48 protein-coding genes and 1 pseudogene (1 of these 49 running past the window's edge) are annotated in these 57671 nt (G+C 36.9%); 27 read left to right on the top strand and 22 right to left on the bottom strand.

All coding sequences use genetic code 11. The features are described 5' to 3' along the window. The first annotated feature begins 322 nt into the window (after positions 1–322). The 3 genes from mnmE to LQV47_RS21185 all read left to right on the top strand — a co-directional run bounded on the left by mnmE (position 323) and on the right by LQV47_RS21185 (position 3643). On the top strand, positions 323–1708 hold the full coding sequence (gene mnmE / locus LQV47_RS21175; protein ID WP_230041115.1) for a tRNA uridine-5-carboxymethylaminomethyl(34) synthesis GTPase MnmE: 1386 nt from the start codon (positions 323–325) through the stop codon (positions 1706–1708). Positions 1709–2111: 403 nt separating this feature from the next. Continuing rightward, on the top strand, positions 2112–2417 hold the full coding sequence (locus LQV47_RS21180; protein ID WP_230041116.1) for a helix-turn-helix transcriptional regulator: 306 nt from the start codon (positions 2112–2114) through the stop codon (positions 2415–2417). Beyond that, positions 2414–3643, top strand: coding sequence for a type II toxin-antitoxin system HipA family toxin (locus LQV47_RS21185; protein WP_230041117.1), 1230 nt, complete (start codon positions 2414–2416; stop codon positions 3641–3643). Before LQV47_RS21180 ends, LQV47_RS21185 begins: the two co-directional genes overlap by 4 nt. A 403-nt stretch (positions 3644–4046) precedes the next feature. On the opposite strand, the gene LQV47_RS21190 is transcribed toward LQV47_RS21185, so the two are convergent. The 10 genes and pseudogenes from LQV47_RS21190 to LQV47_RS21230 form a co-directional block, all read right to left on the bottom strand. Next, the gene (locus tag LQV47_RS21190; protein WP_230041118.1) at positions 4047–4667 is read right to left on the bottom strand and encodes a DUF6134 family protein; all 621 of its coding nucleotides are present in this window, start codon (positions 4665–4667) and stop codon (positions 4047–4049) included. Between the two features lie 823 nt (positions 4668–5490). Next, a pseudogene (locus tag LQV47_RS21195) lies at positions 5491–6295 on the bottom strand (IS5 family transposase). Positions 6296–6556: 261 nt separating this feature from the next. Further along, positions 6557–7192, bottom strand: a complete 636-nt coding sequence (locus tag LQV47_RS21200) for a DUF4304 domain-containing protein (RefSeq protein ID WP_230041119.1) — start codon at positions 7190–7192, stop codon at positions 6557–6559. Positions 7193–7703: 511 nt separating this feature from the next. Next, positions 7704–8618: a helix-turn-helix transcriptional regulator gene (locus tag LQV47_RS21205; RefSeq protein WP_230041120.1), complete on the bottom strand. Its 915-nt coding sequence runs from the start codon at positions 8616–8618 to the stop codon at positions 7704–7706. Between the two features lie 19 nt (positions 8619–8637). Then, a complete protein-coding gene (locus tag LQV47_RS21210) occupies positions 8638–9375 on the bottom strand; it encodes an SDR family oxidoreductase (protein ID WP_230041121.1) in 738 nt (245 codons plus the stop codon). A 12-nt stretch (positions 9376–9387) separates the two neighbouring features. After that, on the bottom strand, positions 9388–10086 hold the full coding sequence (locus LQV47_RS21215) for an aldo/keto reductase (protein WP_354961419.1): 699 nt from the start codon (positions 10084–10086) through the stop codon (positions 9388–9390). Continuing rightward, a complete protein-coding gene (locus tag LQV47_RS22635) occupies positions 10053–10364 on the bottom strand; it encodes an aldo/keto reductase (protein ID WP_354961405.1) in 312 nt (103 codons plus the stop codon). Before LQV47_RS22635 ends, LQV47_RS21215 begins: the two co-directional genes overlap by 34 nt. A 318-nt stretch (positions 10365–10682) precedes the next feature. Beyond that, on the bottom strand, positions 10683–10844 hold the full coding sequence (locus tag LQV47_RS21220) for a hypothetical protein (RefSeq protein WP_230041122.1): 162 nt from the start codon (positions 10842–10844) through the stop codon (positions 10683–10685). A gap of 178 nt (positions 10845–11022) precedes the next feature. Continuing rightward, positions 11023–12480 (bottom strand): MBL fold metallo-hydrolase, encoded by a 1458-nt coding sequence (locus tag LQV47_RS21225; protein WP_230041123.1) that lies wholly within the window; start codon positions 12478–12480, stop codon positions 11023–11025. A gap of 360 nt (positions 12481–12840) precedes the next feature. Then, complete coding sequence (locus LQV47_RS21230; RefSeq protein WP_230041124.1) at positions 12841–13185, bottom strand: YciI family protein; 345 nt, start codon at positions 13183–13185, stop codon at positions 12841–12843. A 130-nt stretch (positions 13186–13315) separates the two neighbouring features. On the opposite strand from LQV47_RS21230, the gene LQV47_RS21235 reads away from it, so the two are divergent. Then, positions 13316–13900, top strand: a complete 585-nt coding sequence (locus LQV47_RS21235) for a winged helix DNA-binding protein (RefSeq protein ID WP_230041125.1) — start codon at positions 13316–13318, stop codon at positions 13898–13900. A gap of 46 nt (positions 13901–13946) precedes the next feature. On the opposite strand, the gene LQV47_RS21240 is transcribed toward LQV47_RS21235, so the two are convergent. Next, positions 13947–14516, bottom strand: a complete 570-nt coding sequence (locus LQV47_RS21240) for a dihydrofolate reductase family protein (RefSeq protein ID WP_230041126.1) — start codon at positions 14514–14516, stop codon at positions 13947–13949. Positions 14517–14743: 227 nt separating this feature from the next. Here LQV47_RS21240 and LQV47_RS21245 point away from each other — a divergent pair, with 227 nt between their 5' ends. Then, a complete protein-coding gene (locus LQV47_RS21245) occupies positions 14744–14884 on the top strand; it encodes a hypothetical protein (protein ID WP_230041127.1) in 141 nt (46 codons plus the stop codon). A 326-nt stretch (positions 14885–15210) separates the two neighbouring features. Then, the gene (locus LQV47_RS21250) at positions 15211–15681 is read left to right on the top strand and encodes a hypothetical protein (protein WP_230041128.1); all 471 of its coding nucleotides are present in this window, start codon (positions 15211–15213) and stop codon (positions 15679–15681) included. Between the two features lie 6 nt (positions 15682–15687). On the opposite strand, the gene LQV47_RS21255 is transcribed toward LQV47_RS21250, so the two are convergent. Together LQV47_RS21255 and LQV47_RS21260 are read right to left on the bottom strand one after the other, a co-directional pair. After that, positions 15688–16149, bottom strand: coding sequence for a hypothetical protein (locus LQV47_RS21255; protein ID WP_230041129.1), 462 nt, complete (start codon positions 16147–16149; stop codon positions 15688–15690). Between the two features lie 188 nt (positions 16150–16337). Further along, entirely contained in the window at positions 16338–17153 is an 816-nt protein-coding gene (locus tag LQV47_RS21260; protein ID WP_230041130.1) for a DKNYY domain-containing protein, read from the bottom strand. A gap of 407 nt (positions 17154–17560) precedes the next feature. On the opposite strand from LQV47_RS21260, the gene LQV47_RS21265 reads away from it, so the two are divergent. Then, the gene (locus LQV47_RS21265) at positions 17561–17914 is read left to right on the top strand and encodes a nuclear transport factor 2 family protein (protein ID WP_230041131.1); all 354 of its coding nucleotides are present in this window, start codon (positions 17561–17563) and stop codon (positions 17912–17914) included. Between the two features lie 123 nt (positions 17915–18037). Here the strand turns inward: LQV47_RS21265 and LQV47_RS21270 are convergent, their stop codons facing one another. Continuing rightward, entirely contained in the window at positions 18038–18490 is a 453-nt protein-coding gene (locus tag LQV47_RS21270) for an Hsp20/alpha crystallin family protein (RefSeq protein WP_230041132.1), read from the bottom strand. Between the two features lie 100 nt (positions 18491–18590). Next, a complete protein-coding gene (locus LQV47_RS21275; RefSeq protein WP_230041133.1) occupies positions 18591–19829 on the bottom strand; it encodes a cation:proton antiporter in 1239 nt (412 codons plus the stop codon). A 375-nt stretch (positions 19830–20204) separates the two neighbouring features. Between LQV47_RS21275 and LQV47_RS21280 the strand changes: the two genes are divergently transcribed. The 6 genes from LQV47_RS21280 (at position 20205) to LQV47_RS21305 (ending at position 24714) form a co-directional block, all read left to right on the top strand. Then, positions 20205–20399, top strand: a complete 195-nt coding sequence (locus LQV47_RS21280; protein ID WP_230041134.1) for a hypothetical protein — start codon at positions 20205–20207, stop codon at positions 20397–20399. Positions 20400–20405: 6 nt separating this feature from the next. Further along, positions 20406–21233 carry a hypothetical protein gene (locus LQV47_RS21285; protein WP_230041135.1) on the top strand — a complete coding sequence of 276 codons (828 nt, stop codon included), beginning with the start codon at positions 20406–20408 and terminating at the stop codon, positions 21231–21233. 19 nt (positions 21234–21252) lie between these two features. Next, a complete protein-coding gene (locus tag LQV47_RS21290) occupies positions 21253–22119 on the top strand; it encodes a cyanophycinase (protein ID WP_230041136.1) in 867 nt (288 codons plus the stop codon). A 366-nt stretch (positions 22120–22485) separates the two neighbouring features. Next, a complete protein-coding gene (locus tag LQV47_RS21295; protein ID WP_230041137.1) occupies positions 22486–23253 on the top strand; it encodes a succinate dehydrogenase/fumarate reductase iron-sulfur subunit in 768 nt (255 codons plus the stop codon). A gap of 38 nt (positions 23254–23291) precedes the next feature. After that, positions 23292–24275 carry an NAD-dependent epimerase/dehydratase family protein gene (locus LQV47_RS21300; protein WP_230041138.1) on the top strand — a complete coding sequence of 328 codons (984 nt, stop codon included), beginning with the start codon at positions 23292–23294 and terminating at the stop codon, positions 24273–24275. A 148-nt stretch (positions 24276–24423) separates the two neighbouring features. Beyond that, on the top strand, positions 24424–24714 hold the full coding sequence (locus LQV47_RS21305) for a hypothetical protein (RefSeq protein WP_230041139.1): 291 nt from the start codon (positions 24424–24426) through the stop codon (positions 24712–24714). 36 nt (positions 24715–24750) lie between these two features. On the opposite strand, the gene LQV47_RS21310 is transcribed toward LQV47_RS21305, so the two are convergent. The 6 genes from LQV47_RS21310 to LQV47_RS21335 form a co-directional block, all read right to left on the bottom strand. Next, complete coding sequence (locus LQV47_RS21310) at positions 24751–25425, bottom strand: MarR family transcriptional regulator (protein WP_230041140.1); 675 nt, start codon at positions 25423–25425, stop codon at positions 24751–24753. Positions 25426–25487: 62 nt separating this feature from the next. Next, a complete protein-coding gene (gene hemH, locus LQV47_RS21315) occupies positions 25488–26516 on the bottom strand; it encodes a ferrochelatase (protein WP_230041141.1) in 1029 nt (342 codons plus the stop codon). 36 nt (positions 26517–26552) lie between these two features. After that, complete coding sequence (locus LQV47_RS21320; RefSeq protein WP_230041142.1) at positions 26553–26708, bottom strand: deoxyribodipyrimidine photo-lyase; 156 nt, start codon at positions 26706–26708, stop codon at positions 26553–26555. A gap of 396 nt (positions 26709–27104) precedes the next feature. Next, entirely contained in the window at positions 27105–27404 is a 300-nt protein-coding gene (locus LQV47_RS21325; protein ID WP_230041143.1) for a hypothetical protein, read from the bottom strand. Positions 27405–27815: 411 nt separating this feature from the next. Further along, the gene (locus LQV47_RS21330; RefSeq protein WP_230041144.1) at positions 27816–28283 is read right to left on the bottom strand and encodes a cupin domain-containing protein; all 468 of its coding nucleotides are present in this window, start codon (positions 28281–28283) and stop codon (positions 27816–27818) included. 118 nt (positions 28284–28401) lie between these two features. Next, the gene (locus LQV47_RS21335; RefSeq protein ID WP_230041145.1) at positions 28402–29100 is read right to left on the bottom strand and encodes a DUF1826 domain-containing protein; all 699 of its coding nucleotides are present in this window, start codon (positions 29098–29100) and stop codon (positions 28402–28404) included. A 579-nt stretch (positions 29101–29679) separates the two neighbouring features. On the opposite strand from LQV47_RS21335, the gene glsA reads away from it, so the two are divergent. The 13 genes from glsA (at position 29680) to LQV47_RS21400 (ending at position 56412) form a co-directional block, all read left to right on the top strand. Beyond that, a complete protein-coding gene (glsA, locus tag LQV47_RS21340) occupies positions 29680–30693 on the top strand; it encodes a glutaminase A (RefSeq protein WP_230041146.1) in 1014 nt (337 codons plus the stop codon). A 1012-nt stretch (positions 30694–31705) separates the two neighbouring features. Next, complete coding sequence (locus LQV47_RS21345) at positions 31706–38740, top strand: type I polyketide synthase (protein WP_230041147.1); 7035 nt, start codon at positions 31706–31708, stop codon at positions 38738–38740. A 19-nt stretch (positions 38741–38759) separates the two neighbouring features. After that, complete coding sequence (locus LQV47_RS21350) at positions 38760–42998, top strand: type I polyketide synthase (RefSeq protein WP_230041148.1); 4239 nt, start codon at positions 38760–38762, stop codon at positions 42996–42998. Continuing rightward, a complete protein-coding gene (locus LQV47_RS21355) occupies positions 42986–43285 on the top strand; it encodes a phosphopantetheine-binding protein (RefSeq protein ID WP_209801938.1) in 300 nt (99 codons plus the stop codon). The genes LQV47_RS21350 and LQV47_RS21355 overlap by 13 nt, the downstream gene beginning before the upstream one ends. Next, positions 43276–44058, top strand: a complete 783-nt coding sequence (locus LQV47_RS21360; protein WP_230041149.1) for an alpha/beta hydrolase — start codon at positions 43276–43278, stop codon at positions 44056–44058. Before LQV47_RS21355 ends, LQV47_RS21360 begins: the two co-directional genes overlap by 10 nt. Further along, positions 44051–46453 carry a nucleotide disphospho-sugar-binding domain-containing protein gene (locus tag LQV47_RS21365; protein WP_230041150.1) on the top strand — a complete coding sequence of 801 codons (2403 nt, stop codon included), beginning with the start codon at positions 44051–44053 and terminating at the stop codon, positions 46451–46453. The genes LQV47_RS21360 and LQV47_RS21365 overlap by 8 nt, the downstream gene beginning before the upstream one ends. A gap of 88 nt (positions 46454–46541) precedes the next feature. Then, entirely contained in the window at positions 46542–47813 is a 1272-nt protein-coding gene (locus LQV47_RS21370; RefSeq protein ID WP_230041151.1) for a condensation domain-containing protein, read from the top strand. Beyond that, positions 47810–49060 carry a condensation domain-containing protein gene (locus tag LQV47_RS21375; protein WP_230041152.1) on the top strand — a complete coding sequence of 417 codons (1251 nt, stop codon included), beginning with the start codon at positions 47810–47812 and terminating at the stop codon, positions 49058–49060. Before LQV47_RS21370 ends, LQV47_RS21375 begins: the two co-directional genes overlap by 4 nt. Positions 49061–49254: 194 nt before the next feature. Further along, on the top strand, positions 49255–49596 hold the full coding sequence (locus LQV47_RS21380) for a hypothetical protein (protein WP_230041153.1): 342 nt from the start codon (positions 49255–49257) through the stop codon (positions 49594–49596). Positions 49597–49653: 57 nt separating this feature from the next. Next, entirely contained in the window at positions 49654–50613 is a 960-nt protein-coding gene (locus LQV47_RS21385) for a Fic family protein (protein WP_230041154.1), read from the top strand. A gap of 218 nt (positions 50614–50831) precedes the next feature. Then, positions 50832–53639 carry a DEAD/DEAH box helicase family protein gene (locus LQV47_RS21390; protein WP_230041155.1) on the top strand — a complete coding sequence of 936 codons (2808 nt, stop codon included), beginning with the start codon at positions 50832–50834 and terminating at the stop codon, positions 53637–53639. Further along, positions 53639–54883 (top strand): restriction endonuclease subunit S, encoded by a 1245-nt coding sequence (locus LQV47_RS21395; protein WP_230041156.1) that lies wholly within the window; start codon positions 53639–53641, stop codon positions 54881–54883. The genes LQV47_RS21390 and LQV47_RS21395 overlap by 1 nt, the downstream gene beginning before the upstream one ends. Positions 54884–54897: 14 nt before the next feature. Further along, positions 54898–56412, top strand: coding sequence for a class I SAM-dependent DNA methyltransferase (locus tag LQV47_RS21400; RefSeq protein WP_230041157.1), 1515 nt, complete (start codon positions 54898–54900; stop codon positions 56410–56412). 67 nt (positions 56413–56479) lie between these two features. Here the strand turns inward: LQV47_RS21400 and LQV47_RS21405 are convergent, their stop codons facing one another. Then, entirely contained in the window at positions 56480–56848 is a 369-nt protein-coding gene (locus LQV47_RS21405) for an XRE family transcriptional regulator (RefSeq protein ID WP_230041158.1), read from the bottom strand. Positions 56849–57114: 266 nt separating this feature from the next. Between LQV47_RS21405 and LQV47_RS21410 the strand changes: the two genes are divergently transcribed. Continuing rightward, positions 57115–57671, top strand: partial view of an AAA family ATPase gene (locus LQV47_RS21410; RefSeq protein WP_230041159.1) — the 5' portion only. The gene runs 1333 nt beyond the window's last position; 557 of the gene's 1890 nt are visible here — the first part of the coding sequence; the start codon lies at positions 57115–57117; its stop codon lies beyond the right edge, outside the window.

A 57671-nucleotide genomic window follows, 5' to 3' on the forward strand; every position in this document is an offset into this window, starting at 1 on the left:
ATAAGAGACAGATTTATTATATTTCTGTGATGAAATTTATAATTCCGCAAAGAAATAATTCAACAAAAAGAGATTAAAAAACCATATAAATTATTAAAAAACAACAAATTAAAAACAATAATCACTTACACACATTCATTAAACATTTCTTTATTATTTAAATTTTCAATAACAATATCATAAATAATAAAATGACATTTCTCATAATATCTTCCCTCTTTACTTACAGCTACAGAATGTCTTTTCAAACCCAAGAAGATAATAGATAATGTGTATCATAGAATCTGTTAAAAATCTGCAGTAAAAAGCTTAAATTTGCAGCATGAATAACGATACCATTTGTGCACTGGCGACAGCCAATGGAATAGGCGCTTTAGGCATTATCAGAGTTTCGGGAAATGAAGCATTACCAATAGTTCAGAAAAGTTTTCCGGGTAAAAAACTGGAAAAGCAGAAATCTCATACCATTCATTATGGATATTTTATGGATGGTGAGGAATCTATTGATGAAGTGATGCTCTCTATTTTTCTGGCACCAAAAAGTTTCACTACAGAAAATTCTGTAGAAATTGCCTTTCACGGTTCCCCACATATTGGAAAACGTATTCTTGAAACCCTGATTAAAAATGGAGCAAGAATGGCTAAGGCAGGAGAATTTACCCTTCGTGCCTTTATTAATGGAAGGATTGACCTATCTCAGGCAGAAGCGATTGCAGATGTTATTGCTTCAGAAAACGAAGCTTCCAGAAAGGTTGCCATTAGCCAGCTGAAAGGGGGAATTACCAACGAAATATCATTCTTAAGAACTGATCTTCTGAATTTTGTTTCTCTTATTGAACTGGAACTTGACTTTGCTGAAGAAGATGTGGAATTTGCTGACAGAACCGCATTAAGTGGACTGCTGGATAAAATCGAACTGAAACTTACTTCTCTTATCGAAAGCTTCCAGTATGGAAATGCCATCAAAAACGGAACTGCTGTTGCCATTATCGGAAAACCCAATGCCGGAAAATCTACCCTTCTTAATGCTCTATTAAAAGAAGAAAGAGCCATTGTAAGCAATATTGCAGGAACAACCAGAGATACCATTGAGGAAGTACTCCACATCAAGGGACACGCCTTCAGATTAATTGATACTGCCGGACTTCGTGAAACCGTAGATGAAATAGAAGCGATCGGGGTAAAAAAAGCCAAAGAGAAAGTTGAAAATGCCAATATCCTGGTCTATCTTGCAGATGCTGCTACTGAAGATTATTCAGAGGATATTGAAATGATCACCTCATTATTGAGAGACGATCTTAAACTTATTATCTGTGCTACAAAAATTGATGAAGTAATTCCTACAAAATATGAAGCTATAGAAGATATCTTCAGAAATGCGTTTACCCATGAATTTGATTTCATAAAAATTTCCGCTGTTGAAAATCAAAATATTCAGGATCTTAAAAATGAATTATCCTCTTATGTTGAGCATTTAAAAACTGAAGAAAGCAATGTGGTTATTACCAACCAGCGTCACTTTGAGGCTTTACACAAATCACTGGATGCTGTACATCAGGTAAAAGAGGCCATTTCTGTTCAGATTTCTACAGAACTTTTAGCGTATGAGCTGAGAAACGCCCTGGAACATCTTGGGACGATATCAGGTGAAGTCACAAACGACGAAATACTGGGAAATATCTTCTCGAAGTTTTGTATCGGGAAATAAATTAGCTTTTCTTTGATTTCTTTTTCTGTCTTTTAGTTAACTATCAAGCAGTGACTTATAAACATATATAGGCTTTACGGCAGGATTTTTAAAACATACAGACATTATATACAATATATTCAAAACCATTATGCAATATAAGCTGTTTCAGAGTAATTATAAATTTGTTTAACTTTTTTCAACAATCAGATCAAATCCGTATTCAACTGGTTAAACTTTTTTGAATTGATTATTTAATTAAATATTTAAAAACAATCTAATTATAAAACAGTATTTCTTAAATTTTGCAGTGTAATTAGGTGGTTAATTTGACCATGTGTTCTACATATCTTGTAATAATCCCTTATATTTGTAATACAATAATATTATTTATTGCTAATTAATTATAATAAATACTACTATTATGTTATTTATTTCTTTGTCTAAAGTTCAAAAAAAACTGGTTGATAATATCCGGGAAAGACGATTGCAAATGAATCTAACACAGGAAGGATTGGCTGAAAGATCAGGCGTTCCTTTACCAACTCTGAGGAAATTTGAGCAGAAAGGCTTGATCTCATTGGATTCATTTTTAAAATTGCTTTCAGTTGTTGGTGGTTTAGAAGAAATGGTTGATATTTTAAAACCGAAGGAACAGAGTTTTAAATCTATTGATGATGTACTAAAATCAGTGGAAAAGCCCATTAAAAAAAGAGGAAGCAGAAAATGAAAACATCCATCAAAGAAATAAAAGTAGGATTGAATTTTGGTTCTGGAATTCAACCCGTTGGTCGTCTGGCAATTCGTGATGGTATTATCTATTTTCAATACGATGAAGAATTCCTGCAAACCAATATAGAAATTTCACCTATAAAACTTCCTTTGCAACGAGACGTGATAGAGCTTCCAAGAGATCCATTTGAAGGTTTGGCTGGTGTTTTCAATGATAGCTTGCCCGACGGTTGGGGAAGATTGCTCTTTGATCGTATGCTTCGCTCGGAAGGAATTTCTTCATCTGACATTTCACCACTTGACCGTTTAGCGTACGTTGGATTGCACGGTATGGGCGCATTGATTTATGAGCCGGATCAGAGTCCAGATAGTAGTAATAAGATGATTGATTTGGACGTTTTGGCTACTCAAACAGAAAACGTTTTGCAAGGTGATTCAGAAGAAGTGATCGCAGAACTTTTGGCTTTGAACGGATCCTCTGCTGGAGCACGGCCAAAAGCATTGATTGGTGTTGATGCAGAGAGAAAAAATATATCATACGGAGCGAATTTGTTAAGCGATAATTTTGAACCTTGGATGGTAAAATTTCCAAACTCATTAGATGGAAAAGATGCTGGATCAATAGAATACGTTTACGCTTTAATGGCTGTAGATGCAGGAATTAAAATGCCTGAAGTTCATTTGTTTCCTTCACAGAAAGGGAATGGCTATTTTGCCGTAAAGCGTTTTGATAGAGAAGCAAATCAGCGTCTCCATATGCATACGGTGAGTGGATTCGTTCACAGCAATTTTAGGTTTCCATCTCTTGATTATGAAGATTTACTATCATTGACAGCTGTTTTAACCAAAGATATTAGAGAGGTAGAAAAAATGTTTCGGTTGGCAGTTTTCAATGTTATGGCACACAATAAAGACGACCATGCTAAGAATTTTTCGTTTTTGATGAATGAATTTGGTGAATGGAAATTATCACCCGCTTACGACCTTACTTTCTCATCTGGACCAGGTGGCGAACAAAGCACTATGGTAATGGGAGAAGGACGAAATATTACCGTCAAACATCTGAATAAATTAGGAAGGGAAGCCAAACTATCAAAAGAATTCATAGAGAATGTTATTGAGCAAACAAGTTCTGCACTTTGTAAATGGTCAAATCTATCAAAAGATTCTGGAGTTAGTAAATACAACAGAGAATTAATAAGTAGATTGATTAAAACATTTTAATAGAAAATTTGAGCTTTTCTTGTTAAAATTGTAAATTGTTTTCGTCTTAAAAATAGATAAAAATTGAGGTATACAGGCGAAATGTATCAATTATTACTGATGCTTTCGGGAATTGTCAATTATTTAATTTACAGCAATTTATAAGATTGCAGGTGTACAAAAGTAGTACAAATGCTATTTTTATTTTAACTATGAAATCGATAAAACCCTTTATTCATAGGTGTTTGCAAAGACGAAATTCTTGCGAAAATGTAGAAAAAAAAGATGTTGCAGCATCTTAATCCTGTACCACTTTTGTACACCTCGATCTGCTTAAACCACCATTAATAAACACTTCTTTAGATATATTGGCAAATAAGCAGCAACCTATTGTATTGTCCTATTATTGGGGAGCACTATACTTTTAATGGATTTTATCAGAGTTTGTATCAAGAACAAATTTAAGGTTTGCAAAATCCGTATTGGCTTCAACCAGGGTACAGATTCCATTGCTGTAGGTGTAAGTAGTAGTGTTTCCGTTCGGCAGACTGATCCTGTATTTTTTGGAATTAATCTTCTGAATAGGAATCATTTTTTGAAATTTCTCCGAAAAAACAGATTTTATATTTTGAGGCTCATTAAAATATAAACTTGCAGTAGAGCTGAAAATGGACTGTTTTAGAGAGCCATTAGCTCCATCTTTATCCGAAAGATTGTAAAAACTTCCGTTCCAGGTAGCGGTGTTGTTCACTTTTAGTTTTCCGTTCATTGTTCGGTAAAGTTTGGCCTGCTGTAGAATATTCTGTTTAAAAGTGACATCCATTTTGTCGTAAATTTCAATACTGTAAATTATTTTTACTTTAGCTCGGGATTCAAAAAGGTATTCGGTGATATCGTCTTTTAAAGAACGTTCCACACGGATATTGCCAATGGTTCTATCGTCTTTTATAATAGAATAATTCAAATATTCTTTGGCAATTGATGTTGTAATGTTTGCTTGAAGATTATTGTGCAACAATATCGAAAAAATCAGAAATGCTTTCATTTTTTTATTTTTTTAAATAATAATGGCTTATTTTTATAAGGCTTTCTATTGATGTATATGGGTCCGAAACGAATTTTGATGAGTGAAAAATTTTAATACAAAGTATTTCATATGTACCAAACTGATATTGATTTCAGTTAATTTATCCGCCTGCTCCGAAAGATTCTAATAGGGCAGCTAATCAGAACAGCTACATTTTTCTTCGAACAAATTTGTGAAAATTACTTTTCCTAATCATAATTTGACTCTTGTGTCTGCGATACCTGTTTTTAATTTTTCTACATTCATAATAAAATATTTATGATGCAAAATTAGGCTTAGGAAAGGCTTAGAATGTTCCGCAGGATAAATGCGAACTTATACATTAATACAGTTTAACTAATTGAAAATAAACTATTTACTCACAATACTACGTTCCAATTTATAATTCTGAACGTTGTTTTTTTTAAATTTTGGAAATTTAAGAAGATAATTTTTTAAAGCCGCTGATGCTGAAGAAAGTATAGTATTTTGAATTCATCGTTTCCTGTTCCCCATTTTTAGAATAATTTGGAACGCAGCCCATTTACCGGCTGTGAGATGAATACAATAACCTATATTTTTTGAAAAATTGGAAAGTTTGATGCGTTATATTACACTGTTAACAAATTAAACAAAAATAAATAGGCTACAAAATGAAATCGCCATCTCGGTACAGGGATTGAAAAATCCTAAACATTCCAGTACTGTCAAGTATCAAAACATGGTGTACTTTCCGGAAATTGATATACAGGTACAGTGAATTAGTCAATGAAGTCATTTTCGACTTTCCTTTTTCAAATTTTCAAAAAGCAATAACTATAAAAGCTACATAATTGAATCCTATCCAACTTGTTATTGTGGTATCAAATCTGTTTAGTATCGATCTGAAGCTATCAGATAAGCATTTGTTCTTTCTATTGCATATCGTTTTTTGTACAATTGCCCATTGAAGCAATGATCGTTATCTGTATCGGAGTTTCTTTTATTATGAGCAATATTTGCTATTAATCTCAGTTCTAATGTTTTTGAACGTAGATTTTCAGCATCAAATCCGGCATCAAAGTTCAGGAAAAGTCCATCCCATGAAATGCCTGATGCAGGTAAGACTGTTATTTCTGTAAAATGCTTTTTCAATATTAAACAGGTCATTGTGATTCCCACAGACAGCATCAACATGGCTAAGGGTAGTCCATTTCTAAATATATAGCATTAGTTGTTTTACGCTTTTTCCGACCCCTGATAACCAACCGCTTAACCTCCCTTTAAGGCTAATGTATGGCTACCATCTGTATCTCCGCTAGATAAATCAATTTTTGATTTATTCTTTTGCACAATACCACTCCAGCAAGCTTCCCATATTCTGGCTTTACACCATTTAGATAATAGCCAAAGACCCTTTTATAATGAAGAACATCGTTGCTAAATAACTGCAATACAGGCAAAAGATTCCATTGAAGACCTGTTTTAAGTTTATATAAAATACAGTTAATAATCTCACAAACAGGAAATTTTGATTTAAAGCCTCGTTTTCCGATGGGAATATAAGGTACATTTCTAATTCTTACTTTGTACAAGGGATAGGATTTTTTTGGTTTAGCGACAATAATTTCCGAATCCCTTTTTTTTATTTCTAAATAAGCTATACAATGTTTTTGTAAAGTCAAGATCATTTCAGTAATACGATGGAAACAACCTTCTTAAGATTAAAAAATGGAAAGGATATCTTTACTCAAGTCAGCAACATTTATTGCCTTTGGTTATCTTCAGTCCAACCGTCTTTCCAGTAAGTTTTAAAATAATATATTTTTAGCTTTTTTTCTAAAGATTTTCTTATGTTTTGTTTGTTAGTGTGTGTGTGAGCAGAAGCACTATTTTCCAAAGTACTTTTTCAATCTTATTTTAATTTTATCTCTGTCTTCTGGAAATGATCCTTTTGGCTTTCTTTCCCAACAATCAAGTCCCTGTTCCAAAGCCCATAATGCTTTATCTCTAAGGCCTGCAATTAAAAAAAAGTCACAAGCTTTATAATGAGAACATTCACTTTCAACAATTTCATTGGCTGCATTTTCCCAATTTGAAAGTCTATCCAAATAAGGTATTCCAATATTTAAAAAGTTTTTTTTTAGCACTGTCATAACATTTTCTCTTTCATTTTCGTCTATAATTTGAAAATGCAATTCTCTTTTGTTATCAATGATTGGGAATTCCCAACCTTTAATATTCCAATCCATTGCTCCACCTAAACTGTCATTTATTGGTTTTTCACAAAATTCTTCCTTATGCCATTTCGAATATACGTTTGAAGACACTCCAAATGATGTCCAAAATTCTGCACATACATACTCTTGATTATATCTATTTAGTTGAAAATTGATAGTCTGAACAAAACCGTTTATTTTTCTCTTAAATATCAAAGTGCTTTTTGAAAATGTAAAACCAATTTGTGTCAATGGTTCAAATAATGTCATTTCAATATTAGTCGTTATTAATTCTCTTGGTTTCATATGGCTCTATGATCTGTAAGTATTTCTGTTCACGTTTTGGGGCTTTGCGTTCGGGCAGAAAATGCGAGTTTGACGAAAGTCAAACCGAGGCACAAAAGCTGATATTATTACTAAAGTTCAATTGAGAAACTGTTAATAGATTTTGCACTCAACCCCTGTCGCAAACCTTTGTTAGCTGTAGTATTTTTCCGAGTTATTTTACTATAAAATTTTTCAACTTATACCATTCGTCCACTCTTCCTTTTGTTTGGTTAATAAAAAAGTAAAGATAAGCAAATCGAGGATATACGGAAGATATTTTAAAATCAAATCGTCATGGGCTTTTCACGAAAAGGATATAAGCATGGGGTAAGAAATATCCTCTCGCCGCCAAATTTTGGATAGATAAACTAAAGGTAGTGTCGCGAAGTATTTATTAATAAAATATCTTCCTTTTAACTGAATTAGTCAATCCTTAATCTGACAGTTGCAATAAATTAACAACTAAAAAATAATTAGAGTTATGACTACTTCAATTAAATGAATGTCTGAACTCCAAAGGCGAAACATTGGTCTTTATCTTGAAAAGTTTGCTGAATGATTGTGAATGTTCAAAGCCCAGTTCATAAGCAATTTCTGAAACGGATAGATTTGTTGTTGATAATTTTTCTTTGGCTTTTTCTATGATTGCACTCTGAATGTATTGTTGTGTATTTAACCCTGTGAAAGAACGCAACATATCACTCAAATAGCGTTGTGAAAGTTTTAATTCTGAACTGATATATTTCACTGTTGGCAAGCCATTTTTCAGACTATTTTCTCCTTCAAAATAGGTGTTCAGAAGTTTGTCCAAAGAAGTAATGATATCGTGATTGACGGCTTTCCTCGTAATAAATTGCCTATTGTAAAAACGATTGCTGTAATTCAACAACAATTCTATTTGAGATACCAAAACATCCTGGCTGAAATTGTCAATATTGTTATCTAATTCATTGACTATTGAAACAAATAAATTGGCTATAATCTCTTTTTCTTTTGCCGATAAAAATAGGGCTTCTGACACATCATAAGAGAAAAAACCATACTGATTTATTGTTTTCCCCAATGGATAATTCCGGATAAAGTCCGAATGGAAATACAAGGCTATACCTTCATAACTTTCTGTATCTTCGGGTGAAAAAACAATTTGTTTAGGCTTCAAAAATGCTAGGCCTCCTTCTTCAAAATCGTAATATCCCTGTCCGTATTTTATCTGTCCTTTGAATGTAGGTTTAAAGGAGATCTTGTAAAAATCAAGACTTACTTTTTGTCCTTTTGGAAACACTTCAATCGAAACATTATTATAATCAACCAGCACAATCAGTGGGTGCAATGGTGCAGGAAGTCCCAATAAGCGAACGAGTTGCGATATACTTTTAATATGGTTGATGTCAGATTGTTGTTGCATTTTTCGTTTACTAATTTAATCAATTTTGTTTTGACGGACGAATAACAATGTCGCCAATTTCAACATCGTCAGGTTGGCTTATTGCATACATCACAGCATTGGCTATGGCTATGGGGTTTATGCCGATTTGTTCCATTCCTTTTTGAATAGTTATTTTCATTTCTTCGTTTTTTAGGTTGTCCGCAAAATCTGTTTTCACAATTCCGGGCGAAATACCTGTAATTCGTATGTTTCCGTTTGATTCCTGACGAAACGCCTCTGCAATAGTTCGAATGGCATTTTTAGTCCCTGCGTAAACGCCTTGCATGGGCACAATCTTTATTCCTGAAGTTGAAATAATATTGACGACATGTCCAGATTGTTGTTGCTTGAAAACGGTAACTGCAGCCGCCATCCCATACAAAACACCTTTGAGGTTAATGTCGATCATTTCTTCCCAACCTTCAATATCCAATTCGTCAATACGGCTTAGCTGGCTGACACCGGCGTTGTTTACGATGACATCTAATTTTCCGTATTGCTCAACAGCTGTATTAACCAACCGGACTAGATCGGCTTTATTCTTTACATCAATTTGAGTAAAATTAGCAAAGCCACCTTTACTTTTTATTTCTTCAACAAGCTGCTGTAATTGCTCTGTTCGTCTTGCACCCAAAATAAGCTTTGCACCGTTTTTTGCCAATTCCAGGGCGATGGCTCTACCTATTCCACTACTTGCACCTGTAATAGCAACTACTTTTCCTTTAATATTTTGCATTGTTGCCAGTTTTTATTTGTCTATTTGTTTTTCTAAAAATTCGGGATAGCGGTCGCCCATAAGTGTAATTCCATTCACTGTTGTATCAATTTTTGCCAGTTCATCGGCTGTTAACACAACATTTGTACTGCCAATGTTTTCTTCTAAACGATGTAATTTTGTAGTTCCGGGAATCGGTGCTATCCAGGACTTTTGAGCTAATAGCCAGGCCAATGCCAATTGTCCGGCCGTAATATTTTTTTGTTGAGCAATCTCAGAAAGCGCATCCACTAAAACCATATTGGATTTTATGTTTTCTTCGCTGAAACGAGGAATAATATTTCTGCGGTCTATATCTGCTAATTTTTTGTTTATGATACCTGTGAGGAAACCTTTGCCTAAAGGACTAAAGGGAACGAAACCAATTCCTAACTCTTCTAAAGTAGGTATGATTTCATTTTCCGGCTCTCGCCAAAACAAAGAGTACTCGCTTTGTAATGCTGATACAGGATGAACGGAATGTGCTTTTCGGATCGTTTTAGCACTTGCTTCAGATAAACCGAAATATTTTACTTTACCATCTTGTATCAGGTCTTTTACCGTACCGGCAACATCTTCTATCGGAACATTAGGGTCAACCCTATGCTGATAAAGCAAATCTATATAATCTGTTTTTAGTCTTTTTAGAGATGCTTCTGTTACTGCTCTGATCGTTTCGGGCCTACTGTCCAGACTACAGCCGGCCTTGCATCTTTACAGCCAAATTTTGTCGCAATTACTACATCTTTTCTATAAGGCTGCAACGCCTGGCCAACAAGTTCTTCATTGGTGTAAGGCCCGTACGCTTCCGCAGTATCAAAAAAAGTGACCCCTCTTTCAACGGCATTGTGCAGTAATGTTGTGGCCTCTTTTTTATCAAGACCTTTTCCGTCCAAAAAGTTTAAACCCATACAGCCAAAGCCTAATGCGGAAACTTCCAATCCATTATTTCCTAATTTTCTTTTTTGCATAATTCTATTTTTAATCGTTTGTAACTGACTTAAATTTCAAGTACAAAATTCCTGGTTATAGTTTTATAAAAAGTAGCCGGATTGGTAATTGTTGTAGTCAGATTTTCAACGGCAAATAATTAAGACAAAGAGCATAATATAAAAAAACAACTTACTGATATTTAACTATTTACAAATAACTCATTATTGTAGCAGTTTATCAGAAGTTGTTTTTTGTGCTTAGTTGCCCGCCATTTGTACCCAAGCTGGGTCATATTTTAAAACCTGGAAAATTACTTCGTTTAATGTATTTATTGTCCCTTAAGCCGAATGGATAAATTATTTAACTTCTGCCAAAATTAATTCCTCAATGTGTTTTAGCTCTTCCTGTTCTATTTTATCTACAGCTTTTAGTTCCGCCTCATACTCTAAATCAAAATAGATATTAAACCTTTTATCCCTGAACTTACATAGTAAAACATTTGCTTCAGCCACTATCACTTCTTCTAAGATTTCAATCTCCGGTAGATTTTACAAAGCATATGTAATTTCATGGTAACCGAATTTCCAAAAATTGTTTTTCATAATTTTAAAGATAGCTCATTTTGTTTCAGCTTATTCAGTGACTTGCCATGTTAAATAGTAATGCAGTAAACTATTTTGCCATGTTCATCTCAGCTTAATGTTCAAAGGTGTTACTAAAAAGCGGCTTTTTACTTTTCATATGAATGACCTCATCAAAAGTTTTTTTAGAAATTACCGCAAGCCCATGATGTCCTATAATGGTTGTAACCTTTAATTTTTTCTGCAGTATAAAATTGTCCAATTCTCTTGTTACAGCGATCGCCGGACTAAGGTATGAATCGGCAGGCAATGATAACAGATCTCCCTGATAGATCATTTTTTCCTGAGGCAGATATAAAAACGACATTCCTTTTGCATGGCTGTTGGGAATTTCTAAAAATTCCAGTTTTTTCCCACCATTAGCCAATGACTTCTTATGAGTAAATGCAGAAAAGACTATTTTCCCACTTCTGTAAAGGGCATTATCGGTTTCTGACAGCATATCCATAACAGGTTTCTTTATACTCTCTGCGCAAATAACTGAAGCTCCCTCCTTTACTAGCTCTGCGATACCTGCAATATGGTCGTTATGGAAATGTGAAAGGTGAACATATCTGACCGGAATGTCAGGGAGTGTATGATGAATAATCTCCAGTACAGATCTGGTTACCGCCACAGATACAGGTGCTTCGGTCAGTACAATATAGTCGCCCATATTGACAAACATTATATTTCGATCTCCATCTACATTTTCAATCAGGTAAACGTCTTTAGCCACTGTTTTTACGGAAAGTTCGGCAGTGTTTCCGGTAACAGGCTTATATCCCGGAGGAAAATCAAAAACCGATACAGCTAAATCCTTATTGGATTTAAACAAGGTTAAAGAATCTGCATAAACAAGGCTGCCATTTCGTTCCAGACTGCTTTTTCCGGCAATCATTAATCCATCAGCCGGCACAAAATTTCCGAAACGCTGTACAAGAGTATTCCCAGCCTCTTTCCTAGTGATGCTGTTCAAAAGAAAAGTTGTTTTATCGAACCTGTATTCTTCGGTTCCCCCGGAGGTTTTATTTACAACAATCCAATTTTTTCCATCGGAAGCGGCAGGCTCATCTTTAATATGCCGGAGGAGTTGCTGAAGTATAAAGTAGGGAAAATTACCCAATAAGGCATTCCATCTTTTATCAAAGGAAGCGGAACCGAGGTTCAGCAGATCTTTTCCCGTTCTGCTACCTATACCATCATATACATAATAGGTGGAGTCCCGCCCCAATCTGTAGGTGTCAAATATATAACCGCCAGGATAATGGTTCAGGGTATGATGCAGAAAACGTTTACCCTTTATATCATAAAAAAGATGGACCAGATCTTTTTCCGGTAAAAGATGCCCAAAGTCATATCCTTGCCATTGGTCTATATTTGTCCTGTTGGTCGAATATTCAAAAGTAGTCACCTTCTCCCAGTCTCCTAATACTGCCAGACCTTCCTGAAGCACTTTGGCAGTGGTCTGAGCGGAAATACAGCCTGTAAAAAACAGGTATAATCCAATTACGGCTAACGATTTTATTTTCATATACATAGCTATATTTATTTGGTCTTTCTTTATAGTTTCCAGATACTATCTATTAAGCCTGTTTAAACTTTTTATTTTAGTGACAAAAACTGAATGAAATGCTATAAACACTTTAGCTTATTTTAAGTTTTAAACTGATTGAAAATAAAAAGTACATTTAAGCAAAAAATATTTGATTTTTTAAAATTCACGTGAGCTTTAGTGATCTTGTTTTCAAAGCCTTACTAAACTTAGTATTCAAGAAACTTTGTAACTTTTGACCACATTGAATCTTCGATTGGTGGCTAAAATAAAAAGTGTAAACAAGTTCATTAATAACAAAAATTTCTTTTGTAAAAAAATGTAAACTCACATGATCTGTTATTGATTCTGCATCCCCCGTATTTCTGCATAGCCGTCAAATTCATAAATCGGACAGGAAGCTGCTATTGCTGTAGCCTGTTCTAGGCTTTCTGCTTTTAGCAGTAAAAAGCCGCCAACAATTTCAGTTCCTACCTGATGTATCTGATCGGTAATGATATCGCCGTCGCCTTTTATCATTCTCCCTTCCAGGCTCAAAGAGTTGCCGCCAACTAAATTTCCGGCCTTCGTCCATTGAGCAAACCACTCTGCCCAATTCTCCCGGTGTGCCTGAATCTCTTCCTGAGTGTGTTTGTTTGCTTTTCTACCGTCCGCCTCACGGAACAGCACTAAGAAATCTTTCATATATCAAATTTTTATCAATCAAATATAAAACGATTTCGTTATATTTACAACGGTTATTTAAATATTTAAATTACATCTTTTAATTTAAGTCATATTTGTTTATTATTGTAACCATTATCTGCATCACTATATGGACCCTCTCGTTGAATTAATTACATTATGGCAAAAATACAGCAAGGAATCCTCCTCTCCTTCAGTTGAAAGCTTTTGCACCCATGTGTTGAACCGCAAAAAGACAGACCAGCCCGCCGATAAAAGCTGTGGGCTTGCTTTCGCCAGACAGCTGGGAAAAACCTCAAGCCTTGTAAAGGCTTATTTTAAGATCGCTATAAAAGAAGAAATGCCAGACATCGAGCTAGGATGGTATTTCTTACTGGATGCTATCGGTGATTCAAACGAGGTGAGGAAAACTGACGTGGTAAGCTTCAGCCTTATGCTGGAACCCACAACAACTATTGATATATTAAACAGAATGCTTAAAGCTGGGTTAATCAGTGAAAGAGTGGATCCCACAGATAAAAGAGCGCGCTTAATTAAAATTACAAATGAAGGCCGGGTCCTGATGCAAAAATTGACCCAGCTTTTTGAAAACATCACCTCTAAACTTTTTACCACCATTCATACAGATGATATCCTAAAGATGACTACAGCTCTTGATGTTGTAACCCATGAACAAATAAATGTGGTGAGAAGTGGCCGGACAAAAAAGAATTAGCGAGTTATCGTATATTTTGGAAGCTCTGTGTGCACTCATATAGCAATCATACGTCAAGATTATCAACAGATCTTACCGGTTCATAGTACAATATAACAGAACCTCCGCTAAAGATCCTCGTTTTTAAGAGCTTAAGAATAATCCTGCTATTTATATTTTCAAATAATGGCAGGCCACTTCCGGCAACAACAGGGTACACACATAATTGAAATTCGTCGATCAGATTAAGTTTCATTAATTGTATAATTAAGCTTCGGCTTCCTACTAAAATATCTTTACCTGATTGCTGTTTTAGCTTTAGGACCTCTTCTTTCAAGTCTCCACTGGCTAAGGTTGCACTTTCCCATTCTATATTTTTCAGACTGTTGGAAAAAACGATTTTAGGAATTTTATCAATTGCCTGTGCAAAGTCGTCCATGGATTTTTCACCTGAGGGATTTTTTACGTAGGGACGCCAATATTCCATAAGATGATAGGTTATTCTACCGTATAAAATAACGTCTGCCTGATTTAACAGTTCAGTATAATGCTTATGTATTTCTTCATCGGGAATACCTGCCGTATGATCACAAACTCCATCAAGTGTCATGTTAAATACTGCAATTACTTTTCTCATATCGCATACTGTTTTTATTTGCCCATTAAATTTAAAAATTTACATTTTAACGAGGCTTTACATAGGACAAGAAATAATAATGATAAAATATAAAGCTGAATTGAAAGATTTTTGTTTATTAAGCATTACTGAAAATAATAAGTATTTGAAAGTTAAAATTTGTTAATTTTTATTATTATGTAGTAATTATTTTTGAGATTTGTTATACAACATAAAATATTATTGATATGAAAAATTTAAAAAAGCTTAAAAAAGCAGAATTAAAAACAATTGTTGGAGGTGCAGATTGTACCAGGCTATGTTTTGTAAATGATAAATTAACATGCGTTCCATATAGCTCATGTGGTGGTCCTGGACTCGAGCCATAAAAACTATTTTCAATACATAAAAGAATTGTTTGAATACCGTCCTGTCAAGAAACTTGATGGGATTTTAATTTTCAATTAACGATCAAGTTTTACTATCTGTCATTTTCTTCAGTATTCTTTGCTTACATACAGGTTATATCGCTCCGTTTCATGATCAATTGATGGTTTTCCAAAAGTATCCTCCTAAGTCTGCCTCATCTTGTAAACGGTACTCATCGCAGGTTCTCTCTGTCTCCCCAATCCGATTATATTTGATGTCAATGATTATTAATTAGTTGATAAATAGTTGCAGAACTTTTGCATATTTGTAAGTTAACAGCAAAGCAATGAAAAAATTTTTTTACCTAATTATTATAATTGGATTATTCAGCGGTTGTAAATCAAACGATTCAAATTCGACTACGCTGGATAGCGATGACTATACAAGTAAAGCAGACAGAATTAAAGTAATAAAAAAAGAAATAAAATCTTTTTCCGACTTTCATGACGCTGAATTTGAACTATTTAATGTAAATGGATTTCAAAATCAAACATGGGTCCCAGGCGCCTCATCTTGGGATTATAAATTTGCCATAAGAATAGACACTCTAAATATTTCAAAATGGACAAGTGGAATGCAGGAAATTAGGCTCAATGAATATGATGATCATTGGACGAAAGAAATAACCAAACAAAGGAAACAAAATTGGCAGACAAACTCGGAGCCTCGCTATTTTATTCGTAACGGAGAAAATGTAACGATGTTAGTTTATAAAAAAGAGGGTATAATATTCAAAAGGGTGATAAATCTTAATTGAAAATCATTAAATATGATCCTTTTTCTTTTCGAAAAATTGCAGTTCCTCTTCAGACAGCCCGTCCTTGTTAAACGAGATCAAAAAGCGGTTTGGAGTATCGGCAACAAGAAAAATACCATGGCTGGTGATGTCTAATTTCTTTATCCAGGTCCATTCTTTTATTTCAATTGCAGTCTTATTCCTATGCCTTATGATAATACTTTGTTCATTAAATTCTATATCTGCATCCAGGTTATTCTTCCCCGCAATTATTTTTGCACTAAAATGATACAGCGGGATCAATATAACTAACAGAAAAGAAAAATAGATCAATGAGGAAAGAAAGATCCCCGATGAGGCTATAGGAATGACATACGCAAGCAGGACTATACTTATCAGGTAGATCCACAGGCTCTTTTTCAGAAAAAAGTAGATTTTAGCCCGAAGGATGCTGCTGTACGTACATTGTATTCTTTTTATAACTGTCATTTCATTTTGTTTAATGTTCCTGTATTTTCAAAATATCTTGTGAAAAGCTGCTGGCTGCCCGGGTTCCCGGCTTGAAGTAATTTTTATAGTTCTTTTCAAACAAATACCGCCTGTTCATAATTCATACAATAACCGGTAAAGCTAATATAACATCTCATTTTTATATTTCTAAAACGTTAATTTTAACGCTATCTGTTTTTTAATGTTTTCTCTAGTTTGTACCACCAATAATCGTCACTGATTTCGTCTCTAAGCTTCTCAAAATATGGTCTGTAATAATCATACCACTCTTCAGGCTTACTATCGTTAGCATAGCACATCATTGGTTTATTTTTATCTGTAGCCATAACATAATTGTCATCTGCCAGGATAATGAACGATTTTATATCAATATTTTTTAAGGGCTTAACTGTTCTTCCGTCTTTCACGTAAAAATTGTCTTTATCTTTGTAATAATATTGGCTCATCTGTACAAAAGTCCCGGAATCGGCACCTTTCAATTTCAAACCTCTGTTGTAAACAAAATTTTGTCCTATTGCTATATACGAACTCCAGGTATATGTGGCTTTTAAATCAGGAAATTCTTCATCCTGGTATTTGGTCGTATAGCTTAACAAGAGCATTAAATCTTTTTCGGCAATAACTCTTGCATCTTCGGCATAATAATAACGGTTTTTATCTTTTGCATAGAGCATACTGATTGGTTCGAAGCTATCCGGATCTGCATCTTTTAGTACTGTAAGATAGCACTTTTCAGAATTCTTCCTTGATATGTAGGTTAATCCGTAAACCGCGTTTTTATCTTTGAAAAAACCATAGCTGATACAACTGAAAGTGTCTATATCGATTATCAATGGATTTTTATTCTTGTCCATTATGGGTAAGCCATTGATATAGATGTAATCCTCTGCCTTTACTATTTTTTCAATGAATAACCTACGGGCATATATGCTATACAAACCTGTCATTATATTATCTGGAGTATATTCTTGGGGGATTGTCATTTAAATATTATTAAGGATATGTGCCATTTTTTTTGCGTTTTATTTTTGAAAATTCCATTTCCAGGTGATTGATACTGAAATCAGATATTAATAGGTAAGTTGTCCAGGTTTTCAAACAATTGACAGATAAAATAAAATTCTCTCCAATTTTCAATAGCTACAGCCTGCTCTTTAAGTTTTCCGTTATTGCTAAATTAAAAATTTTATCAATTGATTTCACTTTCATTACTGCAGAATTTTAGAAATCGTATTTTGATGCATATATATCTGAAAAACAACACCTTAAAAACACCCGCCACTTCTGTTTCAATAACAGCAAAAAAATTTAGATAAACTTTTTCGACAAATTTGCATTTTACTAGGAGTAGCCCCTAAAATTAGTTATCTTTTGATAAAAAAATCATAGAATGACACCAAAAGAAATACTAGAAAAATGGGTAGACCTTTTTAATGCATCTGACGCTGCCGGTTTAGCGGAGCTATACACCGATGACGCTGTTAATCATCAGGTTGCAAATGATCCTATCGTTGGAAAATCAGCAATCTACACGATGTTATCAAATGAATTTTCCGCCGCAAAAATGGTTTGTATCGTTGAAAATATATTTGAGGACGGAGAATGGGCCATCATGGAATGGAAAGACCCCAATGGCTTAAGAGGATGTGGCTTTTTTCATATTGTCAATGATAAAATAATATTCCAGCGAGGTTATTGGGACAAACTGAGCTTTTTGAAACTACAGGGGTTACCACTTGTATAGTATTCATGTAGATAAGCATAAAGATAGTCAATCCTACAATTTAGAGTTAGCTATCTTTATTAAATAGCTATTATATATTGAGAACAAAAATGACTGCCAGTGGCAGCCATTTTTGTTCTCTTTTTATGAGATTTCTATCATTCTCGGTGGTTTCTGCTTCGCATCCTCCTTCTTGGGAATTGTTAGCATAAGCAGCCCGTTTTCATATTTCGCATTTATATTATCTTGGTCCACCACATCCTTCGGAAGCTCAAAGCTTCGTTGGAAGGACTGATAACTGAACTCTTTCCGTGTGAAATTATCTTCTTTTGTTTCGGTGCTGTCATGCTTCATGGATGAAATTGTGAGCAGGTTACCATCCAATTTGATCTGAAAATCATTCTTGTCCATTCCGGGTGCAGCAACCTGTACCTCGTACGCATCGCTATTCTCCCTTATATTTACCGAAGGTACCGTAGTACTGGTCGATGAGTAATTGTTATTGCCCCAGTTAAAAAGTTCACGGCCAAAAAAATCATCAAAGATGTTCGAAAAGCCTACATTATTGTTTCCGTTTCTTCTCATTAGATTATTCATAGTAATCTCCTTTTAAATAGTTTAACAATCATTTAATAACACGTCAGCTGGCCAGCTGTGTATAAAAAACAGCAAAAAAAATACCAGTTGCCAAAGTGTCTTATTTTTTTAGCATTGCTGTCAAATTTTCATCTTCCGTGGTATTTAAAGTGGTATCTGCACTCTCTTTTTCTCTATTTTTTCTTCCTTTGTAAATGCGGGTTGCTTTACGATTCTTGATTGAGGTACCGCAACTGATCCAGATGGTAGACAGCAAAAGAGATAAACAGGTAATACCTAATCCGGCTTTATAAAGATCGTATGCCACCATACCCGTTTTGTAAGCAATTGAAAGCGCCAGGATTCCAAATTCACCCGTCTGGGAAAGCAATGCACCCCCATAAAAACTGTTCTCCCATTTGAAATTCAGTATCCGGAAGAATATAGATGCCATGATGCTGTTGCTTACCAGTACCACTAAGGTACCTATGACGATAAGCTTGTAATTGGATAAAAGATAATTAATATCCAGCCGTAGACCGATGGATACAAAAAACAGCGAAATGAAGAAGACCTTAAAAGGCAGCAGGGAATGTTCGAGCCAGTGGAATGCCTGGATTTTTCCGACCAGAACCCCTGCGATAAAGCTGCCCAGTGCAGCACTCAGGCCAACGGTCTCTGCAACAAGACCAAAACCAAGACAGATGAAAAGTCCCGAAAACACCTGCAGGTCATGGTCGTTTTCAAGGAAGGTGCTTGAAAACCTGATTTTCCTCAGATTTCTTATTTTTCTGAATATCAAAAAAATTCCTACACATATAGCCAAGGGAAGTACAAAGTTTAAGATGTTGAACTTTTCACCGTTCCAGAATTTCAGGGCTGTCAGGACTGGAGCCAGGAGAAGATCCTGCAATAACAGAATATTGAGGATAATAATTCCGAAGGCGCTGTGAAGTTTTCCATGCCTCTTCATAAATTCCACAACAACTGCTGTGCTGTTGAACGTAAAGAGGATTGCGATGAGCAGAACACTTTTAAAATCAAGTTCAAGTATCTCGCCCAGGAAATAGGCAAACAAAAAGCTCAGCATTACTTTGATACTCTGTGCCAGTATCGGCTTAATGATAAGGCTCTTTTTATTGGGAACATTAATTTCCATTCCTATAAAGAACATCAGCAGTAATATTCCTATCTCACCGATCACCTCTATTTCCTCAGTCTTTTCAAAAAGTTTGAGAGCATGGGGCCCCAATAGCACACCTGCGATAATATAAGCAATAAGATAGGGCTGATTAAATTTTTTCAGCAAAAACATCAGTCCTAAAATGGTCATACACAAAATACATACTGTCCAAAGCATATCTCTATAACTGTTAGATTGAAGTATTTACAAATTTTTAAATTCAAACTGGAATATCCGTTTTTAACGGTAGTGTTAAGGCAGCTGGCCGACTGGAAAAGAAAAAAACAAAAAAAATACCAGTTGAAGAGCTGTGATATTTTTTCCGGATTGCTGTCAAAATTGCAATACTATTAGTTGCAATATTTGACTTATGACAGATGCTGCTAATCATATGTAATGTATATAATTTTAATTACATTCATAAACCAGTTTCTTGTGACATATTTACCATTTTTGGCTGGACCAAAGGAGCACCCTCTCTTTAATTGTGATTTCCATCATAAATTTTCCATTTTCTGATTACTAAGTTTGGTAGTACCTAAATTAATTATTATGAAATATGTATTATATCTTTTTTTATTAAGCACTCTGTCCGCCTGTACAAAATCTGAGACACAGTATATTAATCAGGACAATAAAAAAGAATCAGTAAATGACAAAGCTTCGGATACAATACAAACGCTGGATGAAATGTCTGATACCATGAAGCAGGAAAGAGACACTAATGTAAAAACTGCTAATGAATAGTTATGTATGACTCCAAAAGGCAGAATAATTATCATTCGTGGTAATGATACAGATATTTATAAAGCAGAATATGAGTCAACATCCTATCAGTTGTTAATTAAAGCTTTCACCTTGCTGTCTGAGCAAAAAAATGTTCGTATTGAAATAATCACAACATCAAATTTAGCAGCGAATAAAAAAGAGATGTATTCTACAGCATTAGAAAAGCAAGGCTATAATAATGTCGGGTTTATTTATATTCAAAAAAAACAGGACACAGATCATTATTATCCAAGGATACGGGATGCTAAATCTGTTGTTTTTGTTGATAATAATCTTAAAATCTGTGAAATTTTAAAGAACTCAGTAATGCTGGAGCTTTTAAGCAAACGATACCAGCATGAAGAAAGCTTTACCATTGCCGGAATCAACTCAGGAGCAATGTATCTTTCGGAACTGATAATAAGTAACACCGGAGATACCGCTGCAGGTCTTGGATTCATTAAGAATTGCATCATTGATACCCAGTTTATACATGGAGCAAGATTTAAAAGTTTGGTAAAAACAGTTCTCGGTCATCAGGAATATGTAGGCTTGGCATTAAGAAGCGGCATGTTATTAATCATTGAAAAAGGTTACAAAGCATCATGTTTTGGCAGTCATTCTATTATAGCAGTGAATGCTAAAAATATTAAAAACGTGCACCTAACAAGAGGAACTTCTGTTTATAAAAAAAATCTGAAAGGACATATTCTTACCGATGGCTCTGTACTCAATTTAATCAGTGGAGATCCGATAAAGAATCATTTGCCTGCCTACAGCTTAAACTTTACAAACAGAAATATAATTCTATAATCTCAACTAAATATTACATATGAAACCCAAAGGACAATTATTGATTATCGGTGGTAAAGAAGACAAGGATGGAAGTGCTTCTGAAATGAAAAAAATGAATAAAAATTTTTCACACCATGAAATTCTTAAGCTTCTGGCAAAATCCAAAGATGACCGGATTGAGGTGATTACTGCAGCAACTTCTGAACCCGAAAGCATGCAGCAAACCTACACAAAAACATTTAAAGATATCGGATATACAAATTTTGGTTTTCTGGATATCCGGGATGACCAGATTCATACAGATGATCATTTCAAAAGGATAAAAGCCGCTGCTACAGTCTTTTTTACGGGAGGTGACCAGAATAGGATCTGTCAAACGTTACAGCAATCTGTTTTAATAGATCTTTTAAGGGAAAAATATCAGAAGGAGGAAAATTTTATGATTGCGGGAACCAGCGCAGGAGCAATGTGTATTCCTAATATTGTAATCCTGGAAGCAGTTAATGGTGAAGCGATCCTGGAAAATGATATTGAGCTTGATTCCGGGTTGGGTTTAATCGGGAACTATATTATTGACACCCATTTTGTACACCGGGCAAGATTCGGGAGGCTTGCACACGCTATAATCTCTCATCGGGATTGCTGGGGAATCGGTCTTGGAGAAGATACAGCCCTTTTGATAGAAGAGGGATGTAAAGCAACATGCTACGGATCCGGAATGGTCTGGATTTTTAATGCAAAAGAAATTGGCTGCACAAATATAGAAACCGTAAAAAAAGGCTATCCTATTTACGCAGAAAATCTTAAAGCTCATATTTTAACAGAAGGTTGTAAAATTGATTTTAGCAACAATGTATTTGCAGGAGCACTATCAGAAAAGAAAAATGACAATAAAGAAGAGTAAAATAAAACTTTTCTTTTTACAGAACTTGTTTACACTTTTTATTTTGTAGTAGTCAAAAGTCACAAAGTTTATTGAATACCTAAGTTAAATAAAGCCCTGAAATAAGCTCCATACAACTCATGTAAGTTAAAAAAAAATCAAAGATTTTTTGCTTATGTGTACTTTTTATTCTCAATCAGTTTAAACTTAAAATAAGCTAAAGTGTTTATAGCCTTTCACCCAGCTTTTGTAACTAAATTTTTAATTAGTTTAAACAGGCTTATAATGAAATAAGGGATTTCGATCTCCTATTCAGCATAATATGAGATCACTCATAAAATTGTAATGTTATTACCTATATTTTTAATACTCCAATTTAAGAATGCTATGAATACCAGAAAATATTTATCTCTTACTTTAAAGATCTGGCGGCAGAAAAACAGAAAAACAAAAGGGAAATTTGAAATTTACAAAATTTCGGATATTTCTACCGATTCGTCTTTTCTGGAAATGCTGGATATACTTAACGAACAGTTAATTAGTGAAAATAAAGAACCTGTCGCCTTCGATCATGACTGCCGTGAAGGAATATGCGGAATGTGTTCTTTATATATAAACGGAAGAGCACATGGCCCGGATACAGGAATTACAACCTGTCAGCTCCATATGAGAATGTTTGGTGATGGTGATACTATTATTGTTGAGCCTTGGAGAAGCATTGCGTTTCCTGTTATTAAAGATTTAATTACAGATCGGAGTGCTTTTGACAGGATCATGGCAGCAGGTGGATTTATTTCTGCCAACACTTCTGGAAATACATTGGATGCCAATGCTATTGCCATTCCCAAAGCTGATGCTGATAAAGCGATGGACGCTGCAGCTTGTATTAGCTGCGGAGCCTGTGTAGCCTGTTGTCCGAATGGTGCCGCAATGCTTTTCGTTGGCGCTAAAGTTTCTCATTTTGCATTACTTCCACAGGGAAGAGTTGAAAGAAAAAGAAGGGTTCTAAATATGGTAAAAGCAATGGATGAAGAAGGCTTCGGAAATTGTTCAGTAATTGGAGCATGTGAAGTAGAATGTCCTAAAAATATTTCTTTGGATACTATTGCCAGAATGAATAGAGAATATATGAGCGCCTGGCTCAGTACAGAATAAAGCAGAATTCTTAAAGTTTAATCTTCAATTGTCTTATAATGATTTTAGTAACGGGAGCTACAGGAATTCTTGGCAGGGTAATCGTTTTGGAACTTTTAAAAAGAGGTAAAATAGTTCGTGCCGCAAAAAGAAGCTCCAGTGATTTGGAAGAAGTGAAAAAATCATTAGAATATTATACAGAAAATGCTGAAAGCTATTTTAATAAGATAGAATGGGTGACAATAGATTTAAACAACAAGAAAAGTGTGCAAAGTGCCCTGGAAAGTGTAGAAGAAGTCTATCATTGTGCTGCAAAAGTGAGCTACGATCCGGAAAGGCAAAAAGAGGTTACTGACATCAATGTTAAAGGAACTGAAAATATTATTGAATGCTGCAGATATTTCAATAATGTGAAATTTCTTTATGTAAGTTCTGCAGCAATTTTTAATAAGGAAAAAAGCAATAAACCGATTGATGAAAATTCTGATCTTATCAATGGTAAAAACAATACAATATATGCTATCTCAAAATATAAGGCTGACTATGCAGTTCGTGAAGCATTTTATCAGGGATTACATACCATTATTATCTATCCGGGAATGATTATAGGGAGTGGCAATTGGCAAAAAAGCAGTGGTGAACTTTTACAGATTTTTGCCGGTAAATTTTACACTTTCCCCGGTGGAACAGGATGTGTGGATGTAAGAGATGTGGCAAGAATAGCAATCGAACTGATGGAAAAAAATATGTTTGGAGAACGTTTCATTGTTGTTTCTGAGAACAAAAAATACAGTGATCTTTCTAAAATGATTAAAAAGAAATTTAATAAAAATAATTCTTTTGTACTATCAAGAATTTTAAATATTATTACGGGAGGGCTGATTCCCAAATTAAGATTACTGACCAGAGCGAACATAGAATTCTTAACATCGTTTCAGAAAATGAATAATGATAAAATTGTAAAAACTTTAAATTATGAATTTATTACGGTGGAAGACAGCCTCATTTTTCATATTAATAATTTTCTCAGTGAAAAAGGATAAAGCCAATCGGTTCAAATCAAATCCATGCTATTTGATTGCTCTTTTAAAATAATGTAATTATGATTTCACTCATAGACTGGTGACAAACCTCTATGTAATTTTGATTGTCAAAATACTCATAGAATTCATTAACTTATCATTATAGCTTATGAAAAATTTATTCGTATCCATCATTGCACTAAGTTTTGTAGTCCTGGCCTGTAAAAAAAGGGAAACTGAAAACACTACAGTTACCGATTCTGCCAATACACCAGGTAATTATTCTGATACAGCGGCATCAACATCCCCAATTTCCAAAGACAGCACTGCAGGTGATGACAGTATAAATACAAAGACTCATATTGGCGGCAGAAAAACAAGCAACAATAATACAGGAAACGCCACCGGTAACATCAATGCGGCAGTATCGGACAGTGCGCATCCTGCAAAATCAAAATAAGCCACTGATCATTATCCTGTTAATTTGCAGAACTTATCAAACTTTAAAATCATAATCATCATACACTTTGTTGATGAGCTGATCCGAGTGGATATTTTGTGAAAAAATAGGATAATGAAAACGATCCAGCTTATTAAGAATGCGTATCAGATCCATCTTTTCACTGTGATTAAGATTTCCTGCAACGATATGGGTAGCCTGGCGAATCTTCTCCATTTGATTTTCCAGGATCAGCAGTCCCCTTTCGGAAATGCGTATTAATTTACTTCGTTTGTCCAAATCAGAGTCAGTTTGTTCAATAAGCCCCTGACGCAGCAGCCTTGTGATAATAAGCATACCTACCGGCTTATCATGAATATTTTTTTTGATAAGCGCCATCTTGGTCATCTCTCCAAAAACCTTCAAATTAATCAGATAAATAAAGTCTTCCTGAGTAGAAAATTCAGAATCTGAAATTGCAGATTTTGAGTAGGTTTTCGCATATCGGTTAAGATGAACAAGTAATGTACTTATAGCACTTTCCGGTGTTCTTCCATTCTCCTTACCTTCCCAGTATGGCTCTTCAAGATGAGCTTCTTCAGTATTCTCTTTATTGGAAACCCATGCTTTAAAACCCTGAATAGTTCCCGGATACAAATCAGGACAAGCACGGACTTCCGTTTCAAACTCCTGCAGCAGGTCTATAAAATCTTTAATAAGCGTGTAATTCATATCCGTTAAATAGTTTACAAATATACCTAAATCTTAAAAAGTTATACAATATATATTTAAAACTATAATAAATAGAATTGATTGAGTTGCTCTTCACACAGGCTTCTGATGACTTCAATCCAGCGGTCTTCATCATTCAGGCAGGATATATACGTGAAGTTTTTACCTCCTGCTTCCAGAAACAGGTGTTTCCCTTCAACGGATATTTCTTCCAAGGTCTCAAGACAGTCTGAAACAAATGCCGGACAAACAACCGCAAGATTTTTAATTCCTTTACCGGGAATAGTTTCTAATGTATGATCTGTATAAGGCTCTATCCATTTGTCTTTTCCTAATCTGGACTGAAAAGAAACAATAACTTTATCTTTCTCTAATCCAAGTTTTTTGATTACCCGATCTGTAGTATTAAAACACTGATGACGATAACAAAACGAATGACTCGGATGATTATCTTTATTGCAGCAATCATTCATATTACAAGTCTTTGTTGGATCTGTTTTGTAAATATGCCGCTCGGGAACCCCGTGGTAAGAAAACAATAAGGCATCAAAATTTTCAGGAAGCTTCTCCCTTATACTTTCCGCCAGACAGTCAATATACAAATCCCGGTTATAAAAAGGCTGGATATAATTAATTCGTACGTTGGGAAATTTTTTCTTTCTGATTTCTTCCGCTTTTTCAATCACAGTTTCGGTGGTACTCATTGCATATTGTGGATAAAGGGGGAACAGTACAATCTCAGTGATTCCTTTTTCAACAAGATTCCTGATTCCTGTCTCAATGCTGGGCTCAGCGTACCTCATCCCGATTTCAACCGGGATATCTACTATCTTTTGCAGCTTTTGCTGTATCTTTTTTGTGATAACAATAAGGGGAGATCCTTCGTCTGTCCACACCGTTTTATAAGCTTGCGCTGATTTTGCAGGTCTGGTCTTTAAAACAATTCCACGGACCAGGAGTGCCCGGAAAATCCATCGATAATCAATTACTTTTTCATCCATCAGAAATTCATCAAGATATTCTTTTACGTCTTTTACCGAAGTTGATCTTGGGGAGCCAAGATTGATTAATAAAATTCCTTTTTTAGCCAATTTTTTTTATTTTGTTAGTGAGTAGTATATAATGGGTTATTCTGCCAGTGCTTCCTTGTAAGCTTCAATGCTCTTTCTCTGGCTTTTGTGTGCTCTATCACAGGCTCTTTCCCTATCAAGTGCATGATGGAGTCCGGAGTCATCTTCCAGCCTTAGATCTCTTCTGAACCAGAAAATATTCACTTTATCCATGATCTGTTTATTAAATAAGACACAAATATACTATTAAATAAATTAAAAGAATATTAATAAACTAGTTAATACAGTTTATAATTGCTTAAAAATAAGTAGGGAGTAATAGCAGATGACACTATAGAGCTGAATGTGAACTCAGCAGGAGAAAAAATAGTAAGAAATAGTTGGAGAACCGTAAAGGGTGAACTGAAACCTGATATCTGCTAAAAAATTATCAGTCTGGAAATTACAGATCTCAAGGTGCTTTGAATGATAGAGCTGAAAAAAGATGCTACTATGATAATTGTCCAGGAAACAAGTAAGTGTTTAAATTTTAAGTAGACTATAAATAAACTAATATCAAATATAAAAATAACCGAAGCTCTAAGAACTCCGGCCATTTGTTAAACTAACTTAATTGGTTTTCTTTCTCCATTCCGCTTTCACATCTTCAGCTGCATCTTTGGTTTTTTCCCAAGCTTCACTGGCATTATCTTTAATGTCTTCCCACGCGTCGGAAAAGTTAGATTTTACCCTTTCCATCCAATCTTCCTGAGTTGCTTCCTGATCATTATCTCTTTTTTCATTGATATAATCTTTAGCTTTTTCCGCTAATTCACTTAGCTTCCATTTTGTTTCATCAGCTGCATTTTTTAAAGACTTTTCAGTTTGATCGACTGCATTTTCTGCTTTGTTATAATCTGAATTATTCATAATATGATATTTAAGTAATTGGTATATAAATAAACAATGTTCGTGCCTAAAAAACAATTATTGTGTTAAAATATTCTTAAATAAAATTTTACAGAGGGCTGCTGTGTTTTATCTCCCCGGAATTTAGCCGTACCCTTAACAGAAACAAAAAAATTTATTTAAAAATCAAGTAGGAAAGCCTGTCTCAAAAAGTGACAGGCCTGAAAGAAATTATCTATACAGTATATTTTAAAACCTGATCAACAATAAATTGATCCAAAGGTGTATGTACGTTCACAAAGGATTAAGAAAATAAATAAGAAACCCTGAAAAATAATATGAGAATTACCTAAAGCCATCTATCGGATTCTCTGAGGTTTCAGTTTTTTTAGGTCAGGAATTATTCTGTATCAAAAATAACCATCCATACTATTATGGATTATTAGTAGTAATGACAAACATAATCAACGGTTCATTTCCTGTATTTTCAATGGAATGATATCCAATGGAGCTGATAGCGGTAATATCTCCTTTTTGAAGTGTTTTTTTACGTACAGATCCTTGCATTCTGGTTCTCTCACGGTATTCTCCTGTTCCATGTACAACCACATATAATTCTTCTTCATTCTTTTCATTGTGGGTATGGAATCCGGATTCGTCACCGTTATTTAATAAAACCATATAAGCAGCCAGGCGGTTATTAGCCAATTCATTATGACCGAACATCTGTATCATATATACAATTCCGTTTCCGCCATACATATTTTCACGTTTATCTATACGTGTAATGGTACGCTCACTTTTTTCAAATGCCATTACATACAGGTGGATGTATTTTGAGACCTCCTGTATAACGTGATCAAACTCTGCTCCTTCAGACAATATAAGTGTATCAGCCATGTGGGTTACCTATTAATTATAATAATAAAGATCAATGTACCAAAAAATATATAAAAAGACAACAAAATGGTTTTCATTAATTTGTTTTCTGTAAGACTGAATACAATCGAATACATAGTTAACAAATCAACAGCAGCCTGTATTCACCATTCTTTTCAATGGGAGCCCTGTGGATACAAGGAAGAACCTGCTGTGCCGGATGATCTACCGCCAGCCTCCAAAGATGACCTACTCCCAGATTGGCAGGTTCTGCACCAGGTTTAGGCTGATAATGCAGATCGAAGAAATATTCTTCCAGGAAATTTTCAAATTCTGCTTCCGGACCGTCATGCAGTTCTTTAAGCTTTTCCCGGATCTCAGGAATCAGGATTTTCTGTATAGCCTGCTCATTGGGTAAGATCTCACTTGCAGCCCCATGGTAGGTACATAAAAAAGTATTTGTTCCAATGGGTGAACGATCTACATGATAAGAATATACGTCTGTAGAGAAGAAATCCAGCTCTTCATCCCGGTCATAGCATTGAAGCAAATTGAGAGAAGGTAAGGCTCCAAAATCGGTTAATAACTGTAAATCATTTAAGATCGTTTCTCTTGCGGCACTACCCTTTTCTGAAAGCCGCAGTGCCAAAAGGTCTTCAGCAGATACTTCTGTCACATTCTCCTTTAACTGAAGTTTAGATACAATTTCTTTAAAATCCCCATTCAAATTCCTTTTCCAGCAAATAGCATTCATAGCGCCGTGAAAATCTGTATTGACGAGTTCGGAAAACGTAGAGACTACTCCAGTTTGACTGTTGTCAAAAAATATCCTGTCCATATTTTAAAATAAACAATTTAGCCGTTTAATTCTTTGCAAAAATAAGGAATAGCTTAGAAGATCATGTTAAGATTTGAGTTATTTTATCAACCGCAAGCAATTAATACACCCTCTAATCATCCTGCTTATGTCTTTTTTATTCGCAGGCGTTCATTTTTAGTCAGCACAAAGGCTTTATATACGAATACTCTACGCTCCGACTCTACTGATAAGGAGTCTAAATATCAGAAGTTGTGGTTCTTTCTGTTGACAACAAGAAATCTGAATACTATGATCATGAAAGATATATTTCAGACTCCATTATATCAGCAGATGCCAATAGGAAACTGAGAACCGCCAGAAGTAGTAAGAGAATTTGAAATGAAAAAAAAAGAGCTATTAAAAAAGAAAGCAATTTCCTTGAGCCAGCCCTGTTGCATTCAACTATATAAGGTTGGGTCATTATAAATATGGAATCCTAAAAAAATTAAAGAGTATTCTCACTGGTTTACACAAAAGGCTGTAGCTTTAGAAGAATTGCCAACGAAGATGAAATACTTTATCTTTGTTTTTCAAGACTTATCTAAACATTTATTCTCTATGAAAAAAAATAGCTTTTTATTTTCTGCAAAAGGAATTTTTACAGCAACACTTCTTTCTTTACATACGGTAGTTTACGCTCAAAAAACAGCAGATATTTCAACCATATCCGAAAAAACGCTAAGCAGTATCCTTGAAAAAAACAGATCCTATTACATCCAGGGAAAAGTGGCAGATTATATTCCTGAATTAGGAAAAATGGATGCCAAAGCAATTGCTTTTTCTGTGGTTGAGAAAAATGGAAAGATATTTAATGCAGGGGATACACAAAAAAAATTTACCATGCAGAGCATTTCTAAAATCATAGCATTAATGGTTGCGGTAAATGAAAAAGGAGAAGCTAATGTTTTTGATAAAATGGGGTATTTCGGATCCGACAAACCTTTTAACCATTTTTCTAATCTGGAAACCATGGGGAAACCTCTAAATCCCATGATGAATGCAGGAGCAATCCTTACCACTTCTTTAATTTCCGGTGACGGTGAGAAGCCTTTTCTTAAAATTTTGGATATGGTAAGGTACATTACTAAAAATCAAAGCATTGATTACAGCAAATCGGTTTATGAATCGGAAAAATCTACAGGACACCGTAATCGCGGAATGTTCTATCTCATGAAAAATAACGGCTTGATTTCAGGTAGTGAAGATCAGCTTGACAATTATTTTAAACAGTGTTCCATTGAACTTACAGCGGAAGACCTAGCTAAGATTGGTTATTTCTTTGCCAACCAATGTGTTCGTTTTGATGGAGATTCTACCTATAAAAATGCTGAAATTTCAAAATTAATAGAATCCCAAATGCTTACTGCCGGCATGTACGAATTCAGTGGAGAATATTCCCGTATGGTAGGCTTACCAAGCAAATCGGGTGTGGGAGGCGGAATCACGGTAAGTGTTCCCGGAAAAATGGGAATTGGTGTTTTCAGCCCTGCATTGGATCAGCATGGAAATTCATTAGCTGGATATCACATGATTCTGGATCTGGTGAAACAATACGGTTTAAGTATATTTTAAGGTTATTTTAATTTTTCACTATATTAAATCCTACTGAATTAAAATATAAATAATCTTAACGTAACACTTACCTCCTGAATAGCAAATACATATACAATACAAAAAGCAGTAACTCAGTTCACCCTACAAGACAATTATCTTTCTATATTTTTTATAAAAAAAGCAGCTAAATACTGCTTTTTTTGCATCCCGTATTCTTATTACCAGGCTAGTTTCATTATTATATCACAAAATTACATTATCTTTTAATTCCTGTTATATCATAATATAATTATTTAACCGATTACCCAATGTATTCTGGAATAAGAAGATAAGACTATAAAATTCATTTTACCTAAAATATACTGTTTCATTTCATTTTTTGGAACATCAAATTTTTGTGGATTTTACACGGTTATTATTTATATTATCTTTTCGTAATATAAAAAAAACAAATCTCTTATTATTGAAATATTTTATTTTTTATTGCTATCTTTGCCTAACATTATTACAATTATAAATGATTATAATTGTGTATTCTCAGATTGTACCAGCCTGTTTTCGAGAATAAAAATATAAATTGTATACTTTAATAGCATTTGAACAATCAGTATTTTTTTGTTAAAAAATTATTATCAAATTGTATTTATGATTAAAGATATAATATAAATTTATTACTTTTATTCCCTCATAATAAACAAACACTTATTATGCCAATAGGTTTTAGTGTTTTGTTATGAAAATCTATATCCATATTTCAATACCATAAATGCTATGAAAAACTTGACTATTTTTGGGCGAAAGCCCCTCGCAAAGCTGGACATCAACAATCTTACATCAACCAAATATCTGGCTGACATTCTCCGGACGGCTAACCCACTCAATATTAGTAAATTATCATTAGATCACTATTATAATTAAAAATATTACAAAAAACTAACTACTTTAAATTCCACTTATAGCAAACAACTACTTGTATACCATGGGTATAGCAGGTTTGTTATGGGAATTTCATGCTAATATCAACAAAGCAATGAAAAACTTAACCATTATTGGACTAACTCCTTTTGAAAAACCGGATGTTAGCCTTATGCCTAAATTGCATAACGCAGGCGCATTTCCTGTCCTAAGCTTGGGGCATGAATTGATGACCGCTCAGGAAGCATTGAACCAGCTTGATCAGACCCATATACCTTCTTATGGTATTTACATTTCTAATAGTACTTTTATTTCCCTCCGGATTTCGGAAAAAGTAAGTTTCGCAATCCTTCCGTTTGGAACCTCCGTTAATTTCTCTTCCGAGCTGCCTCTCGTTTATCAGGTAAGCAGTGTTGAAGAAGCAATACAAGCCGAAAAATCAGGAGCAAAAGGAATTATCGTCAAAGGAAATGAAGCTGCCGGCCAGGTAGGTTATGAATCTACTTTTGTATTATTTCAGCGTGTTATTAAAGAAATTACGAACATCCCGGTATGGGTACAGGGAGGAATTGGCCTCCACACCGCAGCAGCTGTAAAGGCATTGGGAGCCACAGGTGTTATACTGGATAGCCAGCTTGCCCTTTTCCCTGAAAGCTCGGTACCTCAGGATATCAAAGAAGTCTGTTCAAAACTGAATGGAACAGAAACAAGAATTATAGCCAACCATCGTATATTGGTGAGGCCCAACTCACCGGTATTACCGGAAAATATTACCGCCGAAGATCTTAGAAAATATTTCATCGATTTTGACCTCAGCAAGAGCTACATCCCAATGGGACAGGATATTTCGCTGGCAACAGATCTCTATGAGGATTTCAAAACATTGAAAAAAATGGTTTTTGGATTTAAAGAAGCCATGTACGGTCATTTGAAACAGGCAAAAGCACTTCAGGTGATAGATAAGGACAATTCAATGGCTCAGGAACTTGGCTTACGTTATCCTATCGCCCAGGGACCTATGACCCGCGTGAGTGATGTTCCTTTATTTGCCAATGCTGTAGCGGAAGCCGGAGCATTGCCTTTTGTGGCTTTATCATTACTGAAAGGTGAATCAGCAAAGGCTTTGGTAATGGAAACCAAAAAACTGGCGGGTGAAAAAACATGGGGCGTAGGAATTTTAGGATTTGCCCCACAAGAATTAAGAGAAGAGCAAACCGCTTATATATTGGAGGCCAAACCTCCTGTAGTACTTATTGCCGGTGGAAGACCCGCCCAGGCCAAAGTATTTGAAAAGGCAGGAATAAAAAGCTTCCTGCACGTTCCTTCTCCTGCCCTGCTGGATATTTTCCTGAAAGAAGGGGCAAAGAATTTTATATTTGAAGGGCGTGAATGTGGGGGCCACGTGGGACCGCTTTCAAGTATGGTCCTTTGGGAAAAGCAAATTGAACGCATTTTAAAAGAAGAACATCCTGAAAACATCAGTGTGTTTTTTGCAGGAGGAATCCACAATTCATTTTCAACAGCATTTGTTTCTATTATGGCCGCACCGCTTGCAGCAAGAGGTGTAAAAATTGGTGTATTGATGGGAACGGCTTATCTCTATACTCAGGAAGCGGTACTTACCGGAGCTATCCAGGAGGAATTCCAGTTGCAGGCTATGCAGGCAAAAGACACTGTCCTGTTGGAAACCGCTCCCGGACACGAAACCCGTTGTCTAAATACTGCATTTGCTCAGCATTTCAATACAGAAAAAACCAAACTTCTGGCAGCAGGAATGGATAAAAAGCAAGTCTGGGAACAGCTTGAAAAACTAAATGTAGGCCGTCTCAGAATTGCCGCCAAAGGCATAGAGCGTCAGGGAGACCAGTTGGTTACGATTCCTAAAAGCGAGCAGCTGGATTTGGGGATGTATATGATCGGGCAGATTGCCACCATGCATAACCGGGTTATTTCACTGGCTGCCCTTCATCAAAATGTCATTGACAATTATGAACATATTCAATCCGCAACATTACCGGAAGCGCCAATATCCGGCGAAAAACCACTGGACATTGCTATCGTTGGTATGGAATGTATTTTCCCGGGTGCCAAAAACCTGGAAGAATACTGGAGAAATATCATTTTAGGAAAAGACAGTGTTACAGAGGTTCCTGATGAACGCTGGAATAAAGAACTTTACTACCACCCGGACTCAGACGGACCGGATGTATCCCATTCAAAATGGGGTGGCTTTATCCCAAAAATCGATTTCGATCCGTTGGCATTCGGAATTCCTCCACAATCCCTTGCAGCCATTGAGCCTACCCAGTTGCTAACCCTGTTGGTAGCCAAACGGGCAATGGAAGATGCCGGATACGGAGAAAAACATATTAACAGAGAAAATATTTCTGTAATTATTGGAGCTGAAGGAGGTAATGACCTTGCCAACAGCTACAGTTTCAGAGGATTTTACAAACAGGTTTTCGGGGAACTTCATGAAGAAGTAAAAGAAGCCTTCCCTCATACCACAGAGGATTCTTTCCCGGGTATTTTGGCCAATGTAATCGCAGGTAGGATTACGAATCGTTTGGATCTGGGTGGAAGAAACTTCACCGTAGATGCCGCCTGTGCTTCTTCTTTGGCGGCTTTAGATTTGGCTTGTCAGGAACTGGTATTAGGAAAATCCGATATGGTTCTTGCCGGAGGTGCAGATTTACACAACGGAATCAACGATTACCTGATGTTCTCCAGTACCCACGCTCTTTCCAGAAAAGGAAGATGTGCAACATTTGACAGTGAAGCAGACGGAATTGCCCTTGGAGAAGGAATCGCAATCCTTGTTTTGAAAAGATATGAAGATGCCGTCAATGACGGAGACCGTATCTATTCTGTAATCAAAGGTGTTGGTGGATCCAGTGATGGTAAAGCCCTTGGATTAACTGCTCCCAGAAAAGTAGGTCAGGTAAGAGCATTAGAACGCGCTTACACTCAGGCCGGAATCAGTGCTGCATCTGTAGGATTGGTGGAAGCTCACGGCACAGGAACTGTTGTGGGTGACAAAACAGAATTAAGTGCATTAACAAACTTATTCAGCCGTTCAGGTGCATTACCGGGACAGACGCATTTAGGTTCTGTGAAAACACAGATTGGCCACACCAAGTGTGCTGCAGGATTAGCTGGTTTAATTAAAGCTTCCCTTGCTGTTTACCATGGGGTGAAACCTCCTACCCTTCATCTTAAGCAACCCAATGCCTATTATAATGCACAAACCAGCCCATTCTCTTTCCATGCTGAAACAGGATTATGGACTGAGAAAAACCGCTATGCAGGAATCAGTGCTTTTGGATTCGGAGGAACGAACTTTCACACCGTTATTGCTAATCATCCAAAACAAGATGATTCTATCGCGATGCAGTCGTGGCCTTCAGAACTATTTGTATTCCGCGGGAATACGTATGAAGAAGCAAAAGGACAATCAAGCCAGATCAAAACCTTATTGGAAATCAATGATGGAATTCCATTAAAAGATATCGCTTATAGCTTAAGCATCGGTTCAGAAAAACCCATTCAGTTCAGTATCGTTGCAGATACGGCTGAAGATCTAATGATGAAGCTTGAATTGGTTTTATTAGGAATCGAAACTAAAGATACTTTCACCGTTAATAAAAAAGAAGGTAAGGTAGCCTTTACATTCCCCGGACAAGGAAGCCAGAGAATCAATATGGCTCGTGATTTATTCGTAGTCTTCCCGGCAATGCGTAAGATTATCGACAGCTATCCGGAGCTTGAAAAAGTGGTTTTCCCTTCTACAACATTTAATGAAGCGGATTTAAAACAACAGAAAGAAACCATTAAAGACACCCGTTTGGCACAGCCGCTGTTGGGAATTGTTGATCTTGCATTGGCCAAATTCTTAGAATCATTGGGAATCATTCCTGATATGCTGGCTGGTCACAGCTATGGTGAATTACCGGCTTTATGTTTCTCAGGTGTATTTGCAGAAGATCAATTAGTGGATTTAAGTATCCGGAGAGCCCAGTCTATTCTGGACTCAGTAGAAGGTGGAGATCCCGGTTCAATGTTAGCAGCAAGTGCCACTCACGAACGCTTACAGCCAATCATTGCTAAAGTGGAAGGATGTTATCCGGTTAACTTCAACGCGCCTACCCAGTGTGTTATCGCAGGAAGCACACCAGCAATCAATACATTACTGGAAGCCCTGAAACAGGAAGGTATTTCTGCTAAAAAATTAGAAGTGGCATGTGCATTCCACAGTCCATTATTGACAAAATCTAAAGGTTTATATGCTGATGTATTAAAAGATGTTCCTTTCCAGGAAATGCAGATCCCTGTATGGTCTAATACGACAGCAGAAGTATATCCACCGAATCCGTCAGACATCAAAGAAAGATTGACCGAACACCTGGTACAGCCTGTAAGATTCGTGGAGCAAATGCAAGCAATGTATAATGATGGAGCAAGAATCTTCATCGAGGTAGGCCCAGGAAAAGTACTTACCGGATTGGCAAAATCATGTCTTGAAAAAGACCAGCTGACCCTGTATGTGGAAGACAGCAGCCGCAATAAATTCACCCACCTGCTTTGCATGCTTGCCCAATACCTGGGTACAGGACGTAGCTTTAATATTACTAAGCTTTTTGATGGCCGTAACGTTAAACTTATCGACATTGATCAGCCTGAGCTTTATAAGAAAAACCCTGCCATTTGGAGGGTTAATGGACAAACTGCACATCCAACTACAGGCACACTGCCTTCCAATGGTGCATTACCAATTTTAACTCCTATTGCCATGAATAATTTTACTAATGATCAGCAAACACCTGCCACTGAAAGCTTATCAACAGCTGAACGTATGCTGCAGGAATATTTAAACAGCATGAAACTAATGATACAGGCGCAACGGGATGTGATGCTTTCCTTTATGGGACAGAATCCTCAGGTACATCCGGCCCCTGTTTATACTTCACCAATTCAGGCTCCTGCCGGTCAACAGATGGCGGCAATTCCTGTCCAGCCTGTTCGTCAGGAGGTTCCGGCAGCCGTGGCTCAGGTAAAACAGGCTCCTGCAAAAGATATCAAATCTTTACTGCTACAGGTAGTAAGCGATAAAACAGGTTATCCACAGGAAATGCTGGGTATGGAAATGGACCTGGAAGCTGACTTAAGTATTGATTCAATCAAAAGAGTTGAAATCATAGGAACACTTCGTAATGAACTGGGTACCCTGACCAATGGCAATACCAACGAAGATACTGTAATGGAACAGTTAGCAGGAATAAAAACCCTGAGTGGTCTGGTTTCATGGCTTACCGAGTACTCAGGAGCAGGAACAGCATCTGTTTCAGAAAAAAACGGAACAACAACGGAAACTCCGGCTTCAAAACCTCAGGCTCAGTCTGCATTATCTCTTGAAGACCTTCAAAATGCCATTCTGACTATTGTCAGTGAAAAAACAGGATATCCAAAAGAAATGCTGGGATTAGACTTAGATCTGGAAGCAGACCTTAGTATTGATTCCATTAAGCGTATGGAAATTATCGGAGATTTTAAAACCAAGATCGGATTTGGTCAAAACCTGGAACAGGCTGATGATCTTATGGAAAAATTAGCTGCTATTAAAACACTTCGCGGGCTGGCAAGCTGGATCAGCGATATGAGTAGTGAAACCAACGAGATCAAAACTGAAGCTAAGGAGGCTGTCCCATCGGAACCGACACAAAATATATTATCCCGTCTTCGTTTTGATATCACCCCAACAGATGTTTCTTTACTGCAAAATACAGAAGTATTGCATGGGAAACGTTTTGCCATCACCCAGGACAATAGCCAACAGGCATCAGCAATCAAAGAAGCATTAGAAAAATATGGTGCTATTGCAGAATTGGTAGGTACAGAAAAAGACCTTTCCGGCTTTGACGGACTGATCATGCTGGATATGTTCTCTGCCGCAGTGAAGCACAGCATTATTGACCATGTAGATCTTATTAAAAAAATGGATTTCGATAAAGCTAAGTGGGTATATCTTATCTCAGATATTCCGGCACACCTTCAGGAAATCAATGATGCCCGTATATTACGCCACCATCAGGGATATCCTGGTCTGTTCAAAAGTTTAGCCAGAGAATTTGATCATACTACCTGCAGGCTGATCAGCCTGAGCACTCCTCAGGCAGTCCATCAGATTGCAGAGATCACTGTAAAGGAAATCCTGACCAATGATAAACCTGCAGAGGTTATTTATAAAGACGAACAGCGACACAAAGTAGACATCATCCCATCCCCATTGTCCACCAGCCTGGAAGAAGCACATATTCAACTGGATCAAAAGTCTGTTGTTTTAGTTCTTGGAGGCGCACAGGGAATCACCGCCGAACTTGCCAAACACATGTCACAGGCCTATCCTTGTACATATATCCTGGTAGGAAGATCCGCTGACCCAAGAGAGGGAGCTTCAGATCTGAAAGAATTTGAAGCCATGAAAACAAAAGAGGAAATAAGAGCTCATCTTATTAAATCTGCAATATTCACTTCTCCTGCCCAAGTAGAAAAAGAGACTGTAAGAATATTCAAAAACAATCAGATCCTTCGTACCATCCGCGATATGGAACTGCTTGGAAACACTATCGTTTATCAATCTTTAGACCTTTGTGACGAAGATGGATTAAGCAGCCTGATCAACGGTATTTATAAAAAATATGACCGTTTGGATGGAGTAATTCATGGAGCAGGTCTTTTAGAAGATAAATTATTCAAGCAGAAAACAACCAGCTCTTTCGGACGTGTATTTGACACCAAGGTAAAACCTCTACGTGTATTGGCAGAACAGCTTCGTTCAGACTGTCAGTTTGTGGTTCTTTTCTCCAGTATTGCTTCTGTGTATGGAAACAAAGGGCAGACAGATTATGCTGCTGCCAACAGTGTATTGGATGATTATGCCAATGCTTTGAATAAAAGATTAAAAGGAAAAGTAATTTCCATCAACTGGGGACCATGGAAAGGTGCCGGAATGGTTTCATCAACGCTGGAAACAGAATATGAACGTCGCGGTATCTCTTTAATCCCATTGGATGAAGGTAAGGAGATCTTCCTTAATGAGATAAAATACGGAACTGAAAGCCAGGTGCTGATCATGTCAGGAAATAATTGGTAACCCTCTGTATAAACTAAGTATGAAAAAAACGGATGTTGCTGTAATTGGTCTGTCTTGTGTCTTTCCGGGGGCACAGGACGCCAACACTTTTTGGCAGAATATTGTCAATAAAGTAGACTCTACCCAATTGGCTCCGGCGGATAGGATAGATCCGGTTCACTTTAGTGATGCCACAAGCCCTGTTGACCGCTTTTATTGTCAGCGTGGGGGATTTATTCCTGATTATGAATTTGATCCTACAGCATTTGGTATTTTGCCATTGACTGTGGAAGGAACAGAGCCAGATCATTTGCTAACCCTTGATTTGGTTCAGAAAGCATTGCAGGATGCCGGGGTCTTTCAAAAAAAGGCCTCCCTTGAAAAAACGGGAATTATCATCGGTAAAGGAAACTATACCGGTCCTGGAGCTACCCGTGCCATCGAAATTGTAAGAACCGGAGAACAAATCTCTTCGTTACTGCAGGAGCTATTGCCTCAGGTATCTTCTGCGGATATTGAAAAAGTAAAACACGCTTTCCAGGAACGCAAAGGACGTTTTGCGGCGGATACCGCCATGGGATTAATTCCCAACCTTGTCGCTTCACTGGTAGCTAACCGCTTCAATTTGGGCGGGGCTGCCTTTACGGTGGATGCTGCCTGTGCCAGCGCTTTAATTGCGGTAGATCATGCCGTACAGGAACTTCAGCGGGGACGTTCGGATATGATGATCGCAGGAGGAGTACACACCGGGCAAAATGCTGCTTTCTGGAGTATTTTTGCCCAACTGGGAGCGATGTCACATCAACAGCAGATCAAACCGTTCAGTAGTGATGCTGACGGTTTACTGATCGGTGAAGGCTGTGGTTTCGTTGTCTTAAAAAGACTGGAAGACGCGGTGCGTGATCAGGATAAAATCTATGCAGTCATTAAAGGAGTGGGCGTAAGCAGTGACGGTAACGGTACCAGTGTGATGAGTCCATCTGTGAAAGGTCAGCTGAAAGCATTAGAACAGGCCTGGAAGCATGCAGAACTGGATGAAAAGCAGATTGGTTATCTTGAAGCCCATGGTACAGGAACTCCACTTGGAGACAAAACAGAGCTTCAGACCTTAGCGCAGTTCTTTGGAAAAGAAGAAACTGCTCCTATGGCAGGTATAGGATCTGTAAAGTCCAATATCGGACATGCCATGCCGGCTGCAGGAATCGCAGGACTGATTAAAACCTGCCTCGCATTACATCATGATACTTTACCTCCTACATTATATTGTGAGAATCCGACTGCAGATATGCAGAACACAAGATTCGAACCTGTTCAGGAAGCAAAAAACTGGTCAAAAACAGGGCTGCCAAAAGTAGCCGCAGTGAATGCTTTCGGATTCGGAGGAATCAATGCACATGTTGTTCTTGAAGGCTATGATATGCCGAAGAAAGACCATGTATTGCTATTGGCAAGGCCTACCCATGAAGAATTACTTGCGGCATTACAAAATAATGACAGCACAGTAGGCGAAGGAAATTTCAGGGTGGCGATATTCGATCCAACCCCTGCAAGAATAGAAAAAGCACTTAAAATAGTCTCCAAGAACATCACCTGGAGAAATAAACAGGATATTTGGTATACCTCGGCCCCATTATTAAAAGATGGCGGAAAAGTGGCCTTTGTATTCCCGGGCTTAGACGGTCTGGCCAAAGGTGAAGTAGATACTGTAAGCCGTTATTTCGGTTTAATAGCTCCTATAGAAACCGAAGGGAAAGGTCTTTTAATCGATGCCTTAAACATTTTCAACAACTGCAGTATCCTTGATCATTCATTGAAAAAGCTGGGAATCATCCCGGATATGAATGCAGGACACAGCTTGGGAGAATGGCTGGCAGGTTATTCCTCAGAACTGGCAGAAGCCAATTCTGTTAAAGCATTGATTGATGTGCTTAACCCCGAAACCTTTGAATTAAAAGATTCTAAATTTATTGCTATCGGAGCCGGTATTGATATCGTTTCACCTCTTATTGAGCAAATCCCGGATCTGTACGTATCCAATGACAACTGCCCTAATCAGGTGATCCTTTGTGGCAGCAATGCAGCACTGGATGAATTGGTTCCGGTATTAAAATCAAAACAGATCTTCCACCAGATCCTGCCGTTCCAGTCCGGATTCCACTCTCCTTTTATCGCTGATAAACTGGATGTGATCCTTGCCGGAATGGAAAAAGCAGAGTTCCAACAGACCAAGATCCCGTTATGGTCTGCGACGACGTTGGAACCTTATCCAGCCGATCAGGCAGCCATCAGAAAGCTGAGCGCTGAGCATCTTGTTCAGCCGGTTCGTTTCCGCGAACTGACAGACAGATTGTACGAAGAAGGAGCAAGATTCTTTATCCAGGTGGGTACCGGAGGACTGATTGGTTTCATTGATGATACCTTAAAAGGAAAAGCATTCAGTACCATCGCTTCCAGCGTTCCTACCCGATCTGCACTGGCTCAGCTGCAGCGTGTAGTAGCTTCATTATTTGTGGAAGGAAAGACGATTGCCCTTGATTTTCTGGAGATTCAGAATCATACAAAAAAAACATCAGGAAAAGGAATCAAACTGGAATTGGGGTCACCTATTATCCGTAATTTCAAAGAAATTAAAAGCCTGGTTCCTTCTTTTGAAGCTTCCAAACAATATACCGCTTCGCCTATTGCTACAAAAAGCGGTCATCCACTTGTACAGGCCTTCCAGGACAATGTTGCAGATATGATCCGCATGCAGGAAGAAGTGCTAACACTTTTCCAGAACCGTCCGGAAATTACTATCCAGCGTCCGGCTCCTGTAGCTGCTAAGGCACCGAGAAGCACCCATTTTTCAAAAGATCTGTATGTTACTCTGGAAAGTCATCCTTATCTTATCGATCACAGTTTATTGAGACAGCCTAAAGGATGGGCCCATGTCGCTGATATGGAACCGGTCATCCCGATGACCATGATTTTTGAGCAGCTGGCAGAAATTGCTGAAGCAGAAATACCGGGAACACAGGTTCATAAAATTATGAATGTAAGTGTTTTCCAATGGATGAATGTAGCCAAGCCTTTTGAAAAAACAGTACAGGGAGAATGGCGTTCCTCTCACCACGCTTACCTGGACATCGAGAATTTTGCGAATGCAGAAGTGATTTTAAAATCATCTCCGGTACCTACCCCTGACTTTAAACTTTCCGTGGGTGATCTTTTGCCTATCGAAAGAACTCCTGAAGAAATTTATGACATGCATATGTTTCACGGAGAAAAATATCAGGGAATTACTGAAATTTCATCAGTAGGAACTAAAGGTATCGTAGGGAAGATCAAAGGAAATGGCGGTAAAGGCTCTTTACTTGATAATGCAGGACAATTATTCGGACTTTGGCTGCAGCTTACATTAGTGAAAGACCGTATTGCATTCCCGGTGAAGATCAGAGACATTGAATTCTTTGGTGATATGCATGACCAGGAAGGTATTTTCGAATGCACCTGTATGCTTACCGAGCTTAATGATGAATTTGCAACAGCCAATATCGTTCTTACAAGAGACGGAAAAGTCTGGTGTGCCATCACCGGCTGGCAAAACAGAAGATTGGAAATCGATGCTGCGTTATGGAATGTTTCTATGTCACCGCTGCACAACCGCCTTTCGGAGGAAATTGCCCCTGAAGTATTCTTTTTCCACCAGGCGTATACCAGGGTGGCTTCCTGGGATTTTATCCTCAAAAGATATTTCAACCAAACGGAAAAACAATTTCAGCAACAGCTATTGCCTAACAAAAAGAAAAACTGGATGGTAAGCCGCGTAGCAGTAAAAGATGCCGTAAGAAATCTTCTTCGCAAGGAAAAAGATCATGCCTGCTTCCCGATTACCTTTGAAATCCGTTCTGATGAAGTGGGGAAACCTTACCTCATCAGTGATTTTACAGAAAACATTCATATTTCACTGGCTCATAAAGGAAAAGATGCGGTAGGAATAGCACGTTATAGAAAACCTGTAGGAATTGATATGGAGCTCATTGAAGAGCGCAGCTCCGGATTCTACGACATGGTATTTACCGAAAAGGAATTAGCATTATTAAAAGACCGAGATCAGGCAGAATGGACGACCCGTTTCTGGGTAGCCAAGGAAGCATACGGAAAGTTCCTGGGTACAGGACTGAAAGGAAATCCTAAGGCCTTCGAAGTCGAACTTATAAAAGATGATCACTTGTGGATCAGCACTATTGAAATCAAAACTATTAAACATCAAAATTATATTATCGGATGGACACTGTAAACCCAACATTAAAATTGAACCACGAAGAACTATTTACTCTTTTAAAAGGTTTTATTACTGAAGTGATAGGCGCAGAATTTGTAGAAGAAATGGACATCACTCCTGAAAGTTCATTCACCAGGGATCTGGAAATGGACAGCATAGAAATTGTCTCTTTTTCTGAAAAAATCAAAGCGCATTTTGGCGATCAGATTGATTTTACCGGGTGGCTGTCTTCTATGGACCTGGACCAGCTGATCAATCTTGACCTTAGTATGATCATCAATTATATCTACGAATGCCAATAATCACTGTCAATAACAGGCAAGTTCATATACAGGAACTCAACAAAGATGCCGAACAAACCGTGGTGCTGATCCACGGGATGTTCAGCAACCTGTCCATTTATTATTTTAATATTGCCCCTATCCTGGCAAAACATTTCCATGTAGTGATGTACGATTTGAAAAGCCACGGCATGAGTGAGCGTTTTCTCAATGGATATGATCTCGACACCATGTCATCCGATCTGATGAGTTTAATAGATCATCTTCAGTTGGAAAAAGTACATTTGGTAGGCTACAGTTTCGGAGGTCTTATCGCTTTGAAAACAGCATTAGAATATCCGGATCACGTCAACCAGCTGGCTGTTATGGAAGCACCGGATCCTCAGGACGAAAAGGCCCGTAATATTATTGATGAGTACAGCAAAGAGTTTCTTGAGCATTATGTAGCCAATTTTACGGATACCACCAAAGTGCAGATGGGGAAAAGACAGATGGAAAAAAACCATCGTATGTATGAGTTTCTGTTTAACCAGACCAGCATTAAGGCAGATATGATCAAGGAAAAACATTTTCTTGGTGAGGCACCCCTTACCGAACTGGCGGTTCCCACTTTATTAGTGTATGGTGCGGAGTCCAACTGCAGGCCTACAGGAGAATGGCTGCAGACGCAGATCAGCACTTCAGAGCTTGAATTGATTCCCGGTGATCATAATATCCCGATACAGGAACCTCATCTCATCGCAGAAACTATCGTTCATTTTTTATCTAAAATTTTAACACAAAACCATGGCTAAATTTGCATTTATAGTTCCACCATTGACAGGACATGTCAATCCAACCCTAAGCATCGGGGCTACGCTGCTGGAAAGAGGACATGAGGTAGCCTGGATCAGCCTTGACCCTAGTTTGGAGGCTAAGCTTCCTTCAGGAGGAGAATTATTACTGATTCAATATGATCAATCTGACGAAGAAAAGAAAGAGAGCGAACAATATCTTGATATTATTTCAAAAAAAGTAGTCTACGGAATAGACAGCATCAAGTTTCTTTACGAAGATGTCCTTATTCCTCTAAACAGACATTGCTATAAAGGTATCGTGGCCTTACTTAAAACATACCAACCTGATTTGATTATCGGAGACCATCAGCTTTTTGCGGCACCTATTGCTGCAAAGGCACTGGGAATTCCTTATGCCACTTCTGTTACTGCTCCGGCTGCCATTAAAATCATTAATGAGTTGCCCAAGGTACACGAATGGGAAGTGAATCAGATCATCGATTTACAGAAAGAACTTGGCGTTAATGAAGAGCGTTCCCTGGCTACTTCCGACCTGTTGACCCTTGTTTTGACCTCCACTTATTTCTTTGGTGACATGGAAGATCTGCCTTCTCAGTATCAGTTTACAGGTCCGGTTCTTACAGAGCGCCGTATCTCTTGTGAATTCGATTGGGACAGATTAAAAAGCGCTACCAACAAAAAGATTTTAGTAAGCATCGGAACTACTTTCGATCACGATCATAAAAAAGCATTCTTCCAAAAGGTTATTGATGCTTTTAAAGATGAAGATGTAACGGTTGTAGTGGTTTCTGATCCGCAACTTTTTGAGCAATGGCCGGAAAACTTTATGGTGTATCAGCAGGTTCCTCAACTGGACCTCTTACCTCATCTGGATGGTGTGGTTTGCCATGGCGGTCACAACACTGTTTCCGAAACGCTATCCAATGGTATTCCTTTGGTAGTCATTCCTATCGCTTACGACCAGTCACATGTGGCAGGACGCGTTGTGCGTACAGAAGCAGGGGAACGTCTTAACTTCAACCGGTTCAAAGCCAACCACCTGAGAGATGCCGTCCATCAGATTTTACATAATCCAGGCTACCGTGAAGCGGCCCAAAAAGTAGGACAGTCTTTTGTGGAAGCCGGAGGTTCAGCGACTGCAGCAGATTCATTGGAAAAAGCTATATTAAGGGCTTCAAAACCAGAGAAACCTTCTAAATTCTTATTTGTTGTCCCTCCGTTTTTCGGACATGTCAGCCCCACTTTAAGTGTAGGAGCGAGTCTGATTGCACGTGGCCATGAAGTAAAATGGTTTGGGATTACCCCTTTAGACAGCAAACATATTCCGGAAGGAGGTTCTTATTATTATCCTGAAGAAGACCTTATTCCGTATCAGAATGAAATCGCCCGTATTTTAAAAAGGCAGGACGACGGACCAGCATGTTCCGGACCTGAAGTGATGAAACTGGCACTGGAAGAAACCTACGTCCCGTTTGCCAAGATGATGATGCCGGGATTAATCCGCCTTACAGAAAGCTGGAAACCTGATGTCATCGTAAACGACTGTATTAGTTTTGGAGGAGCCCTTTTCGCTCATAAACATAATATCCCCTGTGTCACCACAACCCCTGTTCCACCGGATGTGATGGGAGACACGGAAAAATCTGCCCCAAAAATCTGGGAATGGCAGCAAAACCTGATCAAGGACCTTCAAAAAGAAGTAGGCATCCATGAGGAAGGTATTTATATCCATTCTCATAAATTAAATATGGTGTTTACTTCACAGGCTTTTGCCGGTTTTGAAACCGTTCCGTCTCATATGAAATTTGTAGGTCCGGTAAAAGGCCGTCCCAATGATGCTCCTTTTGACTGGGATAAGTTGAATGCTTCTACTACTCCAAAGATCTTTGTATCCTTAGGGACCTTATTAGTGGACATCAGAAAAGCTTTCTTTGAAAAGATTATTGCTGCATTTGCTGACCAGCCGGTTACGGTGATTGCTGCTACTCCACCAGAGATCTTTGAAGAATGGCCATCAAACTTTATTGTGAACAGCTTCGTTCCTCAATCAGCGGTCATGCAGCAAATGGATATGGTGATCTGCCATGGTGGTTTCAATACCGTTAATGATACATTCAGAAACGGATTGCCTATGCTGATTACGCCTATTGCTTATGATCATTTTCATATCGCCAAATTAATCGAGCAGGCAGGCTGCGGAATCAGTATCCGATACAAGCGTTTACGTGTGGAAGCGCTTCGTGAAACCGTTTTTGAATTACTGGAAAATCCAAAATACAGGGCTGCCGCTAAGGAAGTTCAGCATACTTTCCATACAGCGGGCGGTAACGATAAAGCAGTAGAATTGTTAGAAAATTTTGTACAGGAACATTCCACATTAGCTTCTGTATAGCCTATGAAATCGCCATGATCTACAGACTCAACACTGATAAAAACGAAGCGATTGCATATGACCTAATAAAAAAGACAGACATCTACATATGAAAAGAAGATTGTTATTCGGAGAACGTATGCTATTGGGAGACGGAACAGAACCTTTCAATGCAGTGATTCCTTTCAGGCTGAGAGGAACCTTTAAGCTTGCAGACATCCAACGGGCCCTGGCTCAGATTCAAAAAAAACATCCATGGCTGAGGGCACTCATCACCCATGATGAAAAAAATATTCCATGGTTTGATGTACAGGAAACCTCTATATCCATTCCGGTGCGAATCATACCCCGCCAGCATGAAAACCAATGGCAGGAAGAATCCACGAAAGAATGGCATACCCTGTTTAATTACGAAAAACTTCCCCTGATCCGGTTTGTATGGATCAAAGGGGAAGAAGTTTCAGATATGCTTTTTGCATTCCACCACTGTTTATGTGATGGTGGCTCTGCAATGGCTTTTTTAGATGAATTTTTAAAAACACTTGATAATCCGTCCACTGATATTGGGACAGAAAATCCTATATTGGGAATTCAGGATGTCGTTCCCGCCCATATTTTAAACAGCCGTAAGCAGCAGCTGAAGGCTAAATTTATAGGCAGACTGGCAGCAACAGCCATCAGGTTTATCCCTGTAGGTAAAAAAGCTGTTGACCGGCAGGACGATTATCTGATTAACTGGAAAGTGGATGAAGCGGTAAGCCAGCAGCTGATTTCCTATTGCAAATCCAATGAAGTTACCGTCAATACATTCTTAAGTGCGGCATTGCTTCAGGCATTCAGAAAGGTAAAAGGATCAGCAGCCTTTAACAAGATTTCCTGCCCCGTAGACATCAGACGTTTTGCCACCCAAATCAAAAATGACCATATCTTCGCTTTTGGGCTGATGATTGTAGTTTCCTCCAATGAAAAGATGAGTTTTCTGGAAAACCTACGTTCCATGCAGTCCTCTGTAGAGCGTAAAACGTCCAAGCTCAATCCTTATATTACCATGATGGTGATGGAATCCGGACATGATGCTTTGAATAATTTCACCAAGCTTCTAAAGAACGGAAAATCCTCCAACGACTGTATGTTTTCCAATCTGGGACGCATTCAGATTCCTCATGAGTATAAAGAATTTTCGGTAGATACTATTTTCAGCCCATCAGTCATTGGTCCGTTGGGGAATACAACGACGATGGTAGTTTCTACCTACCGTGGAAAAATGGACTTTTCTTTTGTGGGAAGTGAAGGATATCTACCTTATACCGAAGCACTGGCCATCCGTGATGAAGTGATGCAGATCATCAAAGTACAACTGGAATATATCGCCGTATCATGATCAGAAGAAAACTAATGATGGTGGAAAGGATCATGTATGTAGATCCCGAAACCCCCGTAAACTGTATATTTGCAGCCAAAATAAAAGGAGAACTTCTGGAGCAGAATTTTAAAACTGCTCTGGAAAAAATCCAGCAGAAACATGCGTTATTAAGAGTGGTGATAGACTCTAAGAGTGAGAAATATCCTTTTTTTATAGAAGAAAAAGAGATTGCTCCTATCCCGCTCCGCATCGTAGGAAGAAAAACAGACCAGGACTGGCTGACAGAGTCTCAAAAAGAATGGAAAATCTTATTTGAGGAAGAAAAAACACCACTAGCCCGTGTCGTCTGGGTAAGAGGACAGGATGTTTCTGAAGTCTTTTGGGCCATCCCCCATTGCATTTCAGACGGAACCACCGGAGTAACTTTAATGAAGGAGCTTCTTCAGCTTTTGGACAATCCTGCTTTGGAATTAGAACCTTATGAGGCTTTCACTTCAGTAGATGAATTTCTCCCTTCCAACTTTAATGTAAAAAGTAAAAAATTCAAAGCCAATCTTTATCTGACCTTTGCCAGGTTCTTCTTTATGCTACAGCAAAAAAGCAAAAAAAGAAACCTTGGAAAAGACTATGTTCTTCACCAAAAACTGGATCCGACAACTACGGCTCAAATTACTGAAAGATGTAAAGCCAATGGAGTTTCCGTACATGCTTTGCTTTGTTCTGCATTCATGCAGGCATTCCAGGAAGTAAAAGGGAAAGAAGCCAAAGGAAAAGTGATCAGCCCGGTGGATGTGCGTCATTTTATTCCAGAAATCAAAGAGGATCATTTATTTGCCTTTGCACCAACCGTTGACCTTGCTATTAAAAAAGGAAGTTCTGATCTGTTGAACAATGCCAAGCAGATTAAAGAAGACCTTGTTCAGAAAATAGGAAAAATGGAAGCCCGCGAACTGCTGTGGATGGGTGAACAGATGCACCCGATTGTTGATCGTATGATCTCCATGCTTAAATCAAGCAATGGAGGTCATGATGTAACCTTATCCAATATGGGCAGGATCAACATCCCGAACGAGTACAAAAACTTCAGCATTGAAACTATTTTCAGCCCTACGGTAGCCTTCCCTTGGCTAAACTCAAATACTTTGGTGACGAGTACCTACAATCATCAGATGGATTTTATATTTTTGTCCAACGAAGACTTCCTTCCCAAAGCGGAAGCCGCTAAAATAAAAGAGAAAGCCATAGCGCTAATGACCACCTCATGAAATTGAAATTTAAGCCGAAGCCACCTAAAAAGCTCAAAGAAACAACCCTTAAACGCTTTCTTATGAAGCGTACGATTTACTATGTCCTTCCGAATGTTTTTTTCAATTTCATCATCGCCTATGCCAGCTTCAAAGAATTAGGCTACACCCATTTTTTCTCCGGCGAACAGAATCTGGCCCGCCTTACCCTACCAATGGCACTATTTCTCCCCGTTGTCCTCACGATTGATATCATCAAAAGAGTAACCGATGCCGCCGGACAAGGCGCCATTGAGTTTACCGTAGATGAGCAGTTAAATATTAAAAAGTTAATGACGAAGCTGAGTATTCTGCATGGCGTGATTACCTGTTCTCTGGTATTAGCGATGCTTTTCTTAGGGCAGTATAATTTTTCTAAGGATTATAAGCTGGATGCTACGGCAATGGCTGTGGTGGTTGGGGCATTAGCTGGGATTTTGTCTGTGGTGTTTGTGTATTTGCCGGTGTGGAGGTTGAGGAGGTGGATGTGTAGACGGGTACAGACTGTGACAACTTAGATCAATAGTTAATATAAATTCATATCTTTGATAGTATCATATGATATTATCAAAGATATGAAACCTCCATATACTATTACAGATACCATTTTATTTTTAGTCACTTCTATTTCTGAAAAAATAGGAGAAATAAATGCTTCCCATCTATATAAACCTGCCACCGAATTAAGGAAAAAGAACAGAATCAAAACTATTCAGTCTTCACTGGAGATTGAAGGGAATACCATTACTGAAGAGCAGATAACCGCTTTGTTGGAAAATAAAAGAATCATTGCTCCCCAAAAAGATATTCTTGAAGTTCAGAATGCCATAAAGATATATGAGCAAATCAATCAGTTGAATCCTTATCACTTAAAAGAACTGGAAAAAGCACATTCTATCCTGATGAAAGGATTAGTGGATTATCCCGGGAAGTTAAGAACTACTAATGTGGGTATTATTAAAGGTTCAAAGGTAGAACATATAGCACCGGGAGGGACAATGGTAAAAGGTTTAATGAGGGACCTGTTTGATTATCTGAAAAAATACAAAGACCTGATTTTAATTAAAAGCTGTGTATTTCATTATGAATTTGAATTTATACATCCTTTTACAGATGGAAACGGAAGAATGGGAAGACTCTGGCAAACTTTACTTCTTATGCAGCAATATCCCGTATTTGAATATCTGCCGATAGAATCCCTCATCAAGCAAAAACAGGCTGAATATTACAATACATTATCAGAATCTGATAAAAAAGGAAATTCTACTCCTTTTATAGAATTTATGCTCGGTATTATTCTCGAATCTCTACAGGAACTTTTACAATCTCAAAATAAAACATTGTATACGGAAGACCGAATTTTCTTATTTAAAGAGAAAGTAAAACAAAATACGTTCAGCAGGAAAGACTATATGCAGAACTTCAGAAGTATTTCCGCTCCCACTGCAAGCAGAGACCTGAAATGGGCTGTAGAACAGGGTATTTTATTAAAATCCGGAGAACAGAGGTTGGCAGAATATTGGTTTAAAGAATAAAGCTGCACTGCCTGTGATTTTGGTGTATCTGTCGGTGTGGAGATTGAGGAGGTGGATGTGTAGGAGGATTGAGATTGTAACATAAATTCATATTAAATTCTCTATGATTCATTCTAAAAAATCAATATATAACATTCTGAATTTAGAATAGATTAAGGCTTCATTTGGCTTTCTTATTGAGGTTTTCTTATATTTACCTCTTAAACTAAGAAAACCAAATGCTTAATCAAAACCCTGAACAAATTGCTCGTGATCGCATAGACGAAATGCTTCGTCTGGCAGGATGGGCTGTACAATCTAAAAATCAAATAAACTTTAATGCTGCAAAAGGTATTGCTGTTCGTGAATATCAGACTTCGGTAGGACCTGCTGATTACGTTTTATTTGTAGATCAAAAACCTATTGGTATCATTGAAGCCAAAAAGGAAGAAGAAGGGTTTCGGTTAACAACAGTTGAAGAGCAATCAAAGAATTATGCGCAGGCACAACTTAAATTTTTTAAAAGCACAGAAGTAATTCCTTTTGCATATGAAAGCACAGGGGTAATTACTCGTTTTACAGATTATAGAGACCCGAATCCACGTAGCCGGGAACTGTTTCATTTTCACCAACCTGAAATGTTGATGGAATGGTATAAGAAAGAAAAAACATTACGAGGACGTTTAAATGATATACCAGCTTTAGAAGAAGCAGGATTACGTCCTGCGCAGGTTGTTGCCATAAATAATTTAGAAAAATCATTTAAACAGAATAAGCCTAAAGCTCTAGTGCAAATGGCAACTGGAGCTGGTAAAACATTTACAGCAGCAACATTTATTTACCGTTTACTTAAGTTTACAAAAGCAAAACGTATCTTATTTTTAGTTGACACTAAAAACCTGGGAGAACAGGCAGAGCAAGAGTTCATGGCTTTTCAGCCAAGTGATGACAATCGTAAATTTACAGAACTATACAATGTACAACGATTGAGCTCAAGTTATATCGCACCAGATAGCCAGATATGTATTTCCACCATTCAAAGAATGTATTCTATTTTGAAAGGTGAGGAAATGGATGAAAGTGAAGAAGAGAATAGTCCTATTGAACAATCATCGTGGCTTCAACAAAAGCTGGCTGAAAAAAAAGCTGTTCCTGTTTCTTATAATGAAAAAGTACCTATTGAACAGTTTGATTTTATTGTCATTGACGAATGCCACCGTTCTATTTATAATCTATGGAAACAAGTTTTAGATTATTTTGATGCCTTTTTGATTGGGTTGACAGCAACTCCAGACAAACGTACTTTTGGTTTCTTCAATCAAAATGTAGTAAGTGAATATACTTACGAAGAGTCTGTAATTGATGGTGTGAACGTTCCTTACGAAATTTATTCTATTGAAACAGAAATCTCCAAGAAAGGCGGTCTAATAGAATCAGGATGGTTTGTGGACAGAAGGGATAAACTTTCTAGAGCTAAACGTTGGCAACAAGAAGATGAAGATACAGAATATCTTCGTAATGATCTGGATAAAGCTGTTGTCAACGTATCACAAATCCGTACAATCATTAAAGAGTTTAAACATGCTTTAGAAACCAAGATATACCCTGATCGTTGGCAAAATGATGAATATGAAGTACCAAAAACTTTAATATTTGCCAAAACAGATTCCCATGCAGATGATATCATCAATATTGTACGCGAAGAATTTGGAGAGGGTAATGATTTCTGTAAAAAAGTAACTTATAAAATTGATGAAGACCCAAAGTCTTTATTAAATCGTTTTCGTAATGATTACAATCCTCGTATAGCAGTTACGGTAGATATGATTGCAACAGGAACAGATGTAAAGCCATTAGAAGTATTGCTGTTCATGCGTGATGTGAAAAGTGTCAATTATTTTGAACAAATGAAAGGACGTGGTACACGAACTATTAATGATGATAAATTGCAATTGGTAAGTAAAACAGCTCGTGTAAAAAATCATTTCGTTATTGTAGATGCTGTGGGAGCTACTAAATCTAAGAAAACAGATAGTAGACCGTTAGAACGTAAACCTTCAGTCTCAATGAAAGAATTGTTGGGGGCAGTCACTATGGGTATTTCAGATGAGGATGTATTTCTGTCTTTAGCCAATCGACTTATTCGATTAGATAAACAATTGAGTGAAAAGGAAAAAGAACATATTATTGAGCTTTCCGGAGGTAAACCATTACTGCAGATTATCCGTGAGCTAATTGAAGCTTTTGATATTGATAAAATAGAAGAAAATTCCCAAAAACTAATACAGGTTATTCCTATACAGGAACGCACACCGGAAAAAATAGAAAGAGCAAAAGCAGAAGCCCACGAAGCTTTGATCAGAAAAGCATCATTATCATTTAATGGTCCGCTGAATGAATATATTGACAATGTAAGAAAACAACACGACCAAATTATTGATCATATTAATATTGACACCGTACTAACTTCTGAGTGGGATACAACGACCGTTGATAAAGCTGAAAGTTTAATTAATAATTTTGAAGAATATCTGCGAACTAATAAAAACGAAATCACCGCATTAAGTATTTATTTCGATCAGCCATTTCGAAGAAAAGAAATAACTTTCAAAATGTTGAAGGGGCTTATGGATAAAATACGACTGGAAAAACCGATATTTGCACCCCTGCATATTTGGGATGCTTATAAAAACATTGGTGCAACAACCGCTCATGCTCCTAAAGATGAATTAACAGCTTTAGTTTCATTATTACGGAAAATTTGTGGAATAGATGAAGTTCTAAAGCCTTATGATAAAACAGTTGATGACAATTTTAAGCAATGGATATTTGCTCAAAATGCCGGACAACATAACCGTTTTTCATCAGAGCAAATGGAATGGTTAAGAATGATTAAAGATCATATTATCAGTTCTTATCATTTGGAATTAGATGATCTGGACTATACACCATTTGATGTACAAGGTGGACGTGGAAAAATGTACAAGCTCTTTGGTAATGATATGCAGAATATTATTAATGAATTAAATGAAGCTTTAGCTGCGTAATGAGAGAAGATTGGATTGAATGTACTTTTGATGATATACTTGAGATAAAAAATGGTAAAAATCAGAAGCACGTTGAAAATAGTAATGGAAGTTATCCAATTTATGGAAGTTCTGGAATTATTGGAAAGGCTAGTGAATTTTTATGCCCTGAGAATACTATCATAATTGGAAGAAAAGGAACCATAAATTCGCCCATTTATGTAACAACAAAATTTTGGAATGTAGATACAGCATTTGGACTTATTCCATTTGACAATCTGAATCCTAAACTATTATATTATTTTTGTCAGTTTTTTAATTTTCATTCTTTAGATAAAAGTACTACTATTCCAAGTTTAGCAAAAGGTGATTTATTAAAAATAATATTTCCATTGCCTCCTATTCCCGAACAACGTGCAATTGTCAAAAAAATAGAAACTTTGTTTTCTTCTTTGGACGCTAGTATTGCAGATTTGAAAAACTCTCAAAAACAACTGAAAATCTATAGACAAGCTGTTTTAAAAAAAGCTTTTGAAGGAAAGTATAAAGTAATAAAAGTAGGTGACTTTTTTAACTTTTTAGGAGGTGGCACCCCAAGTAAAAAAGAAAAATCATTTTGGAATGGAAATCTAAATTGGGCATCAATTAAGGATATTAAAGGTGACTTTTTAAATTCAACACAAGATTTTATTACAGAAAAGGGATTAGAAAATAGTTCTTCAAATATTGCCAACAAAGGAGAAGTCATTTTAGCAACTAGGATAAATCCAGGAAGAAGTATTATCTCAAATATAAAAACTGCAATAAATCAGGACTTAAAAGTAATAAAACCTAAAAATAATTGTGATAATCATTTTATACACTATTTGTTCAAATCAATTGAAGACAAATGTTTAAAAGCTTCAAGTGGGACAACTGTATTGGGAATTAGTTTACCCAATCTAAAAGATATCCAAATACCTGAGATTTTAGATTTAAAGCAACAGCAACAAATCGTCAAAGAGATAGAATCCCGTTTATCAGTTTGTGATGCTGTTGAAAAGCAAATCAAAAATAGTTTGGATCAGGCAGAAGCTTTACGCCAAAGCATTCTGAAAAAAACTTTTGAGGGAAGTTTACTTACTAAGGAAGAATTAAAAGCCTGTAAATCAGAACCTAATTATGAGCCAGCTTCCGTTTTATTAGAAAGAATAAAGGTGGAAAAAGAGGCTCATAAATCTGTAAAGAAAATAAGTAAGAACAAAGTATCTTTAATAAGGGATTAAAAGAAGTTAGAAGAATGACTGAGTCAACAATTATATCAAAAATATGGAACCTCGCTAACGTGATGCGAGATGATGGTGTAGGTTATGGAGATTACCTGGAACAGATTACCTATCTGCTATTTCTGAAAATGGTGGATGAATTAAATAAGCCACCTTATAATAAAAACATACCATTACCTAGAATAAAAGATGTTGAAGGAAAAGAAATTCCAGATGGAGATATTTGCAACTGGGAAAATTTAACATCAAAAAATGGAGCTGAATTAGAAAGTTTTTATGTACAGCTTTTGCGTACTCTTTCTAGTGAAAAAGGGATGTTGGGGCAGATTTATGCAAAAAGTCAAAATAAAATTCAAGATCCATCTAAATTATTACGCATCATTACATTGATTAACAATGAAGAATGGTCTGTAATGGGTGCTGATGTTAAAGGAAAAATCTATGAAGGTTTATTGGAGAAAAATGCAGAAGATACCAAATCTGGTGCCGGACAATATTTTACTCCCCGTGCATTAATCAATACTATGGTGAAGTGTGTACAGCCTAAACCGATGAAAACGATCATAGATCCAGCGTGTGGCTCAGGAGGATTCTTTTTATCTGCTTATGAATACATTACACATCATCACAAATTAGATCGTGAAGAAAAAAAGTTTTTAAAAGATGAAACTTTTCATGGTAATGAAATTGTAGCTAGTACCCGTCGTATGTGTTTGATGAACCTATATTTACATGGTATTGGAGAAATAGACGGTGAACCTTTAATTAAATCTTCCGACGCTTTAATTGCAGCAGAATGTAATACGTATGATTATGTATTGGCCAATCCTCCTTTTGGAAAGAAAAGTTCATATATAGTAACTAATGAAGAAGGAGAAGTAGAGCGTGACGATATGAGTTATAATCGTCAGGATTTTTGGGAAACAACTTCTAATAAGCAGCTGAATTTCTTACAACATATTAAATCCTTGATGAAGATTGATGGTGAAGCCGCAGTTGTTTTGCCGGATAATGTATTATTCGAAGGGGGAGCCGGGGAAGAAATCCGTAAACAATTATTAAAATCTACTGAATTACATACCATTTTACGTTTGCCGACTGGTATCTTTTATGCTAATGGTGTAAAAGCAAATGTCTTATTTTTTAATAATAAAGCTGCATCGAAGAAGCCATGGACAAAAGAAATTTGGATTTACGATTATAGAACAAATGTACATCATACATTAAAGAAAAAGCCTTTAACTGAAGCTGACTTAGAAAATTTTGTTACTTGCTATAACACTTCTAATATAAACAACCGTAAAGAAACCTGGTCAGAAGAAAATCCAGATGGACGCTGGAAAAAATTCACCTATGAAGAGATCATAGCCAGAGACAAAACTTCTTTGGATATATTTTGGATTAAAGATCAAAGCCTTACAGATTTAGACAATCTACCAGAACCTGATATTTTGGCACAAGAAATTATTGATAATATAGAATCTGCTTTAGCTAGTTTTAAAGAGATTATGAAGGATTTGGAAAATTAACAAATAAGATTTAAAATCATAAATATAAATGGTTCAGCACGCGCTGAACCTTTTTCTATATCTTATGTTATCCCTTCTCAATCAACCTCTCCAGCCTCACCATCATCTCATCTTTCTCCTTCAACATCCTTTCATAAAGAGCAATCTTTTCATCATATAATTCCACAATTTTATCTATTGGATTAAATGTACAATTATAGTTCATTGCAGAAGCTACAGAGTTATCTTTAAAATCGTGGAAAGTATTTGAAATAATATTGATAGCCTGTTCATCGTTAAAATTCTGAAACGCTTCCACCGGAATTTTCAATACTTCAGAAATTCTTTTCAGTAAAGGGTCTTCAATAATTTCTTTCTGTTCCAGCAGAGAAACTTTCTTCTGGTTCCAGCCGTCCCCAAGGTCAAGAGCCAATGCTTCCTGCTTGATGCCCAGCATTTCCCTAAATCGTTTTACATTGCGCCCCCTGAAATAAAATGTAAAAGCTTTACGCTTTACGTTTTCCCGTAACAATGAATTAAAGTTTTTTCTTATTATTGTATTCTATAAACTGTACATCCATGAAAATAAATACTATTTATGCCTTTACATAATGGTATAAAGCATATCTGACATTTACATTACTATAATTTTACTACCACTGTGAGCTCCATTACCGAGTATTGGACCATCGCTACACAGCAATACAGAAAACTAAAACCAACATGACTTTTACAGAATTAATTGACAAATTAGAGATTTGGGATCACTGGCAAGAAAGATACTCACATTACGTACCTTTATTCATTGGGGAAGCAAATACCGGAAAGAACTGGGAAGACTGGGATAAGGAAGTTTTTTATGAATTCTTCATGCGGTCATCCGATCAATGTGTGTCTTCATTAAAACTGGGATATTTTACCCATGAAGAAAAAGACCTGATCAAAACAAACTGGTCTGAACTGTCTTTATTATTACAGAACCTTGCCTTAAATCAACACCAACCCTCATTTGAAATCTATTATCAGATTAAAGATATAATCAGGAAATATACCAGCAATAATAAGAAAGCAGCCACCAACAGGCTTATTGCAGGTTTGCAGCCTCAGTTATTGTGTACCATTGTGAATGAGGATAAATTGAGAGTTTTAATTGATCTCTTGAACAAAAATGTTGAAGATTTTGAATTGGAACTTACGTATGACTGGTTCCAGGACAGCTACAACCTTCTTCAGATATTTAAAGAAAAACTCAACAAAGATGTTTTTGAAATTGTGACCTT

This window comes from Chryseobacterium sp. Bi04 (assembly GCF_918698085.1).
Classification (GTDB): domain Bacteria; phylum Bacteroidota; class Bacteroidia; order Flavobacteriales; family Weeksellaceae; genus Chryseobacterium.

Coding starts and splice junctions, on each gene's coding strand:
- mnmE (WP_230041115.1), top strand. CDS start 323: ATGAATAACGATACCATTTGTGCACTGGCGACAGCCAATGGAATAGGC.
- LQV47_RS21180 (WP_230041116.1), top strand. CDS start 2,112: ATGTTATTTATTTCTTTGTCTAAAGTTCAAAAAAAACTGGTTGATAAT.
- LQV47_RS21185 (WP_230041117.1), top strand. CDS start 2,414: ATGAAAACATCCATCAAAGAAATAAAAGTAGGATTGAATTTTGGTTCT.
- LQV47_RS21190 (WP_230041118.1), bottom strand. CDS start 4,667: ATGAAAGCATTTCTGATTTTTTCGATATTGTTGCACAATAATCTTCAA.
- LQV47_RS21200 (WP_230041119.1), bottom strand. CDS start 7,192: ATGAAACCAAGAGAATTAATAACGACTAATATTGAAATGACATTATTT.
- LQV47_RS21205 (WP_230041120.1), bottom strand. CDS start 8,618: ATGCAACAACAATCTGACATCAACCATATTAAAAGTATATCGCAACTC.
- LQV47_RS21210 (WP_230041121.1), bottom strand. CDS start 9,375: ATGCAAAATATTAAAGGAAAAGTAGTTGCTATTACAGGTGCAAGTAGT.
- LQV47_RS22635 (WP_354961405.1), bottom strand. CDS start 10,364: ATGCAAAAAAGAAAATTAGGAAATAATGGATTGGAAGTTTCCGCATTA.
- LQV47_RS21225 (WP_230041123.1), bottom strand. CDS start 12,480: ATGAAAATAAAATCGTTAGCCGTAATTGGATTATACCTGTTTTTTACA.
- LQV47_RS21230 (WP_230041124.1), bottom strand. CDS start 13,185: ATGAAAGATTTCTTAGTGCTGTTCCGTGAGGCGGACGGTAGAAAAGCA.
- LQV47_RS21235 (WP_230041125.1), top strand. CDS start 13,316: ATGGACCCTCTCGTTGAATTAATTACATTATGGCAAAAATACAGCAAG.
- LQV47_RS21240 (WP_230041126.1), bottom strand. CDS start 14,516: ATGAGAAAAGTAATTGCAGTATTTAACATGACACTTGATGGAGTTTGT.
- LQV47_RS21245 (WP_230041127.1), top strand. CDS start 14,744: ATGAAAAATTTAAAAAAGCTTAAAAAAGCAGAATTAAAAACAATTGTT.
- LQV47_RS21250 (WP_230041128.1), top strand. CDS start 15,211: ATGAAAAAATTTTTTTACCTAATTATTATAATTGGATTATTCAGCGGT.
- LQV47_RS21255 (WP_230041129.1), bottom strand. CDS start 16,149: ATGACAGTTATAAAAAGAATACAATGTACGTACAGCAGCATCCTTCGG.
- LQV47_RS21260 (WP_230041130.1), bottom strand. CDS start 17,153: ATGACAATCCCCCAAGAATATACTCCAGATAATATAATGACAGGTTTG.
- LQV47_RS21265 (WP_230041131.1), top strand. CDS start 17,561: ATGACACCAAAAGAAATACTAGAAAAATGGGTAGACCTTTTTAATGCA.
- LQV47_RS21270 (WP_230041132.1), bottom strand. CDS start 18,490: ATGAATAATCTAATGAGAAGAAACGGAAACAATAATGTAGGCTTTTCG.
- LQV47_RS21275 (WP_230041133.1), bottom strand. CDS start 19,829: ATGCTTTGGACAGTATGTATTTTGTGTATGACCATTTTAGGACTGATG.
- LQV47_RS21280 (WP_230041134.1), top strand. CDS start 20,205: ATGAAATATGTATTATATCTTTTTTTATTAAGCACTCTGTCCGCCTGT.
- LQV47_RS21285 (WP_230041135.1), top strand. CDS start 20,406: ATGACTCCAAAAGGCAGAATAATTATCATTCGTGGTAATGATACAGAT.
- LQV47_RS21290 (WP_230041136.1), top strand. CDS start 21,253: ATGAAACCCAAAGGACAATTATTGATTATCGGTGGTAAAGAAGACAAG.
- LQV47_RS21295 (WP_230041137.1), top strand. CDS start 22,486: ATGAATACCAGAAAATATTTATCTCTTACTTTAAAGATCTGGCGGCAG.
- LQV47_RS21300 (WP_230041138.1), top strand. CDS start 23,292: ATGATTTTAGTAACGGGAGCTACAGGAATTCTTGGCAGGGTAATCGTT.
- LQV47_RS21305 (WP_230041139.1), top strand. CDS start 24,424: ATGAAAAATTTATTCGTATCCATCATTGCACTAAGTTTTGTAGTCCTG.
- LQV47_RS21310 (WP_230041140.1), bottom strand. CDS start 25,425: ATGAATTACACGCTTATTAAAGATTTTATAGACCTGCTGCAGGAGTTT.
- LQV47_RS21320 (WP_230041142.1), bottom strand. CDS start 26,708: ATGGATAAAGTGAATATTTTCTGGTTCAGAAGAGATCTAAGGCTGGAA.
- LQV47_RS21325 (WP_230041143.1), bottom strand. CDS start 27,404: ATGAATAATTCAGATTATAACAAAGCAGAAAATGCAGTCGATCAAACT.
- LQV47_RS21330 (WP_230041144.1), bottom strand. CDS start 28,283: ATGGCTGATACACTTATATTGTCTGAAGGAGCAGAGTTTGATCACGTT.
- LQV47_RS21335 (WP_230041145.1), bottom strand. CDS start 29,100: ATGGACAGGATATTTTTTGACAACAGTCAAACTGGAGTAGTCTCTACG.
- glsA (WP_230041146.1), top strand. CDS start 29,680: ATGAAAAAAAATAGCTTTTTATTTTCTGCAAAAGGAATTTTTACAGCA.
- LQV47_RS21345 (WP_230041147.1), top strand. CDS start 31,706: ATGAAAAACTTAACCATTATTGGACTAACTCCTTTTGAAAAACCGGAT.
- LQV47_RS21350 (WP_230041148.1), top strand. CDS start 38,760: ATGAAAAAAACGGATGTTGCTGTAATTGGTCTGTCTTGTGTCTTTCCG.
- LQV47_RS21355 (WP_209801938.1), top strand. CDS start 42,986: ATGGACACTGTAAACCCAACATTAAAATTGAACCACGAAGAACTATTT.
- LQV47_RS21360 (WP_230041149.1), top strand. CDS start 43,276: ATGCCAATAATCACTGTCAATAACAGGCAAGTTCATATACAGGAACTC.
- LQV47_RS21365 (WP_230041150.1), top strand. CDS start 44,051: ATGGCTAAATTTGCATTTATAGTTCCACCATTGACAGGACATGTCAAT.
- LQV47_RS21370 (WP_230041151.1), top strand. CDS start 46,542: ATGAAAAGAAGATTGTTATTCGGAGAACGTATGCTATTGGGAGACGGA.
- LQV47_RS21375 (WP_230041152.1), top strand. CDS start 47,810: ATGATCAGAAGAAAACTAATGATGGTGGAAAGGATCATGTATGTAGAT.
- LQV47_RS21380 (WP_230041153.1), top strand. CDS start 49,255: ATGGCACTATTTCTCCCCGTTGTCCTCACGATTGATATCATCAAAAGA.
- LQV47_RS21385 (WP_230041154.1), top strand. CDS start 49,654: ATGAAACCTCCATATACTATTACAGATACCATTTTATTTTTAGTCACT.
- LQV47_RS21390 (WP_230041155.1), top strand. CDS start 50,832: ATGCTTAATCAAAACCCTGAACAAATTGCTCGTGATCGCATAGACGAA.
- LQV47_RS21395 (WP_230041156.1), top strand. CDS start 53,639: ATGAGAGAAGATTGGATTGAATGTACTTTTGATGATATACTTGAGATA.
- LQV47_RS21400 (WP_230041157.1), top strand. CDS start 54,898: ATGACTGAGTCAACAATTATATCAAAAATATGGAACCTCGCTAACGTG.
- LQV47_RS21405 (WP_230041158.1), bottom strand. CDS start 56,848: ATGCTGGGCATCAAGCAGGAAGCATTGGCTCTTGACCTTGGGGACGGC.